General features: G+C 72.3%; 55 protein-coding genes and 3 pseudogenes. 32 read left to right on the top strand and 26 right to left on the bottom strand.

The annotated features are described in order from the left end of the window. The first annotated feature begins 243 nt into the window (after positions 1 to 243). From LE548_RS29960 to LE548_RS29930, 7 genes are all read left to right on the top strand, one after another. Entirely contained in the window at positions 244 to 1905 is a 1662-nt protein-coding gene (locus tag LE548_RS29960; RefSeq protein WP_225100086.1) for an alkaline phosphatase family protein, read from the top strand. 396 nt (positions 1906 to 2301) lie between these two features. Then, positions 2302 to 3078 (top strand): polyprenyl diphosphate synthase, encoded by a 777-nt coding sequence (uppS, locus tag LE548_RS29955; RefSeq protein WP_225100085.1) that lies wholly within the window; start codon positions 2302 to 2304, stop codon positions 3076 to 3078. Between the two features lie 238 nt (positions 3079 to 3316). Next, positions 3317 to 7477 carry a bifunctional nitrate reductase/sulfite reductase flavoprotein subunit alpha gene (locus LE548_RS29950; RefSeq protein WP_225100084.1) on the top strand — a complete coding sequence of 1387 codons (4161 nt, stop codon included), beginning with the start codon at positions 3317 to 3319 and terminating at the stop codon, positions 7475 to 7477. 391 nt (positions 7478 to 7868) lie between these two features. After that, on the top strand, positions 7869 to 9215 hold the full coding sequence (locus LE548_RS29945) for a magnesium transporter MgtE N-terminal domain-containing protein (protein ID WP_225100083.1): 1347 nt from the start codon (positions 7869 to 7871) through the stop codon (positions 9213 to 9215). Continuing rightward, entirely contained in the window at positions 9212 to 10498 is a 1287-nt protein-coding gene (locus LE548_RS29940) for an NRAMP family divalent metal transporter (protein WP_225100082.1), read from the top strand. Before LE548_RS29945 ends, LE548_RS29940 begins: the two co-directional genes overlap by 4 nt. 135 nt (positions 10499 to 10633) lie before the next feature. Then, positions 10634 to 11659, top strand: coding sequence for a cytochrome c oxidase assembly protein (locus tag LE548_RS29935; RefSeq protein ID WP_225100081.1), 1026 nt, complete (start codon positions 10634 to 10636; stop codon positions 11657 to 11659). A gap of 64 nt (positions 11660 to 11723) precedes the next feature. Further along, positions 11724 to 12368, top strand: a complete 645-nt coding sequence (locus LE548_RS29930) for a class I SAM-dependent methyltransferase (protein ID WP_225100080.1) — start codon at positions 11724 to 11726, stop codon at positions 12366 to 12368. 390 nt (positions 12369 to 12758) lie between these two features. Here the strand turns inward: LE548_RS29930 and LE548_RS29920 are convergent, their stop codons facing one another. Continuing rightward, positions 12759 to 13709 (bottom strand): SGNH/GDSL hydrolase family protein, encoded by a 951-nt coding sequence (locus tag LE548_RS29920; protein ID WP_225100079.1) that lies wholly within the window; start codon positions 13707 to 13709, stop codon positions 12759 to 12761. Between the two features lie 181 nt (positions 13710 to 13890). Here LE548_RS29920 and LE548_RS29915 point away from each other — a divergent pair, with 181 nt between their 5' ends. Further along, on the top strand, positions 13891 to 15087 hold the full coding sequence (locus LE548_RS29915) for a CdaR family transcriptional regulator (RefSeq protein ID WP_225100078.1): 1197 nt from the start codon (positions 13891 to 13893) through the stop codon (positions 15085 to 15087). Here the strand turns inward: LE548_RS29915 and LE548_RS29910 are convergent. After that, positions 15058 to 16047 carry a LysR family transcriptional regulator gene (locus LE548_RS29910; protein ID WP_225100077.1) on the bottom strand — a complete coding sequence of 330 codons (990 nt, stop codon included), beginning with the start codon at positions 16045 to 16047 and terminating at the stop codon, positions 15058 to 15060. The two genes, LE548_RS29915 and LE548_RS29910, sit on opposite strands and share 30 nt — an antisense overlap. Positions 16048 to 16186: 139 nt before the next feature. Between LE548_RS29910 and LE548_RS29905 the strand changes: the two genes are divergently transcribed. After that, a complete protein-coding gene (locus tag LE548_RS29905; RefSeq protein ID WP_225100076.1) occupies positions 16187 to 17107 on the top strand; it encodes a zinc-binding dehydrogenase in 921 nt (306 codons plus the stop codon). Between the two features lie 48 nt (positions 17108 to 17155). Next, a complete protein-coding gene (locus LE548_RS29900) occupies positions 17156 to 17572 on the top strand; it encodes a nuclear transport factor 2 family protein (protein ID WP_225100075.1) in 417 nt (138 codons plus the stop codon). A 31-nt stretch (positions 17573 to 17603) separates the two neighbouring features. Here the strand turns inward: LE548_RS29900 and LE548_RS29895 are convergent. Beyond that, positions 17604 to 17945 (bottom strand): annotated as a pseudogene (locus tag LE548_RS29895) (GNAT family N-acetyltransferase); the annotation flags it as partial. A gap of 74 nt (positions 17946 to 18019) precedes the next feature. Here LE548_RS29895 and LE548_RS29890 point away from each other — a divergent pair. Both LE548_RS29890 and LE548_RS29885 read left to right on the top strand, forming a co-directional pair. Then, entirely contained in the window at positions 18020 to 18538 is a 519-nt protein-coding gene (locus tag LE548_RS29890; protein WP_225100074.1) for a GNAT family N-acetyltransferase, read from the top strand. 191 nt (positions 18539 to 18729) lie between these two features. After that, positions 18730 to 19590, top strand: a complete 861-nt coding sequence (locus tag LE548_RS29885; protein ID WP_225100073.1) for an SDR family oxidoreductase — start codon at positions 18730 to 18732, stop codon at positions 19588 to 19590. On the opposite strand, the gene LE548_RS29880 is transcribed toward LE548_RS29885, so the two are convergent. After that, positions 19587 to 19802, bottom strand: a complete 216-nt coding sequence (locus LE548_RS29880; protein WP_225100072.1) for a hypothetical protein — start codon at positions 19800 to 19802, stop codon at positions 19587 to 19589. The two genes, LE548_RS29885 and LE548_RS29880, sit on opposite strands and share 4 nt — an antisense overlap. A 188-nt stretch (positions 19803 to 19990) precedes the next feature. After that, positions 19991 to 21199: an MFS transporter gene (locus tag LE548_RS29875; RefSeq protein WP_225100190.1), complete on the bottom strand. Its 1209-nt coding sequence runs from the start codon at positions 21197 to 21199 to the stop codon at positions 19991 to 19993. Between the two features lie 252 nt (positions 21200 to 21451). Here LE548_RS29875 and LE548_RS29870 point away from each other — a divergent pair, with 252 nt between their 5' ends. Then, a complete protein-coding gene (locus LE548_RS29870; protein WP_225100071.1) occupies positions 21452 to 23323 on the top strand; it encodes an alkyl/aryl-sulfatase in 1872 nt (623 codons plus the stop codon). On the opposite strand, the gene LE548_RS29865 is transcribed toward LE548_RS29870, so the two are convergent. The 4 genes and pseudogenes from LE548_RS29865 to LE548_RS29850 form a co-directional block, all read right to left on the bottom strand. Beyond that, positions 23313 to 24554, bottom strand: coding sequence for a CdaR family transcriptional regulator (locus LE548_RS29865; RefSeq protein ID WP_225100070.1), 1242 nt, complete (start codon positions 24552 to 24554; stop codon positions 23313 to 23315). The genes LE548_RS29870 and LE548_RS29865 overlap by 11 nt on opposite strands. A 119-nt stretch (positions 24555 to 24673) precedes the next feature. After that, a pseudogene (locus LE548_RS29860) lies at positions 24674 to 24924 on the bottom strand (isocitrate/isopropylmalate family dehydrogenase); the annotation flags it as partial. Between the two features lie 117 nt (positions 24925 to 25041). Next, the gene (locus LE548_RS29855; protein WP_225100069.1) at positions 25042 to 26205 is read right to left on the bottom strand and encodes an MFS transporter; all 1164 of its coding nucleotides are present in this window, start codon (positions 26203 to 26205) and stop codon (positions 25042 to 25044) included. Then, the gene (locus LE548_RS29850; RefSeq protein ID WP_225100068.1) at positions 26202 to 26792 is read right to left on the bottom strand and encodes an XRE family transcriptional regulator; all 591 of its coding nucleotides are present in this window, start codon (positions 26790 to 26792) and stop codon (positions 26202 to 26204) included. Before LE548_RS29850 ends, LE548_RS29855 begins: the two co-directional genes overlap by 4 nt. On the opposite strand from LE548_RS29850, the gene LE548_RS29845 reads away from it, so the two are divergent. Then, positions 26791 to 27312, top strand: a complete 522-nt coding sequence (locus tag LE548_RS29845) for a GNAT family N-acetyltransferase (RefSeq protein ID WP_225100067.1) — start codon at positions 26791 to 26793, stop codon at positions 27310 to 27312. The genes LE548_RS29850 and LE548_RS29845 overlap by 2 nt on opposite strands. A 24-nt stretch (positions 27313 to 27336) precedes the next feature. Here LE548_RS29845 and LE548_RS29840 read toward each other — a convergent pair whose 3' ends face one another. Together LE548_RS29840 and LE548_RS29835 are read right to left on the bottom strand one after the other, a co-directional pair. Next, a complete protein-coding gene (locus tag LE548_RS29840; protein WP_225100189.1) occupies positions 27337 to 28425 on the bottom strand; it encodes a histidine kinase in 1089 nt (362 codons plus the stop codon). A gap of 260 nt (positions 28426 to 28685) precedes the next feature. Beyond that, positions 28686 to 29363, bottom strand: a complete 678-nt coding sequence (locus LE548_RS29835) for a response regulator transcription factor (protein ID WP_225100066.1) — start codon at positions 29361 to 29363, stop codon at positions 28686 to 28688. 211 nt (positions 29364 to 29574) lie between these two features. On the opposite strand from LE548_RS29835, the gene LE548_RS29830 reads away from it, so the two are divergent. Further along, positions 29575 to 29718, top strand: coding sequence for a hypothetical protein (locus LE548_RS29830; protein WP_225100065.1), 144 nt, complete (start codon positions 29575 to 29577; stop codon positions 29716 to 29718). Between the two features lie 19 nt (positions 29719 to 29737). Further along, positions 29738 to 31840 (top strand): glycosyltransferase, encoded by a 2103-nt coding sequence (locus LE548_RS29825; RefSeq protein ID WP_225100064.1) that lies wholly within the window; start codon positions 29738 to 29740, stop codon positions 31838 to 31840. On the opposite strand, the gene LE548_RS29820 is transcribed toward LE548_RS29825, so the two are convergent. Then, complete coding sequence (locus tag LE548_RS29820; protein ID WP_225100063.1) at positions 31824 to 33524, bottom strand: DUF4157 domain-containing protein; 1701 nt, start codon at positions 33522 to 33524, stop codon at positions 31824 to 31826. The genes LE548_RS29825 and LE548_RS29820 overlap by 17 nt on opposite strands. A gap of 207 nt (positions 33525 to 33731) precedes the next feature. Next, entirely contained in the window at positions 33732 to 34076 is a 345-nt protein-coding gene (locus LE548_RS29815; RefSeq protein ID WP_225100062.1) for a hypothetical protein, read from the bottom strand. Between the two features lie 91 nt (positions 34077 to 34167). Here LE548_RS29815 and LE548_RS29810 point away from each other — a divergent pair, with 91 nt between their 5' ends. Further along, a complete protein-coding gene (locus LE548_RS29810) occupies positions 34168 to 35472 on the top strand; it encodes an MFS transporter (protein ID WP_308030756.1) in 1305 nt (434 codons plus the stop codon). Positions 35473 to 35547: 75 nt separating this feature from the next. On the opposite strand, the gene LE548_RS29805 is transcribed toward LE548_RS29810, so the two are convergent. Beyond that, the gene (locus tag LE548_RS29805; protein ID WP_225100060.1) at positions 35548 to 36387 is read right to left on the bottom strand and encodes a class I SAM-dependent methyltransferase; all 840 of its coding nucleotides are present in this window, start codon (positions 36385 to 36387) and stop codon (positions 35548 to 35550) included. Between the two features lie 122 nt (positions 36388 to 36509). Between LE548_RS29805 and LE548_RS29800 the strand changes: the two genes are divergently transcribed. Beyond that, positions 36510 to 37103 (top strand): hypothetical protein, encoded by a 594-nt coding sequence (locus LE548_RS29800; protein WP_225100059.1) that lies wholly within the window; start codon positions 36510 to 36512, stop codon positions 37101 to 37103. 72 nt (positions 37104 to 37175) lie between these two features. Here LE548_RS29800 and LE548_RS29795 read toward each other — a convergent pair whose 3' ends face one another. Further along, the gene (locus LE548_RS29795; protein ID WP_225100058.1) at positions 37176 to 37634 is read right to left on the bottom strand and encodes a TIGR03618 family F420-dependent PPOX class oxidoreductase; all 459 of its coding nucleotides are present in this window, start codon (positions 37632 to 37634) and stop codon (positions 37176 to 37178) included. Between the two features lie 95 nt (positions 37635 to 37729). Further along, positions 37730 to 38578 carry a MerR family transcriptional regulator gene (locus tag LE548_RS29790; protein ID WP_225100057.1) on the bottom strand — a complete coding sequence of 283 codons (849 nt, stop codon included), beginning with the start codon at positions 38576 to 38578 and terminating at the stop codon, positions 37730 to 37732. A gap of 140 nt (positions 38579 to 38718) precedes the next feature. Here LE548_RS29790 and LE548_RS29785 point away from each other — a divergent pair, with 140 nt between their 5' ends. From LE548_RS29785 to LE548_RS29775, 3 genes are all read left to right on the top strand, one after another. Then, positions 38719 to 39135: a hypothetical protein gene (locus tag LE548_RS29785; RefSeq protein ID WP_225100056.1), complete on the top strand. Its 417-nt coding sequence runs from the start codon at positions 38719 to 38721 to the stop codon at positions 39133 to 39135. Between the two features lie 165 nt (positions 39136 to 39300). Next, positions 39301 to 40026, top strand: coding sequence for an ABC transporter ATP-binding protein (locus LE548_RS29780; RefSeq protein WP_225100055.1), 726 nt, complete (start codon positions 39301 to 39303; stop codon positions 40024 to 40026). After that, a complete protein-coding gene (locus LE548_RS29775) occupies positions 40023 to 42365 on the top strand; it encodes an ABC transporter permease (protein ID WP_225100054.1) in 2343 nt (780 codons plus the stop codon). The genes LE548_RS29780 and LE548_RS29775 overlap by 4 nt, the downstream gene beginning before the upstream one ends. A gap of 99 nt (positions 42366 to 42464) precedes the next feature. Here the strand turns inward: LE548_RS29775 and LE548_RS29770 are convergent, their stop codons facing one another. Further along, positions 42465 to 43415 carry a hypothetical protein gene (locus LE548_RS29770; protein WP_225100053.1) on the bottom strand — a complete coding sequence of 317 codons (951 nt, stop codon included), beginning with the start codon at positions 43413 to 43415 and terminating at the stop codon, positions 42465 to 42467. A gap of 295 nt (positions 43416 to 43710) precedes the next feature. On the opposite strand from LE548_RS29770, the gene LE548_RS29765 reads away from it, so the two are divergent. Then, positions 43711 to 44412 carry a VOC family protein gene (locus LE548_RS29765; protein WP_225100052.1) on the top strand — a complete coding sequence of 234 codons (702 nt, stop codon included), beginning with the start codon at positions 43711 to 43713 and terminating at the stop codon, positions 44410 to 44412. A gap of 56 nt (positions 44413 to 44468) precedes the next feature. Next, positions 44469 to 44660 carry a hypothetical protein gene (locus LE548_RS29760; RefSeq protein ID WP_225100051.1) on the top strand — a complete coding sequence of 64 codons (192 nt, stop codon included), beginning with the start codon at positions 44469 to 44471 and terminating at the stop codon, positions 44658 to 44660. On the opposite strand, the gene LE548_RS46150 is transcribed toward LE548_RS29760, so the two are convergent. Continuing rightward, positions 44657 to 45016, bottom strand: a complete 360-nt coding sequence (locus LE548_RS46150; RefSeq protein WP_308030752.1) for a hypothetical protein — start codon at positions 45014 to 45016, stop codon at positions 44657 to 44659. The genes LE548_RS29760 and LE548_RS46150 overlap by 4 nt on opposite strands. 14 nt (positions 45017 to 45030) lie before the next feature. Here LE548_RS46150 and LE548_RS29750 point away from each other — a divergent pair, with 14 nt between their 5' ends. Then, the gene (locus tag LE548_RS29750) at positions 45031 to 46101 is read left to right on the top strand and encodes a MerR family transcriptional regulator (RefSeq protein WP_225100050.1); all 1071 of its coding nucleotides are present in this window, start codon (positions 45031 to 45033) and stop codon (positions 46099 to 46101) included. 55 nt (positions 46102 to 46156) lie between these two features. Here LE548_RS29750 and LE548_RS29745 read toward each other — a convergent pair whose 3' ends face one another. The 4 genes from LE548_RS29745 to LE548_RS29730 all read right to left on the bottom strand — a co-directional run bounded on the left by LE548_RS29745 (position 46157) and on the right by LE548_RS29730 (position 48532). Beyond that, positions 46157 to 46399: a hypothetical protein gene (locus tag LE548_RS29745; protein WP_225100049.1), complete on the bottom strand. Its 243-nt coding sequence runs from the start codon at positions 46397 to 46399 to the stop codon at positions 46157 to 46159. A gap of 95 nt (positions 46400 to 46494) precedes the next feature. Beyond that, positions 46495 to 46986 (bottom strand): nucleotidyltransferase domain-containing protein, encoded by a 492-nt coding sequence (locus LE548_RS29740; protein WP_225100188.1) that lies wholly within the window; start codon positions 46984 to 46986, stop codon positions 46495 to 46497. Positions 46987 to 47111: 125 nt separating this feature from the next. Continuing rightward, positions 47112 to 47333, bottom strand: a complete 222-nt coding sequence (locus LE548_RS29735; protein WP_225100048.1) for a ferredoxin — start codon at positions 47331 to 47333, stop codon at positions 47112 to 47114. Positions 47334 to 47341: 8 nt separating this feature from the next. Beyond that, entirely contained in the window at positions 47342 to 48532 is a 1191-nt protein-coding gene (locus LE548_RS29730) for a cytochrome P450 (RefSeq protein WP_225100047.1), read from the bottom strand. Positions 48533 to 48670: 138 nt separating this feature from the next. Here LE548_RS29730 and LE548_RS29725 point away from each other — a divergent pair, with 138 nt between their 5' ends. Beyond that, positions 48671 to 49381 carry a TetR family transcriptional regulator gene (locus LE548_RS29725; RefSeq protein WP_308030749.1) on the top strand — a complete coding sequence of 237 codons (711 nt, stop codon included), beginning with the start codon at positions 48671 to 48673 and terminating at the stop codon, positions 49379 to 49381. Positions 49382 to 49439: 58 nt separating this feature from the next. Beyond that, positions 49440 to 49988 carry a hypothetical protein gene (locus tag LE548_RS29720; RefSeq protein ID WP_225100046.1) on the top strand — a complete coding sequence of 183 codons (549 nt, stop codon included), beginning with the start codon at positions 49440 to 49442 and terminating at the stop codon, positions 49986 to 49988. Positions 49989 to 50020: 32 nt separating this feature from the next. Here LE548_RS29720 and LE548_RS29715 read toward each other — a convergent pair whose 3' ends face one another. Continuing rightward, entirely contained in the window at positions 50021 to 50578 is a 558-nt protein-coding gene (locus tag LE548_RS29715) for a pyridoxamine 5'-phosphate oxidase family protein (protein ID WP_225100045.1), read from the bottom strand. Between the two features lie 174 nt (positions 50579 to 50752). Here LE548_RS29715 and LE548_RS29710 point away from each other — a divergent pair, with 174 nt between their 5' ends. Continuing rightward, a complete protein-coding gene (locus LE548_RS29710) occupies positions 50753 to 51229 on the top strand; it encodes a hypothetical protein (protein WP_225100044.1) in 477 nt (158 codons plus the stop codon). 51 nt (positions 51230 to 51280) lie between these two features. On the opposite strand, the gene LE548_RS46145 is transcribed toward LE548_RS29710, so the two are convergent. After that, complete coding sequence (locus tag LE548_RS46145) at positions 51281 to 51502, bottom strand: hypothetical protein (protein ID WP_308030788.1); 222 nt, start codon at positions 51500 to 51502, stop codon at positions 51281 to 51283. Here LE548_RS46145 and LE548_RS29705 point away from each other — a divergent pair. Together LE548_RS29705 and LE548_RS29700 are read left to right on the top strand one after the other, a co-directional pair. After that, positions 51423 to 51584, top strand: a pseudogene (locus tag LE548_RS29705) (peptidoglycan bridge formation glycyltransferase FemA/FemB family protein); the annotation flags it as partial. The gene LE548_RS46145 and the pseudogene LE548_RS29705 overlap by 80 nt on opposite strands. 118 nt (positions 51585 to 51702) lie before the next feature. Continuing rightward, positions 51703 to 52194 (top strand): GNAT family N-acetyltransferase, encoded by a 492-nt coding sequence (locus LE548_RS29700; protein WP_225100043.1) that lies wholly within the window; start codon positions 51703 to 51705, stop codon positions 52192 to 52194. 37 nt (positions 52195 to 52231) lie between these two features. Here the strand turns inward: LE548_RS29700 and LE548_RS29695 are convergent, their stop codons facing one another. Beyond that, on the bottom strand, positions 52232 to 52642 hold the full coding sequence (locus LE548_RS29695; protein ID WP_225100042.1) for a VOC family protein: 411 nt from the start codon (positions 52640 to 52642) through the stop codon (positions 52232 to 52234). Between the two features lie 246 nt (positions 52643 to 52888). Between LE548_RS29695 and LE548_RS29690 the strand changes: the two genes are divergently transcribed. The 3 genes from LE548_RS29690 to LE548_RS29680 all read left to right on the top strand — a co-directional run bounded on the left by LE548_RS29690 (position 52889) and on the right by LE548_RS29680 (position 55300). After that, positions 52889 to 53608 carry an FAD binding domain-containing protein gene (locus tag LE548_RS29690; RefSeq protein ID WP_225100041.1) on the top strand — a complete coding sequence of 240 codons (720 nt, stop codon included), beginning with the start codon at positions 52889 to 52891 and terminating at the stop codon, positions 53606 to 53608. A 173-nt stretch (positions 53609 to 53781) separates the two neighbouring features. Further along, positions 53782 to 54840 (top strand): esterase family protein, encoded by a 1059-nt coding sequence (locus LE548_RS29685; RefSeq protein ID WP_225100040.1) that lies wholly within the window; start codon positions 53782 to 53784, stop codon positions 54838 to 54840. 187 nt (positions 54841 to 55027) lie between these two features. Beyond that, on the top strand, positions 55028 to 55300 hold the full coding sequence (locus LE548_RS29680; RefSeq protein ID WP_225100039.1) for a hypothetical protein: 273 nt from the start codon (positions 55028 to 55030) through the stop codon (positions 55298 to 55300). Positions 55301 to 55343: 43 nt separating this feature from the next. On the opposite strand, the gene LE548_RS29675 is transcribed toward LE548_RS29680, so the two are convergent. After that, positions 55344 to 55922, bottom strand: a complete 579-nt coding sequence (locus LE548_RS29675) for a class I SAM-dependent methyltransferase (RefSeq protein WP_225100186.1) — start codon at positions 55920 to 55922, stop codon at positions 55344 to 55346. Between the last annotated feature and the right edge of the window lie 68 nt (positions 55923 to 55990).

Raw genomic sequence — 55990 nt, 5'->3', positions numbered from 1 at the left:
CACCGAGCTGCTGGAGGCGGGCACCTACGACGCGACGGCCGGCGCGGCGGACTTCGGCACCGTCAACAGCGCGGTGAGCGCCGCGCGCACGAGTCGATGACCGCGCTTGGGGGTGCCTTTGCGTGCGGCGATGGGTTTCTTGGGCTGAACGCCGTGTTCCGGCCTGCTTCCGTACACGTTCCTCCTCTCGGATGTCGGTGCACGGTTCGCGTGCGCTCGCCCAGTACAGTCCGAGGAGAACCCTTGTCCCGACGCCCGGTTCACTCCGTACGCTCCGTCGCGGCCGCCGCCGCGCTGGCCGCCGTCGGCGCGCTCACCGCGGCGGCCACGCCCGCCTCGGCGCACGCCCCTGTCCACCCGCGCGCCGCCCGGCATGTCCTGCTGCTGTCCGTCGACGGACTGCACCAGTCCGACCTCGCCTGGTACATCGCCCGCCACCCGCACTCGGCGCTCGCCCGACTCGCCGGCGGCGGCGTGGAGTACACGCACGCCAGAACCACCAACCCCTCCGACTCTTTCCCGGGCATGGTCGGCCAGCTCACGGGCGGCGACCCGGGCACCACGGGCGTCTACTACGACGACACCTACAGCTCGGGCCTCCTGCCGGCCGGCACGACCAAGTGCGCCGGCGTCAAGCCCGGCGCCGAGGTCGACCTCACCGAGGACCTCGACAAGAACCAGGACTCCCTCGACGCGGGCCAGGGCCTGAGCGGACTGCCCGGCAGCATCCTGCAGATGACCGGCAATCCCACCACCCTCCTCGACCCGGCGAAGCTGCCGGTCGACCCGAAGACGTGCAGGCCGGTCTACCCGCACTCCTACTTGCGCGTGAACACCGTCTTCGAGGTGGCCCGCACGGCCGGCCTGCGCACCGCCTGGTCCGACAAGCACGCGGCCTACGACATCCTCAACGGGCAGTCCGGCAAGGGCATCCAGGACCTGTTCACGCCCGAGATCAACAGCAAGGCCATCGGCTACGCGGCGGGCGTGGACTGGACGAAGGACAACGCAGCGACCGAGCAGTACGACGGCTACAAGGTGCGCGCCGTCCTCAACGAGATCGACGGCTACGACCACAGCCGCACCCACAAGGTCGGCACCCCGGCCGTCTTCGGCATGAACTTCCAGTCCGTCTCGACCGCCCAGAAGCTTCCCGCCTCCGACGGTCTGACCGGTGGCTACCAGGCCAAGGGCGTGCCCGGTCCGCTGCTGGCGAAGAACCTCGACTTCGTGGACCAGCAGGTCGGCGCCCTCCTCACCGAACTGCGCGCGCGGCACCTCGCCGACAGCACCACGGTGATCCTGTCCGCCAAGCACGGTCAGTCGCCCACCGACCCCACGGCGCTGAACCGCATCGACGACGGGCCGCTGCTCGACGGTCTCAACGCCGCCTGGAAGGCCGCCCACCCGGGAGCCGGAGACCTGGTCGCCCACGCGGTGGACGACGACGCCATGCTGATCTGGCTCACCGACCGGTCCCAGGCCGCCGCCGACTTCGCCAAGGCCTACCTGCTCGCCCGGTCCGGCACGGGCAACGGCATCGACGGCAAGGCCCGGCCGTTCACCGCGAGCGGTCTGCAGAAGCTGTACGCGGGGACGGCCGCCGCCCGCTACTTCCACGCCCGCCCGGGTGACGACCGGGTGCCCGACCTCGTCGGCGTCACCCAGTACGGCGTCGTCTACACCGGCGGCAAGGGCAAGATCGCCGAGCACGGCGGCGCCCACGCCGACGACCTCGACGTCCCGCTCGTCGTCTCCGGCGCCGCCGCCCCGCACGGCGTGCGCGTCGACAGCCCGGTGCGCACCACCCAGATCGCCCCGACGATCCTGCGGCTGCTGGGCCTCGACCCGCGGAGCCTGGACGCCGTACGCATCGAACACACCCGGACCCTTCCCGCGCGCTGACGCCCGGCGGACTGCTCTGATCGGCCCACACGCGTTGCTCACTTTCGGTGGGCGCGTGGAAGGTGACACGGCGTGTGGGCCCGACGGAACAGGAAAACCCGCAATTCACGGTCGCAGCGCCGTCCGGCAAGACGGCCACGCCCGCGGCCACCGCAGCTGACCCCGGTCACGCTCGACGGCCACATCCTCCTTACACCAGCCCCGGACGGCGCCTTCGCCGACCGGGGCTGTCTCTTCGGATGGCGGCTCGCGCGGCTATGACACGCCTAATAGTACGCGGTGTGTAGTACTCGACATGTAGTATCCAGGCCGGCGGCCCTCGGCTTCGCCCACGCCCTCCTCGGCGGAGCTGTCACCTTGGACAGGTCGCTGCTTCGCCGACGAAAGGACCGAACCGTGCCGCTCACCGGACCGCTGTACGCCCTTTACACCCACCGCCTGCGCCGCCAGGTCAAGGGCGGGCCGCTGCCCGAGCACGTGGGGCTGATCATGGACGGCAATCGCCGCTGGGCCCGCCAGATGGGCATGACGAATCCCAGCCTCGGCCACAAGTTCGGCGCCGACCGCGTGGACGACGTGCTCTCCTGGTGCGAGACGCTGGGCATCCGGCACGTCACGGTGTTCGTCTGCTCCACCGAGAACCTGGCCCGCCGCGACGACGGCGAGGTCGCCTTCCTCATGGAGCTGATCGAACGGGTCGTGACCACCAAGCTCGCGCAGCCGGCAGCCCGCTGGCAGGTGCACATCGCCGGAACCGTCGACGGCCTCCCCGACACCACCGCCCACGCCCTGAAGCACGCCGAGGAGGCGACCCGGGGCTGTACCACCGGAGCACATGTCACCCTCGCCATCGGCTACGGCGGCCGGCAGGAGGTCATCGACGCCATGCGGGAGCTCCTGCTCGAATGTGCCGAAGCGGGGCAGTCGCCGGCCGACCTGGCGGCGAGCCTGACAGTGGACGACATCGCCCGGCACCTGTACACGGCGGGCCGGCCGGACCCCGACCTGGTGATCCGCACCAGCGGAGAACAGCGGCTGTCCAACTTCCTGCTGTGGCAGAGTGCCTACGCCGAGCTCTACTTCTGCGAGGCCTACTGGCCCGCCTTCCGCGAGGTCGACTTCCTCCGCGCCCTGCGCAGCTACGGTGCCCGGGAGCGCCGGTACGGGAAGTGAGAGCCTTCCTCCGCCACGGCTCCAGCGGCTCCTAGCACAGTGGCCTGCGCCCCAGCAAGCGGGGAGGAGTGAGGGACCCGGTCCGCGAGCGATCCACGACCCGGGCTCACACGCGCCTCCCGGCCCCTGTGCGGCGGGCGTAACCCCTGATGATCAGGCGTGGAGACACCGGCGTAATGAGGGGTTCGTACCGTCACGAAGGGTGAGATCAGGTCGAGCAGTGGACAAGGAGGCGCCCGTGGCCGCGCCGGGCTCGCTGAGCGAGGGCACGACGAAGGTGCGGACGGTCTGCTCGTACTGCGGGGTGGGCTGCGGCCTGGTCCTCGACGTCGGCATGGGGCCGGACGGGCGCCGTACGGTCCTGAAGGCGAGCGGGGACAAGGAGCACCCGGCGAACTTCGGCCGGCTGTGCACCAAGGGCGCGACCACCGCGGACATGCTCGCCGCCCCGGGCCGGCTGACCAGCGCCCTCGTCCGGCCCGAGCGCGGCGAGGAACCGCGGCCCGTGCCGCTGGCGGACGCCGTCGCCGAGACGGCTCGCCGGCTGCGCGCGATCATCGACGAGCACGGCCCCGACGCGGTCGCCCTCTACGTCTCCGGACAGATGAGCCTGGAGGCGCAGTACCTGGCGAACAAGCTGGCCAAGGGCTTCATCCGCACCAACCAGATCGAGTCCAACTCCCGGCTGTGCATGGCCAGCGCGGGAACCGGCTACAAGCTGTCCCTGGGCGCGGACGGGCCGCCCGGGTCGTACCAGGACCTCGACAAGGCCGACGTCTTCCTCGTCATCGGCTCCAACATGGCCGACTGCCATCCCATCCTCTTCCTGCGGATGATGGAGCGGGTGAAGTCGGCGGGCGCCAAGCTGATCGTCGTGGACCCGCGGCGCACCGCCACGGCCGCCAAGGCCGACCTGTTCCTGCAGATCGAGCCCGGCACGGACCTCGCGCTGCTCAACGGGCTGCTGCATCTGCTGCACGCGGAGGGGCACACCGATCCCGACTTCATCGCCGCGCACACCGAGGGCTGGGAGGCGATGCCCGGCTTCCTCGCCGACTACCCGCCCGCCACCGTCGCCGAGATCACCGGCATACCGGAGGAGCACATACGGGAGGCCGCCCGGCTGATCGGCGAGGCCGGGGAGTGGACGAGCTGCTGGACGATGGGCCTGAACCAGTCCACGCACGGCACCTGGAACACCAACGCCCTGGTCAATCTGCACCTCGCCACCGGCGCGATCTGCCGGCCGGGCTCCGGCCCCTTCTCGCTGACCGGCCAGCCCAACGCCATGGGCGGCCGGGAGATGGGCTACATGGGGCCGGGACTGCCCGGCCAGCGGTCCGTGCTCGCCGACGCCGACCGGGCCTTCGTCGAGGAGCTGTGGGAGCTGGAGCCCGGCACCCTGCGGGCCGACGGGGTCGGCAAGGGCACGGTCGAGATGTTCCAGAAGATGGCCGACGGGGACATCAAGGCGTGCTGGATCATCTGCACCAACCCGGTCGCCTCCGTCGCCAACCGCAAGACGGTCATCGAGGGCCTGGAGGCCGCCGAACTCGTCGTCACCCAGGACGTGTTCGCCGAGACCGAGACCAACGCCTACGCCGACGTCGTCCTGCCCGGCGCGCTGTGGACCGAGGCCGAGGGCGTCCTGATCAACAGCGAGCGCAACCTCACCCTCGCCCGGCCCGCCGCCGACCCGCCCGGCGAGGCGACCGCGGACTGGCGGATCATCGCCGCCGTGGCCCGGGAGATGGGCTACGAGGAGGGCTTCGCGTACGACAGCGCCGAGGAGGTCTTCGAGGAGATCAAGCGCGCCTGGAACCCGGTGACCGGCTGGGACCTGCGCGGGGTGAGCTACGAGCGGCTGCGCACCACGCCCGTGCAGTGGCCGGCGGCGAGCGCCGACGGTCCCGACCGCAATCCGATCCGGTATGTCGGAGAGGACTCAACAGCCGGGGCACCGACCTTCCCGACCGCGAGCGGCCGTGCGGTCTTCTACGCCCGCCCGCACATACCCGCGGCGGAGATGCCCGACGACGACTACCCGTTCGTGCTCAACACCGGCCGGCTCCAGCACCAGTGGCACACGCTCACCAAGACGGCCAAGGTGGCCAAGCTGAACAAGCTGAACCCCGGGCCCTTCGTGGAGGTGCATCCCGAGGACGCGGCCCGACTGGACCTGGCCGAGGGCGATTCCGTGGAGGTCGCCTCGCGGCGCGGGCGGGCGGTGCTTCCCGCGGTCGTCACCGACCGGGTGCGGCCGGGCTGCTGTTTCGCGCCGTTCCACTGGAACGACCTGTTCGGCGAGTACCTCAGCGTCAACGCCGTGACCAGCGACGCCGTCGACCCGCTGTCGTTCCAGCCCGAGTTCAAGGTGTGCGCGGTGTCGCTGACCAAGGTGGCCACCCCGGTGACCGTGCAGACTCCGGTGCCGGCGGCCCCCGAGGCCATGACCCCGGGGCCCGCCGGGGCCGCTCCGGCTGCCGTCGCGCCGCCTGAGGCGTCCGCCGCCCTGCCGACGGCGTCCGTCCCCACCCCGTTCGGGCTGGAAGCCGCACCGCCACCGGTCCTGGCCGACCACGAACGCCGCTATCTCACCGGCTTCCTGGCCGGTATCCCGTTCGGCTCGGCGGGCGTACCGGTCCTGCCGGAGAACGCCCCGTTCAGCCCGGAGCACGCCCTGTGGGTCAACGGCGTACTCGCCGGGATGTACTCCAGGTCCGAGCCGGCGCCCGCACACGGGACCGGCGACTCTGCGCAGCCGTCCACCCCGGCCGCGGCCGGTCCCCGCCGCCAGGTCGTGATCCTCTGGGCCTCGCAGACCGGGAACGCCGAGGAGTTCGCGTTCGCCGCGGTGGAGCGGCTCACCGCCGACGGCCACGCCGCCTCCCTCCTGCCCATGGCCGAGGCGGACCCCGCCGCGCTGCCGTCCGACGCCGACCTGCTGCTGATCACGAGCACCTTCGGCGACGGCGACGCCCCCGACAACGGCGCCGGCTTCTGGGACGCCCTCGCCGCGCCCGACGCCCCGCGCCTGAACGGCAGGCGGTACGCCGTCCTGGCCTTCGGCGACTCCTCCTACGACGACTTCTGCGGCCACGGCCGCCGCCTGGACCGGCGCATGGCGGAACTGGACGCGACACCCCTGGCCCCGCGCACCGACTGCGAACCGGACTACGAGAGCGCGGCCGGAGCCTGGCTCGACCAGGTGCGCTCCGCGCTGCAGACCTCCGAACAGCCGGCCCCCCTCACCCTCCCGGCGGCCCCGCGGCCGAGCCGTCCCGCGCCCGTCATCGCCCACCTCACCGGCAACCGCCTGCTCAGCCTGCCCGGCGCGGGCAAGGAGGTCCGGCGCTTCACCTTCGACACCCGCGACAGCGAGGCCCCGCTGGTCTACGAGGCCGGGGACGCCCTGTCCGTACACCCCGTCAACTGGCCGGAGCTGGTGACCGAATGGCTGGCCGTCACCGGTCTCGACGCGGACACGGCCGTCACCCTCAAGACCGTCGGAGAGGTGCCGTTCGGCGAAGCCCTGCTCCGGCACCTGGACATCACCCGGGTCACTCCCGACCTGCTGCGCTTCGCCGCCGACCGCACCCGCGACCCGCGCGAGCTGCGCAAGCTGCTCCGGCCGGACAACAAGGGCGAGCTGGCGCAGTGGTCCTGGGGACGGCAGGCCGTCGACGTGGTCGGAGAGTTCGGCGTCCGGGCCGGGGCGCAGGAATGGGCGGACGTGCTGGGGCGGCTGCAACCCCGGATGTACTCCATATCGTCCAGTCCCCTGACCGACCCGCATCTGGTCTCACTGACCGTCTCCGTCGTCCGCTACGAGAACCTGGGCGGCCGCCCCCGCCAGGGCGTGTGCTCCCCCTTCCTCGCCGACGCCGAGCCCGGCACCCCGGTGCCGGTCCGCGTCCAGCGGGCGCCGCACTTCCGGCCGCCCGCCGCCCCCGCCACCCCCGCGGTGATGGTGGGCCCCGGCACCGGCGTCGCCCCCTTCATCGGCTTCCTGGAGGAACGCCGGGCCCGCGGCCACCGCGCGCCGAACTGGCTCTTCTTCGGCGAACAGCACCGGGCGACGGACTTCTACTACGAGGAGGAGCTCACCGCGTTCCTCGCCGACGGCACGCTCAGCCGCCTGGACACCGCCTTCTCCCGTGACCAGCGTGCCAAGGTCTACGTCCAGGACCGTATGCGCGAACACGGCCCGCTGCTGTGGTCCTGGCTCCAGGACGGCGCCCACTTCTACGTCTGCGGCGACGCCTCCCGCATGGCCAAGGACGTCGACCAGGCCCTGCGGGAGATCGCCGTCGTGCACGGTGGCCTGGACGAGACGGAGGCCGCGGTCTACGTCAAGCAGCTCGCCGCCGACAAGCGCTATGTGCGGGACGTGTACTGAAGAAACGGTCTCCGTTGCGTAGCGCGCAGGTCAAGGACGGGTCATGGGTGCGGAAGGCGGGTTGCGGCGGGCGGTATGGTTTCAAGGCTGGTCCCCCCGTCCCGAGGGGTGACGCGGCCGCGACCGGGAGGAGGCGACATGGACAGTAGTCCGGGCCATAGTCGGCCCCTCATCGTGTTGTCCGCGCCATTCTTCCGCGGCCCGGAGCAGCCTCTTCTTCCCTGACCCCCGACCGGCCACCGGCACACCGGCCCAGGTCGGCCGGTGTGCTGTCGTGCGCCCGGCGCGCCCGGCGCGCGGTCCGGGGGAGGACGTGCGCTGCCGTGGGCCGCCCGTAGCCCCGTCACGCCGGGGCAAGGGGGTGTTCACTTTGGCTGCCCACACTCTGCTCATGTCCACTTCGGCCCGTCTGCGAGACCGCCGTGTCAGTCTGGAGCGCCGTGCCACCGCGTCCAAGGCGGTCCGCACCTCGCTGGTCTCCCTCGCCGGGCTGATCGGCGGTCCGGTCACCAACCAGTCGGGCGACGAGGTGGGCCGCGTCGTCGACGTCGTCGCCCGGCTCTACGGCACCGACTCCTACCCTCCGGTCACCGGGCTCATCCTGCGCATCGGCCGACGCCACACCTTCGTGCCGGCCGACGCCGTCGGCAAGGTGCACGCCGGACACGTACGGCTGCGCACCGCCCGCGTCGACCTGCGGGACTTCGTGCGCCGGCCCGGCGAGGTGCTGCTGGCCAAGGACGTCCTCGACCACCAGCTGGTCGACGTCGACGGCGTACAGGTCACCCGGGCCGCCGACCTGTATCTGGCACCCCTGGTGGACCAGATCGTCCTGGTCGGGGTGGACGTCTCGCTGCCCACCCTGCTGCGCCGGCTCGGCCCGCGCCGCTGGCAGGCCCGCCCCACGCCGGAGCGGGTGCTGGACTGGCAGTCCGTCGCGCCCTTCGCCGAGCAGGCCACCGAGGGCCCGCCCGAGGTGCGGCTGCGCGCCTCCCGGGCGGCGCTGCACCGGCTGCGCCCGGCCGACCTCGCCGACATCCTCGAAGACCTCGGCCGCGCCGAACGCCAGCAGCTGCTGGGCTGGCTGGAGCCGGAGCGGGCCGCCGACGCGCTGGAGGAGATGGAACCGGCCGAGCTGCAGAACCTGCTGCGCGAGGCCCAGCCGGAGCACGCGGCCCGCCTGGTCGACGAGATGGAGCCCGACGAGGCCACCGACGCCCTGCGCGACCTCACCCGCGAGGAGCGCGAAGCCCTGCTGACCCGGATGCCGAAGGACGAGGCGGCCGAACTGCGCCGGCTGCTGACCCACCGGGAGGGCACGGCGGGCGGTGCCATGACCACGCTGCTGATCACCGCCCGGCAGGACGAGTCCGTCGCCGAGGTGCGCGGCCGGCTGGCCGAACAGGCCGAACACCGCACCGAGATCGACGCGGTCGCCGTCGTGGACGGCACGGACCGGCTGCTGTCCGACATCCCCCTGTTCGACCTGGCGGTGGCCGAGGACACCACCCCGATCGCCGACCTGGTCGCCTGGCGGGTCCAGTTCGGCCCGCCGGACACCGTGCACGCCGACACCTCCCTGGCCGAGGCAGCCGACCAGCTCGTCGCGGCCCGTGCCTCCTCACTCCTGGTGGTCGACGACAGCGACCGCCCGCTCGGCCGGATCCTGGCCGACGATCTGCTCGACGCCCTGCTGCCCGAACGCGGCCGGCTGCACTTCCGGAGGTTCCTCCAGTGACCCGCGACCTCGACACCGCCACCGCGGCACCGCAGGCCCCCGCGCGCCGGACCGGCTGGCGGCGCCTCACCATGATCGCAGCCGTCGCCGGACCCGGACTGGTCGCCGCGAACGCCGGCAACGACGCGGCCGGCATCGCCACCTACGCCTCGGCCGGCTCCCAGTACACCTACGGCACCCTCTTCTTCATGGTGCTCGTCACCATCGCCCTGGTGATGGTGCAGGAGATGGCCGTACGCCTCGGCGCCCACACGGGCAAGGGCCTGGGAGCCCTGATCCGCGAACAGTTCAGCCTGCGCCTGACCGCGCTCGCCGTGTCCTGCCTGCTGCTCGCCAACACCGGCCTGGTCGTGTCCGAGTTCGCCGGCATCGGCGCCGCGTTCGAGCTCCTCGGCGTGCCGAAGTGGGCGGTCATCCCGCCGGCGGCGGTCCTGCTGTGGGCGCTGGTGCTGTTCGGCTCCTACCACTGGGCCGAACGCATCTTCCTCATCATGTCGCTGGCCTTCTTCGCGTACCCGCTCGCGATGATCCTCGGCCACCCCCACTGGGGCGCGGTCGGCCACAACCTGGTCATCCCGCACGTCGAGGCGAACAAGGACTTCATCCTGCTCGCGGTCGCCCTGATCGGCACGACCGTCAGCCCGTACATGCAGTTCTACGCCGCCGCGGGCGTCGTGGACCGGGGCGCCAAGCCCGCCGACTACCCGCTGATCCGCGCCGACGCCATCCTGGGCGCCGTCTTCGCCTGTCTCATCAGCCTGACGATCATCATCGCCACGGCCTCCGCCATCGGCGGCACCGGCCCGCTGGACTCCGCAGCCCAGGCCGCCGAGGCCCTCAAACCGGTCGCGGGCCAGGGCGCGGAGCTCCTGTTCGCGCTCGGCCTGCTCGGCGCCTCCGCCCTGGCCGGCGCCGTCGTCCCGCTCTCGGCCAGCTATGCCATAGGAGAAGCCGCCGGCGTGGAGCGCTCCGTCTCCCGCAGCTTCCGCGACGCCCCGCTCTTCCTCGGCCTGTTCACCGCCCAGATCGTGCTGGGTGCCACGGTGGCCATGACCCCGGTCGACGTCATCCAGCTGCTGATCGGCACCCAGGTCCTCCAGGGCCTGATCAGCCCCGTCGTCCTGGTCTACCTCCTGGTCCTGACCAACCGCCGCTCCGTCCTCGGCCCGGCGGCCAACGGCCCGCGCTACCGCATCGCCGCCACCGCTGTGGTCGTCGGTGTCGCGGCCATGTCGACGATCCTCCTCGTGCAGACGGTCCTGGGCTGGTTCGGTCTTGCCTGATCCCCGCCCTTCACCCCGGCGCGCGGCACCCCGATGCCAGGTCCCGGCCCGCCGGGGACTACCGTCCCGTGGTGGACCCGAGCCGGACTCTTCCGCGCCGAGCCCGCCATACCGAACCAAAGGAGGACGATCCGCATGGATGGCCACGCGCTGACCGCCCTGTCGGCCGGCGAGCTGCCCGAGCTGACCACAGGACGTCTGCTGTCCACCTGGCAGCTCGACATCCCCGCGCTGCTGCTGGTCATCGCCCTGGGCGCGCTCTACGGCCGGGGCGTCGCGCGGCTGCGCCGGCGGGGCGAGTCCTGGCCGCCGGGCCGCGTCGCCGCCTTCGTGCTGCTCGGCCTGGGCGCGCTGGTGGTGGCCACGATGTCCGCGCTGGCCGTCTACGACCATGTGCTGTTCTGGCCGGCCGCCGTGCAGAACATCCTCCTGGACCTGGTCGCCCCGCTGGGCCTCGCCCTCGGCGACCCGCTCCGGCTGGCCGTCCTGGCCCTGCCGGAGAGCGCCGGCGGGCGGGTGCGCCGGGTGATGTCCGGCCGCCTGGTACGCGTACTGACCTTCCCCCTGGTCAGCACCGCCCTGGTGCTGGCCACGGAGCTGACGGTCTACTTCACGCCGTACTTCGCCACCGCACTGCGCGTGGGCTGGCTGCACGAGCTGATGTATCTGCACCTGCTCGTGGCCGGCTCCCTGTTCGTCGTACCGGTGCTGACCCACGAGGAGGCACTGCCCAGCTGGTGCACCCACCCGGTACGGGCGGGACTGGTCTTCCTGGACGGCATCGTCGACGCGGTCCCCGGCGTGGTCGTGATGACCCACGGCACCCTGATCGCGGGCGCCTGGTACCTGCACCACGCGCCGGCCTGGTCCCCGGACGTCCGGCACGACCAGCAGCTCGGCGGCGGCGCGATGCTCAGCATCGCCGAGCTGGTCGCGCTGCCCTTCCTGCTGGCCCTGCTGTACCAGTGGGCGCGTGCGGAGCGGGTCCAGAACGCCGCGCTGGACCGCCGCCTGGACGCGGAACTCACCCCTGCCGTCGTACCCGCGGCCACCTCCGCCCCCGTCCCCGAGGCGCCGTCGGCCGAGCGGGTACGGCCGTGGTGGGAGACCGAACAGAACGATGTCGCCGCCAGGATCCGCAGCCAGCACCGGGAGAAGTGACCGGCCCGGCCGGAGCCGGACCCAGCGGCAACCGGTTGCCGCGTCCCGGCTACCGTGACCGGGCATGAGCGCGGACCACTGGCTGGCAGACACTCGAACCTCCTACGACACGGTCGCCGGGAGCTACGCCGACTTCGTACGCGAGGCTCTGGCCGGGGCGCCGTACCTGCGCGCGTCGCTGGCGCTCTTCGCCGACCTGGTGAATGCTGCCGGCGGTGGGCCGGTGGCGGACGTGGGCTGCGGACCGGGGCATGTCACCGCGCATCTGCGCGCGCTGGGTGTCGACGCCTTCGGCATCGACCTTTCCCCCGCGATGGTCGACGTGGCCCGCCGCGACCACCCCGGACTGCGGTTTGAGGTGGGCTCGATGACGGACCTCGACCTCGCCGACGCCTCACTCGCCGGCCTGCTCGCCTTCTGGTCGCTGATCCATGTTCCCGACGAGGCCGTCCCCACGGTCTTCGACCACTTCCGGCGCGTCCTGCGCCCCGGCGGACCCCTGCTCCTCGGCTTCCGCACCGGCGACGAGTCGACGCTGAAGGCGCGGGGCTACGGCGGCCATCCGATGCACGTCCACGTCCACCGCCGCCGGCCCGACCGGGTCGCTGACCGGCTGCGCGCGGCCGGATTCACCGTCGAGGCGCACATGGCGCTCGACCTCGACAAGAGCGCCTCCGGCGCGATCCTCTTCGCACGCCGCCGGTCCTAGAGCGTGTTGGGGAAGGGGCTTGTTGCCGGTATTCAAGGGAGCGGGGCCTTGGCAGACAGCAGGTCGCCTACCGCCGCCACCAGCCAAGCCATCGTCTGCCGAGCCCACCAGCATGCGGCCGGGGCCCGCAAGAAGGGGGCTCCCGGTCCGGCCCCGTCGTCCGCCAACGGCGTGGCGCCCGAGCCGGACGACCACACGCCGGGCCGCTCGCGCGGTGGCCTCGGCCGGGCCACGGGCCGGCCGACCGGGCCTGCTCCTCCCGGGCCATCCGCGCATACCTGCGCCGCCGGCAGATCCCGCACACCATCCCGGAGAAGCGCGACCAGGCCGGACACGCCCTGGTCCCGGGTCCGGCCCGCGCACCGCGCCCCGCGGGCCGGACGGACGGGATCAGCGGCCGAGCGCGCCCAGTACGGCGTCCGCCATGGCGTGTTCACCGGTGGCGTTCGGATGGAGCGACAGGGCGGGAGAGGTGGGGATCAGTCCCTCGATCCAGGGCGACGAGGAACAGCTGTCGTGGCCCAGGGTCGCGGTGAGCGTGTCCACGTAGGTGGCGTCCTCGGCTCGGGCGGTGGTGGCGACCGTGTCGTCGAGCTCGCCGAGAACCGAGCGCAGGAACGCGATGTCCCCGGTCGTGACGGGCATCTTGCCCAGGCACTGCCCGGGGTCGTCGGGAAGCACCGCCGGATAGCCGACGACGAGCACCCGGGCCTGCGGGGCGTGCGCGTGGATCAGCTGGAGGGCACTGCCGAGCTGCGCCGCGGCGGAGTTCAGCCGATCGCTGAGGGTGTTCCGGTAGTAGTCACGACAGGGGGTGCCGAGCGGATCGGTCACGGAGAGGGCGGAGCAGGTGGCGGCCACGTCGCCGAATCCGAAGTCGGACGTGCCGAGGTTGTCGCCCGCAACGGTGAGCGTGACGAGGCTGGTGTCCGGTGTCACGGCGTCGAGTTGCGGGCCGTTGACGACGGCCCCGGCGTCCGTCTGGGCCGTGGTGAGCGCGCTGACCTTCGCACCGGCGCAGGTCACGTCCCGGTACGCCGGCGGGGCCAGCGACTGCGCGACGAGGTGGCCGTAGTCGTGGTCGGAGCGCAAGCACAGGCCCGCGGACTGCGCGGGGACGCCGGCGCCGGCGGCGTACGAGTCCCCGAGCGCCACATAGGTGCCGCTCCCGCCGGAGTCCGAGGCCGTCGCGTGGGCGGCGGTGGCGGAGGCGGTCGCCAGGAGCAGGCCGCCGGCGAGGGCGGATGCCCATCTCCTGAGCGCCTTGGCGCGGGGGGCGGCCTCGCGTGGGTGCGGGGCTCGGTGGGTGTGGTGCGTGCTCGTGGATGCGGCTCTGGGCACGGTTGCTCCTGGGGAGGTGCGACGACGGAAGACCAACTCCGGTACCGGCCGGTAACGTTGCCGTCATCGTCGTAGCCGCCCGCCCCACGGGCCATGTGCCCGCGGACAGCGGAGCACCGGCCCCGTTGTCCCCGTGCACAAGCGCCCTGTGCGCCGGGCGCCTCTTTGTAACCTGCCGGTCATGAGCCGCACACCGCCGCCGCCTGCCGCGATCGCCCCCGTCGCGGCCGCACTGCTCGGCCGCGCGCCCGACCTGGGCGCCCGCATGGCCCGCCGCATCCGCGCCGAAGTCGGCTACTACGGCGGCGAAGGACCCGTCACCTTGGAGGAGTTGACCGCCAGCTGCCGACGCAACACGGAGCTGGTCTTCGGGCAGTTGGCCGACGGCTGTACGGGCGGCATGGAGCCGGCCGAGGAGACGGGCCGCAGAGCGGCACGCGAGGGAGCGCCTCTGGGGGAACTGCTGCACGCCTACCGCGTCGGCTCGGAGTTCCTGTGGTCCGAGCTCGCGGCCGCGGCCCGTGCCGCGGACGCCGTCACCGCCGACACCGTCGTGGCCCTCGCGGCGTGGTGGGTGAACGAGGGCCTCGCGGCGGCGGCCAGCGACGCCTACCGCGAAACCGCCTCGGAACTGCTGCTCCAACGCGACCGTGAGCGGTCCGTGCTGGTCGAGGCCCTGTTCACGGGTGTGCTCACCGACCGCACCACCCTCTGGGAGGCCGCTGACGCGCTCGGCCTGCCGGCCGAGGGGCCCTTCCTGGTGGTGGCGGCCGGTGTCCCCACGCCTGGGCGGGAGGCGCTGCCCGGCATCGAGCCCCGGCTGCTGGCCGAGGGGGTCCGCTCGGCCTGGCGGCTGCTGCCCGACCTTCAGGTCGGCGTCGTGGCGGCCCGCGGCCCGGACGCCGGGGACGCCGCCCTGCGCGTCCTCGGCGGTCTCCCCGCGGCCCGGGTGGGGGTCAGCCCCGCGTACCACGCCCTGCGCGACACCCCCAGGGCGCTGCGGCTGGCCCGCCTCGCGCTGGCCCGGGTGCCGCGGAACGCCACGGGCGTCGTACGGTTCGACGACGGACCGGTGGCCCTGCTGGTGGCCGCGTCGGTGGACGAGGCCACCAGGATCGCGCGCACCGTCCTCGCGCGCGTACTCGACCTGCCCCGCGAGGAACGGGACCGGCTGCTGGAGACCCTGGAGCAGTGGTACGCGGCCGGCGGCTCGGCGGCCGACGCGGCGCGGGGGCTGTACTGCCATCGCAACACCGTCCGCTACCGGCTGCGCCGGCTGGAGGCCCTGACCGGCCGCTGTCTCCAGGACCCGCGCGCGGTCGCCGACCTCTCGGTGGCCCTCCACGCGCTACGGCTGCTGCCGCCCGAGGAATGGTGAGCCGCCGATCGCCTGACTCGGCGCCAGTTTTGCGTGGTCGGTGTCGGGGAGCCAGTCGCGCTGCGGGGAGTACTCCAGCCAGCGGCGGGCGCGGGCGGTCTCGGCGAAGCCGCGCAGCAGGGTGTCCAGCAGCGGGTGACGGCAGGAGTCGGACCAGGCCAGCGACCAGGCGTACAGCGGGGTCGGGTCCGCCAACGGGATGCTGCGCAGGCCCGCGTGGTCCGGCAGCGGCGCGTCGGCGGGGAAGAGGGTGAAGCCTTCGCGGTCGGCGCGGATGTGCTGGAGGAGGTGGTCCAGGCCCAGGTTGGGGCCGTCGTGCCGCCGGGTGATGCGGAACTCGTCGGCGAAGCGGCGCAGGAAGTCCAGGCGGCTCAGTTCGGCCGGGCTCCACAGGACGCCGTCGCGCAGATCGGCGGGCCGGAGCGCATCCGCACCGGCCAGCGGGTGGGACGGACCGAGCACCACGTCGACGGGTTCCAGCCGCACCAGCCGCTGGGTCAGCCCCGCCTCCCGCCCGTCCGGCAGCGGATGCACCCGGCCGAATCCCAGGTCCGTGTCACCGCGCAGCAGCGCCTGGGCCACTGACGGCCAGTCACGTCCGGGGCCCGGCTCCCACCGCACCGGATCGGAGGCCTGGACGGCGGCGACGGTGCGCATCGGCGCGTACAGATGCCCCCACGTGTCGATCCGTACGGCCGCTCCGGCGCCCGTGACCGCCGCGACCGCGCGTTCGCCGGCCGCGAGCGCCTCACGCGCGGCCGGCACGAACCGCTCGCCCGCCGCGCTCAGCCGGACGCCGCCCTGGCGCTCGAAGAGCCGGGCGCCGAGCAGCTCCTCCAGCCTGGCGATGCGCTTGGACAGCGCCTGCTGGCTGGTGCCGAGCTCCTCGGCGGCACGCCCGAAGTGCAGCGTGCCGGCCGTGGTGACGAAGGCGCGGACCAGGGCGAGGTCGAGATCCATGCCGCTGACCTTATGCGACAACGCGGGGTTGTCGGCCGGCCGGTCCGGTTGTTGGCCGGGTCGGCGCCCGGGCCGGTCAGATGGTCTCCGACGCGACAACCGACCGACGGCCGACAGGCCGGCGAGGAGGACGACACCGATGAAAGCCTTCATACCGACCGGGGATCCCGCCGAGCCCGTCGTGCTCGCCGACGTCGCCGAGCCGACGCTCCGCCCCGACGAAGCCCTGGTGAAGGTCGAGGCGTTCTCCGTCAACCGGGGCGAGACCTTCAAGCTGGAAAAGCCCGTCGCCGGTGACCGCCCCGGCAAGGACATCGCGGGCCTGGTGGTGCAGCCGGCCGCCGACGGCAGCGGACCGTCGGGCATCACCCGGGTGGTGGGACACCCCATGTCCGGGGGCTGGGCGGAGTACGTGGCAGTGCCCACCAGCGCGCTCGCCGAACTGCCCGACAGCGTCAGCACGCTCCAGGGCGCGGCCCTGCCCCTGGCCGGGCTCACCGCACTGCGGCTGCTGCGCACGGCCGGACCCGTCCTGGGCCGGCGGATCCTGCTCACCGGCGCCTCCGGGGGAGTGGGCCACTACGTCACCGAGCTGGCGGCGGCCGCCGGGGCCCAGGTCACCGCGGTGACCCGGGACGCCGAGCGCGGCGCGCGGCTCGTCGAACTCGGCGCCGCCGACATCGTCCACGACGTCGCCGACGCCCGAGGACCGTACGACATCGTGCTGGAGTCGACCGGCGGCCAGGCCCTCGCCACCGCCCTGGCCCGCCTCGCCCGGCGCGGCACCCTCATCTGGTTCGGGCAGGCCGGCCGCACACCGGTGACGCTCGACTTCTTCGACTTCTTCACCGGCCCCGAATCGGCCGTCGTCCGGCACTTCCACTACCTCGACGCCGACACCCGTCTCGCCGACGACCTGGCCGTGCTGGTCCGGCTGACCGCCGAGGGCCGGCTGCGTCCCGAGATCGGCCGGGTCGCGGACTGGGCCGACACCGCGACCGCACTCACCGACCTGCGCGACCGCCGTATCCGGGGCAAGGCCGTCCTCACGCTGTCCTGAACCACGCTCAGACCGACGGATCTCACCACTCACCCAAGGAGTACGACCATGACCACCACCGACCCCAGGGCCGTCGTCATCCGCTACGTCGAGGCCGTACGCGACGGTGACGCCGACGTCATCCACGACAGCTTCGCCGCGGACGCGACCTGGCACTACCCGGGCAGCCTGCCCGTCTCCAAGGTGTGGCACGGCCGCGACGAGATCATCAACGAGTTCCTCGGCAGCATGGGAACGGTCTTCGTCCCCGGCACCGTGGAGATCGAACTGGTCAGCACGATAGCCGAGGGCGACCGCGTGGTGGCGGAATGGACCTCCAAGGCCAGGACCGTGTACGGCGGCGTCTACGACAACCGCTGCCTCGGCATCTACACCGTCCGCGACGGCAGGATCACCTCGGTCGTCGAATACGCGGACACCCACCATGTGGCCGCGACCCTGTTCCCGGGCCACGACGCCGAGTGAACGCGCCCCTCGGTCGCCGCCGGTCGACGTCTCAGAGATCCTTCCGCATCAGCACGCACATCGTCTCGTACCGGCGGACGGACCCGTCAGACCCTTCCACGTCCCAGGCATCCGGCGCGCGACCGTACGGGACGTACCCCAGGCGCTCGTACAGGGCCCGGACCCGCGGATTGTCCTCTTCCACGGCGAGTTCGGCCCTGCCCAGCCCACGGCCCGCGATGCGCTGTTCGGCGGCGCGGATCAGCAGCGTACCCAGGCCGCAGCACTGCAGCGCCGGGAGCACGGCGAGCTGCCAGATGGTCCCGGCGCCCTCGTGGGCCCGGTAGTCGACACCGCCGATCGCCACCGGCAGATCCACCGGGGTGCACACGGCAGGGCTCGCACCGGCACCGCCGCGGAACCGAAATTCCCAGGTGGTCGTGGTGACGGATCCCTTACGGTGCCCAGATGGTGACGGTGCGAGAGATGACGGAAGCCGACATCCGGGCTGTGTCGGCGATACGGGTGACCGGCTGGAAGGCCGCGTACGCCGGGATCCTGCCTCGGTCCTACCTCGATGGCATGACGGTCGAGGCGGATGCGCGGCGGCGCCGACAGCACGTCACGCGGCCGCGGCACGGCGTGGCCGACCTGGTGGCGGTCGACGCCGGCGGAGCGGTCGTGGGCTGGGCCTGCCTAGGCCCCTGTCGCAGTGCCGACACCACCTCCGGGACCGCCGCCGAGCTGTACGCCCTCTACGTCCAGCCCGCGCTCATCGGCTCCGGTATCGGTCGCACACTGCTCGAAGCCGTGCATGCCCGCGCGCTCGGCCATGGTTTCGACCAGGTGCTGTTGTGGGTCCTCACCGGCAACATGCCGGCGCGTAGCTTCTACGAACGCGCCGGCTACGTCCCCGACGGGGCGGTCCAGGCCGACGACTACGACGGTGTGTCCGTACCTGAACTCCGTTACCGTCGCGCCCTGTAGCAGGCGCCCTTCGGCAGGGCCCAGTTGACGTCGGACACGTGCCCCCACCCCTTCGTCTTCAGCTCCTCGCTGCCCCGTACCTCCTTCCGGGAGGTTTCAGCGTGGCCTGTTGCGCGGATCGTAGGCGGCGGCGGTTAGTGTGCTGACAGGAACGCGGCAGCAGTACCGGCACCCCGACGAGGAGAAGCGCGATGGTTTCCGCCGAGCCCACCTACGCCGTCACCGGTGCCACCGGGCGCCTGGGCGGACGGATCGCCCGCCGCCTGGCCGCAGCGGGCATCCCGCAGACCCTCCTGTGCCGCACCCCGGCCCGCGCCCCCGAGCTGCCCGGAGCGACGGCCGTACCCGGTGCGTACGGGAACCACGACGCCGTCGTACGTGCGCTGCGCGGCACCGACCGCGTCTTGATGGTCTCCGCCTCGGAGTCTCCCGACCGCCTCGACCAGCACCGCACCTTCGTCGACGCCGCGGCCGAGGCCGGCGTCGCCCACCTGGTGTACATCTCCTTCTACAGCGCCGCGCCCGACGCGACCTTCACGCTGGCCCGCGACCACTGGCACACCGAGCAGCACATCCGCTCCAGCGGCGTTCCGTTCACGTTCCTGCGTGACAACCTGTACGCCGACTTCATGCCCGGCCTGGTGGGCGAAGACGGTGCGATCCGCGGCCCCGCCGGGGACGGCCGGGCCGCCGTGGTCGCGCAGGACGACATCGCGGACGCCGCGGTCGCGGTGCTGCGTGAACCGGGCCCGCACGCCGGTCGCACCTACGACCTGACCGGCCCCGAGGCACTGACGCTCACCGAGATCGCGGCCACGCTCGCCGAGGTCACCGGGCGCCCGGTCTCGTACGTGCCTGAGACGGTCGAGGACGCCTACGCCTCCCGCGCGGGCTACCAGGCTCCCGACTGGCTCCTCGACGCCTGGGTCTCCACCTACACCGCGATCGCCGACGGTTCCCTCGCCGGGGTGAGCACCGCCATCGAGGACCTGACCGGCCACCCCGCCACCGCACTGGCGCAGGTGCTGCGCAGCGCGGGCGCCGCTCGCTAGCCGGCTTCCCGCGCCATCACGCGGCGGGCCGCCTCGGACTCCGCCGCCGGCGGGGACAGCTCGTCCAGAGTGTCGAGCTCGTCGTCGGATTCCAGTTCCCGTTCCCAGGCCGCCGCCAGCTGTTCCTGCTCCTGGCGCGGCCTGGCGCTGACAGCATCGCGGTGTTCCGGGTCCAGGGCCGCCAGGAATCGTTCCACCGGGTCCGAGGTCATACCGTGCTCCTTGTCGCAGGGAAGGATGGGTGTCACTCGTGGCCCAGCATGGCCAGAACGGGCCCGCCCCGGCCGCCCGACACCACCTGGAAACACCCTGATGGCCGCGCCGCTCCCCCCGGAGCCAGGAGGACGCCGGGCCGCTGCTCGCACCGACCGAGATCAACAGCCTTATGTACAGGACCACTTCAGTGGCCCACGCGCAGTGCGTCCCCGGAGGCCGATCCGGCCCGGCGTGCCGCGACGGCCATGATGACGACGGACGTCAAGGTGATGCCCGCGCCGACGTAGAGCGGGGCGGTGTAGCCGAGGCCCGCGGTGATGGCCAGGCCGCCGAGCCAGGCGCCGAGGGCGTTGCCGACGTTGGAGGCGGAGACGTTGGCGCTGGCGGCCAGTGCCGTGCCGTGGGCGACGTCGGTGACGCGGGTGATCAGTCCGGGGACACTGGCGAACCCGGACACTCCCATCAGGAACACCAGGATCACGGACGCCGTGGCGCTGCCGGCCAGCAGACCGAACACGGCCAGGGTGACGGTGAGTGCGAGGAGGGAGAGGAGCAGGGCGCGGTCGCGGTCGTGGTCGGCGGCCCGTCCGCCGATCAGGTTGCCGACGACCAGACCGACGCCGTACACCATCAGCAGCCAGGCGACGTCGGCCGGGGAGAAGCCGCTGACCTCGGTGAAGGTGTAGGCGATGTAGCTGAACGCGCCGAACATCCCGCCGTAGCCGAGCGCGGTGGCCGCCAGTGTCAGCCAGACCTGCCAGGACCGGAAGGCGCGGAACTGGGCTCGCAGGGCGGTGGGCGGCAGCGGGCCCGAGCCGTCCGGGGCCGTCGGCGGCTGGGCCCGGTCCGCCCGGCCGGGGACGAGGACGGCGATGCCCACCAGCGCCAGCACGCCGACCGCCGTGACCGCCCAGAACGCCGCCCGCCAGCCCCACCGCTCGCCGACCAGCGCGCCGAACGGCACGCCCAGGACGTTCGCGACGGTCAGCCCGGCGAACATGACCGCCACGGCGCGGGACTTCCGCTCGGGCGCGACCAGGTCGCGCGCGACCAGTGAGCCGATCCCGAAGAACGAGCCGTGGCACAGCGCCGCGACGATCCGCCCGAGCAGCATCACCGGATAGCCGGGCGCGACGGCGGACAACAGGTTGCCGATGACGAACAACGCGACGAGGCCGACCAGCACGCTCTTGCGGGGCAGCCGCGTCGTCGCCGCGGTCAGCGCGATGGCGCCGATCGCCACACTGAGCGCGTACCCGGAGATCAGCCGGCCCGCCGCCGCCTCGGACACCGCGAAACTCGACGCCACCTGCGGCAGCAGCCCGGCGATCAGAAACTCGGTCAGCCCTATCCCGAAACCTCCGAGCGCGAGCGCGAGGAGGCCGCTCGGCATCCGTCGCGGTCCGGGCGTGAGGCCGGTTTCGCTCATGGGACGACCCTCACCCCGCGGCGGCGGATCCGTCCATGGACAGAGGCCGGCGTCCCTTGGACGAAAGTGAAAGTGAAGGTGTCCGGTCCGGTCGTAACCGATGGGCAGCCGGGGAACCTGTACTGACTTCCGCTTCCGGTGGTTGTGACGGGTCAACGGGCGCTCTGTGACAGGTCATCAAGCGTCTCCGCCTCGGGCGTGTGAGGATCGACGACCATGACCGGCAGTGAGCAGGAGCCCATGGACAGCGGCCTGGCCTGGGACGACGAGCAGGACTTCGCCGACGCGGACCGGGGGTTCGTCGCCCGGCTGGACCCCGGTGTGGTGCGGGACGCGGACGGCCGGGTGGTGTGGGACGCGGACGCCTACGCCTTCCTGGACGACGAGTGCCCGCCCACCGCGCATCCCTCGCTGTGGCGGCAGAGCCGGCTCGTGGCGCGCCAGGGGCTGTACGAGGTCGTGCCCGGCATTCACCAGGTGCGCGGCCTGGACCTGTCGAACATCACCTTCGTGGAGGGCGAGCGCGGTGTCGTCGTGATCGACCCGCTGATCAGCGCGGAGGTCGCCGCTGCCGCGCTCGCCCTGTACCGCGAGCACCGCGGCGAACGGCCCGTGACCGGCGTGATCTACACCCACTCCCACATCGACCACTTCGGCGGGGTGCGCGGCGTCGTCGATCCGGCCGAGGTGGCCGCCGGCCGGGTGCCGGTCATCGCGCCGACCGGGTTCCTGGAGCACGCGGCCGGCGAGAATGTCGTCACGGGCACGGCGATGGCCCGCCGGGCGGCCTACATGTACGGGGCCGCGCTGCCCAAGGGACCGGCCGGGCAGATCGGCTGCGGGCTCGGACAGACGACGTCGACCGGCAGCGTCGGCCTGATCGCGCCCACCGTCCACATCACCGCCACCGGTCAGGAGGAGACCGTCGACGGGGTGCGGATCGTCTTCCAGCTCACCCCCGGCACCGAGGCCCCCGCCGAGATGAACTTCCACTTCCCGGACCTGCGGGTGCTGTGCGCCGCCGAGAACGCCTGCCACACCCTGCACAACGTGCTCACCCTGCGCGGGGCCCTCGTCCGCGATCCCAGCGCCTGGGCCCGGTATCTGACGGAGACGATCCGGCTGTTCGCCACGGACACGGACGTCGTCTTCGGCTCCCACCACTGGCCCACCTGGGGGCAGGACCGGGTCGTACGCTTCCTGGAGGAGCAGCGGGACGCGTACGCCTATCTGCACGACCAGTCCGTCCGGCTGATCAACACCGGGCACACGGGAGCGGAGATCGCCGAGCAACTCCGCTTTCCGCCCGCCCTCGAACGGGCCTGGCACACCCGCGGCTACTACGGCTCCCTCAGCCACAACGCCAAAGCGGTCTACCAGCGCTACATGGGCTGGTTCGACGGCAACCCGGCCCACCTGTGGCAGCATCCGCCCGCCGAAGCCGCCGGCCGGTACGTGGAGTTCATGGGCGGCGCGGATGCCGTGGTCGCCAAGGCGAGGAGGTCCTACGGAGCCGGTGACCTGCGGTGGGTCGCGGAGGTGCTGAGCCACGTCCTGTTCGCCGAACCAGGCCACGGGGAGGCCCGCGCCCTGCAAGCCGACACCTTCGAACGGCTCGGCCAGGGCGCGGAGTGCGGACCCTGGCGCAACTTCTACCTGATGGGCGCGGCCGAACTGCGCGGCGGCATCCTCGGCACGCCGACCCGCCGGGCCCCGGACATCCTGGCCGCCCTGACGATCGAGCAGATCTTCCGGTCCCTGGCTGTACGCGTCAACGGCCCACGCGCGGCCGCGGCCGGACGGCTGCTGCTGCGCTGGGAGTTCATCGACAGCGGCGAGGTGTGGACCCTGCTGCTGTCCAACGGCGCGCTGACGGCGACACCCGGTGACGCCCCACGCGGTGAACGGCCCGCCGCTGAGCTGCGGCTGGCCCGCACCACGCTCGACACCGTGGTGGCCGGCGCTTCCACCTTCGCCGACGAGATCGCGGGCGGCACGGTGGTCCTCGACGGTGACGTGCGGGCCCTGATCACGTTCGGATCGCTGCTGGACGCCCCTGATCCGGACTTCGCGATCGTCACCCCGTGACGCCTGCGTCCGTCTCCGTCTCTGTCTCCCGCAGCAACAGGGCCGCGAGGACCAGGGCGGTGTCCCGCGGGTCGGCGAGGCTGACACCGGTCAGCTCCTGGACACGGGCGAGCCGGTGGTCGACGGAGTTGGGGTGCAGGCTGAGCCGACGGGCCGTGGCCCGGCGGTCCTGCCGCTCCTCCAGATGCGTGCGCAGCGTCTCGACCAGTTCGGGCCGGCCGGCCAGGGGGTCGAGCAGGGCGGCGATCCGGTCGCTGCCCTCGCTCGGCCGGGACAGGTGGTACTCCAGCAGCACGTCGTCCAGCCGGTGCAGTCCGGGCGGCCGGCCACACGCGGCCGCGACCCGGACCACCTCCCCGGCCAGCCGTGCCGCGCGCGGTATGTCACCGGTCCCCGCAGCGCGGGCCGCCGCCAGCCGTACCTCAGGCCCGGTCGCCTCGCGCACCAACTCCACCATCCGCGTAGGTGGTTCGACTGCTCCCGGTACGACGGCCAGTCCGCCGCCGGCGTCCAGCAGAGCGGGCACGTCCGTCCCGAAGGCCCGGTCCAGCGCCGTCTGAACACGCCGCACCAGCCGCCGTACCCCGACCGCGGAACCCGGACCACCGCACGTGACCGCCGAGTCGCCGAAGCGCAGGCACAACACCAGTGCGGGCCCGCCGGGCACGGGTCCGCCGGTGACCGGCCGGCCGTCCAGCAGAGCGCGGGCGTGCGAGCGGCGCTGTTCATGCCGTTCGGCGGCGAGGGCCGCCTCTTCGTCGAGATAGCTCTCGGTGACGGCGCCCACGACCCGGTCCGCCGCGGTGAACAGTGCCTCGGCGAGCTCCGCCAGGGCATCCTGCTCACCGGGGCCGGCGGTCTCCCGCAACGCCCGGAACAGCTCCTTCGTACCCAGGGTGTAGGTGCGCAGCAGGAGGTGCAGCGGCATCCCCTCCTCGGCGCGCTGGGCGGCGCGCTCCTGGAAGTGCTCCAGTGCATCGGGGCGCGGCCGGGCGGCGCCCCGGCGCAGGAACAGCCGCATGCCGTGCCGGGCCGTCGCGGCGATCTCGACGTCCTTCACATCGGCGGGCAGCTCCGCGTACCCGCGCACCTGCTCGAAGACGTCGCCTGCCATGCGCCGGGCCAGCTCGTTCACCCGAGGCTCGCACCGAGCGGCGAGCGCCGCCGCACCGGCGGACAGCTCCCGCGGACGCTCGCCGCTGCGCCGGTCCCCGTCTTTCTCCCGAGCCATGGATCACCTCGCCGCCGCTTGTGATCCGTCACGATAACGGGCGCCCCACGCCGGTGGCCTCGAAGGGTGCCGGTCAGGAACCGGCGGGCCCAGGCCTGTTTCGGCACAGATCAGAGGTCTCAGGGGAGCTCGATCAGCGTGTCGGTGAACTCGGCCGTGGTCGCGGTGCCCCCAGGTCGCGGGTGCGCACGTCGGTCGTGGCCAGGACCGAGGCGATCGCGTCCACGATGTCCTTGGCCGCGGCGCGGTGGCCGAGCAGCATGGCCGCCGACCAGATCGCCCCCAGCGGATCGGCGATGCTGATGGGTCCGGCGACGGCGACGGCGAGGCCGCTGCGCATGTCGCCGAAGCGGCTGGAGGCGACCACGACCAGCACGAAACGCCGGCTGCCCAGCGCATGCCAGGCGACCCTCTTGCCGGAGACCGGGCCGGGGGACGCGAGCAGGCCCAGCTGCGACCGCGCTCTGCTCCGCCCGTGCCGACGTCGTCAGCGGCCGGCCGGCGACCGGCTGCCGAGGGCGGCCGCGAGGAGCAGTGCGGTGGTCGCGGTGAGGCCGATGCCCTGCCAGCCGAGGGTGTTGAGCAGTGGTGCGGTCACGGCGGTGCCGACGGCGCCGCTGGTGAAGTACAGCACGAGGTAGACGCCGCTGAGGCTGCCGGAACGTGCGGGGGCGAGGGCGATGATCCGGCTCTGGTTGACGGCCTGGGCGGCGAAGCAACCGGCGTCGAAGACGGCGAGCCCGAATGCGGTCACGGGCGGGCTGTCGAGGCCGGTCGCGAGCAGCGCGGTGCCGGCTGCGGCGGCCAGTACGCAGGCGGTGCGCACCGTCGCCGGGGCGTACCGGTCGGCGAGGCGTCCGGTGAGCGGGAGCGCCGCGAAGCCGAGGAGCCCGGCGAGGCTGTACAGGCCGATGGCACCCGGGCTGAGGGAGTGGGGCGGCTGAGCGAGGGCGAAGGCGAGGGCGACCCAGATCAGATTGAAGGCGAAGTACCACAGCCCGCCCATGGCCACCGCGCGGCGCAGCTCCGGGAACTGGCGCAGCAGCGGCGGGAGTGAGGCCGGAGCCGGCCGGTACCCGCGGTCGGAGTGCGGGCGCTGCCGGGGCAGGAGCGTGGCGGCGGCGATCGCGCCGAGCAGGGCCAGGGCGGCGAACACGAGGAGCATGCCCCGCCAGCCGAGGACACTGGTGAGCGCTCCGCCCGCGAGCCGACCGAGCAGGATGCCGGCCGACATGCCGGCGGCCACCGTGGCGACTCCCGTTCCCCGACGCCCTGTCGGGGCATGGCGACCGGCGATAGTGCTCGCCTGGGCCGCGACACTGGCGGTCGCGCCGATGAGGAGATACGCGGCCAGGAGCACGCCCGCGCCGGGTGCAGCCGCGGCGAGGGCGAGGGTGGCGGCCAGCGCGGTGAGCTGCGCGCCGACCAGGCGGTTGGGGGCGAGGTGGTCGGTGAGGGGCAGCAGGAGGGCGAAGCCGGCCATGCAGCCGGTGAGCGCCGCGGTCGGCACGAGTCCGATCACGGCGAGCGGCATGCCCAAGTCGGCGGCGACCGCGGTGAGTTCGGGCTGGATGGTGTAGTTGTTGGCGATCGCCGTCCCGGCTATGGAGGCGAGCAGAAGCGTGCCGCCGCGGGGGAGCGGGCGGGTCACGGGGTGGTGCCGCGGGTGAGGATGACGGCGTAACGGCACTCGCTGCCCGTGGTGTTGGCGAACACGCGCTCGGCGGGCTCGCCCAGCTCGATGGTGTCGCCCGCGCCCAGTTCATGGACCGTGTCGCCGTCATGGAAGGTCAGGCGGCCGTCGAGGACCCAGACGACCTGTCGTACGAAGGCGAACGCGGCGGCCGGATACGGCACTCGGGCGCCGGCCGGCAGATGGATCTCGGCGATCTCGGCGGGGAAGCGCGGCCCGGTGATCTGGCGGCGCCGGTAACCGGTCGCGGGGTCGCGCCACTCGGCCGTGTCCGCCGGCCGGCGCACGCCCGACGCCCCCTGGGTGTCGTCCGGCGCTCCTTCGGCGAGGGCGAGCAAGGAGGCGACACTGAGCTGGAAGGCCGCGGACAGCTTGCCCAGGACGACGGCGGTGGGGCTGCTCTCCGCCCGCTCGATCCGGCTGATCATCGCCTGGGACACACCGGAGGCGTCGGCCAACTGGGCCAGGGTCCAGCGGCGGCGTTCCCGCTCGGTGCGGACACGTGCCGCGATCCGCTCCACCAGGGGATCTACTATGTTGGACATGACTGCAATATACGCAAGGAACCCGGCGGCTGTGAGCGTGCGCCCCGCCCGGGCCGAGGACGTGGAGGCGATCCGCGCGATCCGCAACCACGCCGTCGAGCACTCGACGGCCCTGTGGACCCGGACCCCGCAGACCGCAGCCCAGGGCGTCGCCTGGCTGGCCGCCCATCTGGAGCGCGGTTCGGCGTTCGTCGCCGAGGCCGGCGGCGAGGTGGCCGGGCTCGCGGTCTACGGCCCCTGGCGGGAGCTGGACGGATACCGGCACACGGTGGAGAACTCGGTCTACGTCCGCGAGGACCGGCACGGACTCGGCATCGGCTCCGCACTGCTGACCGCCCTCATCGCCGCCGCCCGCGAGGCCGGCCACCACGTCATGATCGCCGGCATCGAAGCCGGGAACACGCCCTCGATCCGCTTGCACGAACGCTTCGGTTTCCAGCACGCCGGCACGCTGCCGGAGGTCGGCACCAAGTTCGGCCGCTGGCTCGACCTGACACTGATGCGACTGCCCCTGAGCTGAGCCGCGGTGCCCCGGTCTGCCAGGTCACTCCGGCTGAGCAGGGATCCGCAGGCTGACCTCGTAGCCCCCGTCGGAGGTCACGCCGGAGGCGAACGTGCCGTGCAGGATCTCGGCGCGCTCCCTGAGGCCGACCAGGCCCTGTTGCGAGCCGGGCAGGGGCAGGGAAGGACGGGTGGGGCGGCTGTTGGTGACCGTGACGCCGACATGGTCGCCGTCCCGCCACAGCTCCACCGTCGCACCGGCTCCCGGAGCGTGCTTGCGCACGTTCGTCAGCGCCTCCTGCACCGTGCGGTAGATCGCCCGCTGGGCGGGAGTGCTGACCGTGTCGGGCAGCCGGCCGGTCAGCTCCGCGTCGATACCGCTCGTGGCGACCAGCCGTCGTACGTCGGCCAGCGTGGGCTGCGGGGTCAGCTCGGTGGCGCGGCCGCCGGAGGCGCGCAGCAGGGCGACCATGTTCCGCAGTTCGTCCAGCGTGGAGACGCTCAGCGAACGGATGGTCCGCGCGGCCTCCCGGGAGTCCGTGTCCTTGGCGGCGACCTGAAGGGCGCCGGCCTGGACGGCGATCAGGCTGACCTGGTGCGAGACGACGTCGTGCATCTCACGGGCCAGCTGGGCGCGTTCACGGGCGAGCACGGCCTGGGCGTGCAGCGCCCGCTCGTGCTCCCTCGCCTCCTCGATCTCGGCCAGCCGCTGCGACAAGTCCCGCCGCGCCTGCACCAGTTGGCCGAGCAGCACGGGGGCGGCGGTGCCGGCCAGGGTGTAGACGAACTGGATCAGCGTCCATGTACGGTCGCGTGAGTCGGGGTCGTGCCATGGCCAGGGCGCGGCGGAGGCGGCCGCCATCAGCACGGCGCACCCTGCCGGCAGACGGCGGTCACGGGACCGTTCGGCCAGGGCGAACAGGGCCGCGAGAGGGGCGAAGACGAGGTCCGCGACCACGGTGGCCGGCAGCGTGAGCAGGACGACGGTGAGCGGCAGAAAGCGGCGCAGCGCGAGCGCCGCACAGGCCACCGCGGCGAGCGCCACCCCCAGCAAGGAGGTGTCCGACACCGCGAGCCATGCGTCTCCGGCCGCCACGGCGACAAGCCCGCCGTCGACCAAGGGCGCCGGCACCCGTGGCCAGCCCACCCGCCGGTCTCTCGCCGACGGGCCTTCGGCCGGCCCGGCACCGACCACACGCGCCCAGCCCACTCGCCACCCGTTGGTCAGGGAGCGCTCGGCCGGCCCGGCATGCCCGCCATCGAGCGCGGGTGCCGGCACATGCGCCGGCACCCGCGCCCAGCCCGCTCGCCGCCTGCTCGCCGGCGGGCCCTCGGCCGGCCCGGCTCGCCCCGTGTCGGCCGAGGGATCCGGGGTGTCCGCCCGCCGGCCGCTCACCGGCCGGTCCTCGGCCGGTTCCGCTCGTCCAGGAGCCGGGCCCGCTGTGCGAGGAGCGCGGCCTGTATGCGGCTGGTCACCCGAAGCTTGGCGAAGATCGCGCTGACGTGGTCCTTCACGGTGCCGGCGCTGAGATGGAGGCGCGTTCCGATGTCGGTGTTCGACAGCCCTTCCGTGACGAGCATGAGCACATCGCGTTCCCGTGCCGTCAGCCGCTCCACGCGGGCCGTCTCCTCGGCGTCCGCCGCCTCCGCGCCGGGGTGGCTGAGCAGCAGGGTCCGGGACGCCTTGGGGGACATGACGATGCCGCCGGCGGCGAGCGTGCGCACCATCTGGGCCAGCTGTTCCGGCTCGGTGTCCTTGAGCAGGAAGCCGGCCGCCCCGTGGCGCAACGCCGCCAGCACATACTCGTCGGTGTCGAACGTCGTCAGCATCGCCACGACGGGCGCGTCCGGCAGCGTACGCACCTCACGCAGCACGGTGAGCCCGTCCACGTCCGGCATGCGGATGTCCAGCAGGACGACGTCCGGACGCTCCTCGCGGACGCGGGCCACGGCCTCGGCGCCGCCCACCGTGGCGACCACCTCGATGCCGTCGGCGGCGTTCAGGATGAGCTGGAAACCGGAGCGGACGAGCGCCTCGTCGTCCACCACCACTACCCGGATCACGTGCATCGCGTCCCGCTCTTGTCCGTTCTGCGTCTGTCGCCTACGACCTTAAGAGGGGCCGGCCACCGGCACGGTTGCCCGGACGAGTGATCCAGTCAGGTGGGGGGTCGCCTCCCGCCGGCCGGCGGGGGTGCTCCGGCCGGCCGGCGGATGTCCCGCGCGCAAGGCCCGGTCCGAGGCTGGACAGCATGACGCACAACACGGAAACGGACGCCCGGTGAAAGGACAGCTCGGCGGCGGCAGGGAGGCCGCCCTGCTGATCGTCATGGCGTCGGCCGCGGTCCTGGCCGTCCTCCGTCCGGACGTGTACGCCGCCCTCGCCCACCGCGCCGCCTCGGCGCTCGCCGGACTGTTCGGCTGAGCGGACCCGAAGAGACCCGATGAAGATCACTTTCCTGCTCTACGACGCCTACGGCACCGACGGCACGGTCCGCGCCACGGCCAACCTCGCCGGCGCCCTCGCCGACCGGCACGACGTGGAGATCGTCTCCTGCCATCGCACCGCCGACCGGATGCGCCTGACACCGGCGCCGGGCGTGAAGGTGCGCACACTGGTGGACCTGCGGCCGGCCTCCCGGCACCACCCGGGTCGCATCGCCGGCCAGCGGGCCCGCGACACCGTGTGCCCCCACGACACGGTGCACCACGGCCCGACGCCGCCCAGCGCACTCGGCGAGGAACGGCTCGCGCGCTTCCTCCAGGACACCGACGCCGACGTGGTGATCGCGACACGGCCGTACCTGACCTGCTTCCTGGCCGAGCACGGCCGCCCGGACCAGCTGCGCATCGGCCAGGAGCACGCCGGCCGCGATCTGCACCCGGAGGCGCTCCGGGACGACCTGGACAGGGCCGTGTCCCTCCTCGACGCCTATGTGAGCGTGTCCGCGGCGGACGCGCGCGCCCACCGCCGGGCCCTGCATTCCGCACCCACCCGCCTCACGAGCATCCCCGCGTGCAGCCCCGCGCCCCGCACGGAACCCTCGTCCGGGCAGTCGCGAACCGTGGTGACGGCGGGGCGGCTGACGGCGCCCGAGCGGTACGACCGGCTCGTCGACGCCTTCGCCAAGGTCGTGGCGGTGCACCCGGACTGGACACTGCGCATCTACGGCCGCGGCCCCGAGCGCGGCCGCCTGCGCCGCCGTATCCACGAACTCGGTCTGCACGACCACGTCCTGCTGATGGGGCCGCGCACGCCCATGGACCCGGAGTGGGCCAAGGGCGCCATCGCCGTCGTGCCGAGCGGCGCCGAGCCCTCCGGCCTGCCCCTCGTGGAGGCCATGGGCTGCGGGGTGCCCGTGGTGAGCACCGACTGCGGCCACGCCCCCCGCGAGATCGTCACGCACGGCGAGGACGGCCTGCTCGTTCCGGCGGAGGGAGCCGTCGAGGACGCGCTCGCCGACGCGCTGTGCCGGCTGATCGAGAACGACGCCGAGCGCCGCCGTATGGCCGCCGCGGCCCGCCGGACGGCCGTATGCTTCCGCCCCCGGCACATCGCCGCGCAGTACCAGGCCCTCTTCACCGACCTCAGGCCGGAACTCGGCAGCCGGAGCCGGGGCTCGCTGCCGCGCGGAGGCCGCCCGGCCGCCCGCGCCGGCCTTCCGCCGTGGCGCCGGGCGCTGGAACGCGTCGGCCTGGCCGGACTCGGATCCCCGGTCGAGGTCGGCTGCCGGGTATTGGCCGACGGCTCGATCGCCTTCCACGCCGACCGGCCCGCCCTCACACCCGACACCTGGAACCTCGTGCTGCGCCCCCGGGACGCAGCGGCGGGCGACGCCGTCCGACTGCGGCTCGAACAGCGGACGGAGGGCGACGGGCGGGGCCTGCGGGCGGTACTGGACAAGGCTTCCTGGTCGCTCGCCGAAGGACACTGGGACGTGTACGTCCAGCACGTGAACGGAAGCAGGTCCCGACCGGTCCTCGCGGGCCCGGTCGAGACGGCCCGGCTGCTGGACCCCGCCGCGCGCCGCCCGTCCGACGCGGGCTGCACCCCTTGGATCCCCTACCCGGCGCGGGACGGCGCCCTGGCCCTGCGCACCTGGCGCCGGCCGGCCCACGCTGAGGTGACGTCGGTCGCCGTCGGCGACACGGCGATCGAGCTGACCGGCTCGCTCCACGGGCGCATCGCCCGCGCCCACCACTACCGCTTCCGGGCCCGGCTCCAGGGACACCAGGACCGGGCCTTCGACGCCCCCTGCCACGTCGACCCGTACGGCGACTTCCACATCGTCATCCCGCTCACGACCGCCGCCGAACACCACCCCGGCACAGCGGCACGGTGGGACCTGCGCCTGAGCGCGTACGGCGGTCCCGAACTCCGCCTGGGCATGCTGACCGGCGACCTCGCGGACCGCAGGGACATCACCGCGTTCCCGGCGGCCCACCGCTCGACGCCTGAAGGCCGGCTCACCGTCCAGCTCTGCCTGACGCCCGATCACGACCTCGCACTCACCACCCGGGAAGCCGTGCTCAGCCCTCGATCGTGATGGACAGGACCGCCCCGATGAACCCTCCGGTGCCCACCTGGACACCGTGCCAGGTGTCGCCCGAATCCGGCCTGGTGCCGTACATCTTGAAGAAGAACAGGGGGTCGCCGCCGGACGCGGTGGCGTTGCCGACGCCCGGGTCGCGCCGGGCGTAGTTCTCCATGGTGACGTAGTCGTTGCCGCTCGTCGCCACAGTGGCACCGAAGTGGTACTCGAAGGTGTTGTCCCGGTCGCGGCCCGCCTCCTGCTGCGCGTCACCGTAGCCGACCGTCACCAGGGCGGAACCCGGAGGCGGGGGCGGCAGGAACTCGTTCAGCCCCAACTGCCTGAGCGCATCCTCCAGTTGGGGCGAGCCGGCCGCCTTCAGGTTCTGGAAGGTACGGCTCATCCGCTGGGAGTAGGCCAGGTAGGCCTGCTGGTCGCCGTCGACGCCCTTCTGGAAGGCCTCCTTGACGCCGTCGAGACGCTCGCTGCCGCTGTCCTCCACGATGTCGAGGACCCGGGCCAGGAAGTTCTCCCAGGCGCCGATGCCCTGCGCGGACAGACCCTTCCTGCCGGTGACGAACTCCGCCATCTCGTTGCAGCGTTGCGGAGTCAGGATCGACAGCCCGGTCGCCTTCCTCGTCATGCCCAGCTTCCCGGCCACACCGGCCTTCTTGGTCTCCACGACCGGCTTGACCTGGTACAGCCGCAGCTCCCCCGACTCGCCCTGCACGCGCAGATAGCGGGTGCCCCGGTGGAGCCGTACGCGGCCGGCGAGCGCCTCGTTCGCCCGGTCGATGTGCGCTTGGGTGGCGAAGAAGACCTTGGACTCTCCCGGTCCCTGCTCGATCGCCAGATCGAAGCCGTCCGACAGACGCAGCCGGACACTGCCGTTGAAGACGATGTTGGCCGTCCTCGACTGCGTGTCGGAGAAGTAACTGCCGTCCGCTTCCTGCTGACTGGGAAAGAAGTGGTCGTCGCTCTCGGCGCTCTTGGTCGAGCCGATGGACGCGCGCCGGTGCTTGGTGGGGTAGTTGTCGGCGCCGGGTTCGATCTCGACGTAACGCTGGACGGCGGCCCGTCCGCCGCCGCCGGTGTCCCCGGCGCGCTGGAGGGCGGGGGAGGGGGTGCAGCCTGACATGACGCGGTGCGCCGTGGCCTCGGCCTCCCGCTCGAAGCGGTCGGAGGGATCGCTCAGCCGCAGGCCCTGACCGGTGTCGGTGCCGGAGACAGGGCCGGAGCGCTGCTGGACGACATGGGTGAGCTCATGCGCGAGGGTGTGCTTGTCCCCGCCGTTCGCACCGATGACGATGTGATGGCCGGAGGTGTACGCGCGGGCGCCGATCTCGCTCGCCGAACGCTGGGCGGCGGCGTCCGCGTGCACGCGGACGTCACCGAAGTCCGCGCCGCCGAAGCGGCTCTCCATCTCGGTGCGGACACCGGAATCCAGGGGCCGGCCCGGGGAGCGCAGTACGTCGTGCACCCCGGCCCCGGGTGCGTCGTCGGTGCGCTGCTCCTGCTCCGGCTCGGACAGCAGCCGGGCCACCACCGCGTTCCCCACGGAGCGCTGCAGCGCCCGTGCCGCGGCCGGGGGCAGCCGTCCGGTCCGGACCGGTGCGGGCACCGTCGAGCGAGAGCCGACGGCGGCCGGCCGGACCGGCGCCCTGTCCGTGGTGGTGCCCGATTGCTCGTGCTTGCGCATGGTGCCCCTTCGCTGGAGGCCGGTGGCAGGATCCTCACCGGGAGTCTCGGCCGTGCCCCGGCGGAGGGGAAGAACCGGAAGGGCAGTCCTTCGGGCAGACTTGGTCAGGTCTCCTGACAGAGGTTGACGTTAATGATCAGTGCGGTGCCGGTGAAGTGCGGCTGCATCCGGGCATCGTGGGCCGACGGTGTGGTGCAGGCGCACCTGTCATCGCTCGCCGCGGCCCCCGACCGACGCCGTGAACCCGAGGATCTGCGCTGCCACTTCCTCCGGCCGTTCCCGGAGCATGGCGTGCGTCGCGGCGATGTCCTCGACCGTGACGTGGGGCTGCGTCCGCGCGGGCTCGCGCAGGTCCCGGGACAGTCGCTTGGCGTAGGCGGTCATGAGTTCGTCGAACCGCGGCAGACCGGGTGCCGCCGGGTTGGGGCGGGTGAAGGCGCTCCGGGTGCTGATCAGAACGCGGGACAGGTCCCGAAGGCCCTCGTACGACGGGAACGCCCCGGCGGACCTTGACGGCTTCCCTCTGTGGAAGCCGTCCTCGACCAGCTCCACACCGTCTCGGCGAGAACCGGGCGCACCATGTCGGCGTGTTGGTGATCAGCGAGATGGTCCAGGCCGAGGATCTGAGAGCGGAGTTGGTGCTGTGACGGAAACAGCGAAGGATGTGCGGGCTGCCGGGTCGGAGACCGATGGTCCGAGCCTATGGCGCCAGCGGGATTTCATGCTGCTGTGGAGTGGCCAGACGGTCAGTGAGATGGGATCGGCGGTCACCGAGGTCGCTTTACCGCTGCTCGCGGTCGTCGCGCTCAGGGCGAGCACCTTCCAGGTCGGATTGCTGACCGCGGCCACGACGCTGGCCTTCGCGTTGATCGCGTTGCCGGCGGGTGCGCTGGTGGACGGCGCCGCCAAGCGTTCCATCATGATGGTCTGCAACGTTCTCCGTCTGGTGATCGTCGGCTCGGTTCCGGTGGCGGCGGCGTTCGGCGTCCTGACGATGGCGCAGCTGTACGTGGTCGCGCTGGCGGCGGGTGTGTGCTCGGTGTTCTTCGACGTCTCGTACCAGAGTTATGTGCCGTCACTCGTCCGCGCCGAGCACCTGATGAGCGCCAACGGCAAGCTCGGGACCACCCAGGCGTTCGCGCAGCTCGGGGGACCGAGTCTGGGCGGCGGGCTGGTCGGGTTGTTCGGCGCCGCGGGCGCGATGACGGCCGACGCGGTCTCCTACGCGGTCTCGGCCCTGTCGATCCTCGGGATCAGGACCCGGGAGGAGCCGCCGCCGGCGCGGCCGGCGGACGAGACGCTGCGGCGCCGGATCGCCGAAGGGCTGAAGTTCGTCTTCGGGCACAGCATTCTGCGCAGGGTCGTGGCCTGCACGGGCACCGCGAACCTGTTCAGCGGCATGAGTTCGGCGCTGGCGATGGTCTTCCTCATCCGGGTGCTGCACGTGAGCCCCGCGCTGACCGGGCTGATCACGGCGGGCGCGGCCATCGGCGGGATCGCCGGGGGAGCCTTCGCCGGCCGGCTCGCCGACAAGGTCGGCTCGGCGCGGATCATCTGGGTGTCGATGCTGGTCTTCAGTGCGCCGCAGGTGATCGCGGCGGCCGCCTGGCAGGGCTGGGGAGTGCTGCTGTTCCCGCTGGGCTGGGGCATCGCGTACTTCGCCGGCATGGTCTACAACATCGCCCAGGTCAGCTACCGGCAAGCGGTGACACCGCCGGAGCTGATGGGCCGGATGAACGCGGCCGTCCGCTGGGTCGTGTGGGGCACATTGCCGCTCGGCGGTGTCCTCGGCGGGGTACTTGGCACCCTGATCGGAGTCCGGCCCGCACTCTGGCTGGCGTTCATCGGTTCCTGGGCGGCCGGCTGGTTCGTCTTCTTCTCCCCGCTCCGCCATATGCGCGATGTTCCCCCAGCCGCGCCCGAGTCCGCCCCCGTCGGCACGAGTTGACGGTGAGCGCGGGGTCGCGCGGGCCTGGACGGTCAGCGCCTTGCCGGGTCGGCTTCTCCGTCCCCGTGGCGCTGATCATCGCCGGCGCGACACGCCCAGTTCGATGAGGGAGCGCCTGGTCACCCGGCCGCCGTACCGCCCGTCGAGCAGGGCCGCGATGCAGTCCAGCAGTCCGTTCCTGGCAGCCTCCGGCAGGGCTCGGTGGCCGGAAAAGGTGCGCAGCAGATCCAGGTACTCGGCCGTGGTGTACGTGAGGTCCCACTCGTAGCGGCGGAACACCGTGGTGCCGAACCGGCCGCTGCGGGCCACCTCCTCCGCATGGTCCGAGTTGCCGACCTCGGCGGCCGTGGGAAGCCGCAGCCCGGGTGGCGTGTTCGGGTCGAACCGTTCGTAGCAGCGCTGGACCTCGACGAAGAACTCCTCGGTACCGCCCGCCACATGCTGGCCGCGCACCACTGCGAGCGCTCCACCGGGACGCAGCGCGTCCGCCGCCCTGGCCATGCGGACCGCCGGGTCGATCCAGTGGAACGCCGACGCCGAGACCACCACGTCGAACGGCTCCTGAGGCAGCGGCCAGCTCTCGAACTCCGCCGTCACCACCCCCACCTCCGCGGCCCCGGCCAGATTCCGGCGGGCGACCGCGGCCATGCCCGGCCCCGCCTCGACGGCGGTGATCCGGCAGCCTCGCCCGGCCAGCGGCACGGTCGCCTGGCCGGTCCCGCAGCCCACCTCCAGCACCCGGCTGCCGGGAACCGCCCCCGCGAGTTCCGCAAGATCGTCGTACAGTTCCGGCGGATATCCGGGCCTGGCCCGGTCGTACAGCTCCGCGTCCTCGTCGAACGTCCGGCGCAGCCGCTCCCGCCGGGACTCGTCGGGCCTGTCGTCGCGAGGTGCGTGTGTGATGTCGTCGGACATGCGGAGCAGGCTAGCGGCCGGCGAGGCGGGGCCCGTTACTCTCGGACTCTCGGCGAGGGGCCGTATGAGATCCAACGGAACGTCATCGCCGACGAGTTGGTGAAGCGAGGAGGGCTTGACGCGTGAAGGATGTCGCCGGGCTGCTGGAGGCGGCGTGTCTGCTCGTGCCCGAGGAGATCGCCACCGAGGACGATGTCACGGTGCACGACGTCTGGGAGTACCTCGTCCGGGACGAGTGGGACGTGGCTCTCGGACTGCTGGAGGAACTCGGCGGCCTACGCCCACAGCCGCCCGCCCTCTGGGAGACGCTGGCCGGCGTGGCCGAGCAGCTGCGGCTGGAGAGGAGCGCGGCCTGGTGCCGTTGGCGCTGCTCCGAAACCCGTAACGGTGTCATCCGCGCCGACCTCACGCTCCGCCCGGCCACCGAAGGCCGACGGCGCACGCCCCTCTCCGGTGCCGGGGTGCTGCGCCCGATGTGGGACATCGGACACCGTGCCCCGACGGGCGAACCGGCCCTCGTCATCGCCCGCCTCTGGGTGGAGTACCCGCACTCCTTGGAGCCCGGCGGGCAGGCCACCGTACGACTCGCTCCTCTCGACCCCGCCCGCTGGCGTCGCCTGCGGCCCGGCCAGGTGATCGCCCTGCATGAGGACCGGTCGGTGGCCGGCACGGCGGTCGTGCGGGAGGTTCGTCCGTCTGGGGTCGCCTCCGGGTAGCCGAGCCGGCAAGGTGTGAACCGCGCGGAGTGCACGGGTCGTTGCCTCTCGGGAGCCGGCCCAGCCCTTGTCTCAGCCGTCGATGTCGAGTGCCGTGCCGTACAGCCGGTCCACCTTCAACCGGATGACCACGCGCCGTTCGGCCACCAGCTGCTCCAGGAACGCGTCCTCGTCCTCCGGCTTCGCCGCCTCCGGGATCATGCCGAGCAGTTCACGCCCGACCGCGTCGCCGGGCACCGTCGTGATCCCGGAGATCTCGGTCTCGCCCTCGGCGACGGCGAAGGACCACACGTCGCCACCCTGCACATGCAGCGCGGCCCGCGGGTTGTGCCGCAGGTGCTTGACCTTGACGCGGTCGGCCGTCGTGGAGAACCGGACGATGCGGGCGGCGGGGTTCCAGTGGTACAGCATGGTGGTCAGATGGGGGTGCCCGCTGCGCTTGATGCTGGCGAGCGTGCCGAACTGCTGCTTGCCGAGCAGGTCGGAGAGGGCTGCGTCGGACAGTGCGCGGGGTGCTGGGTTTTGGGTCATGGCTTGATCAATGTCCGTGCCCGGTCCGGTGATTCCCGGACACCGACGGTATGACGGCCTCCCACGGAGGCGGAGCACGCGGGCGAGGCGCGGTGCTAGCCGGCCGGGGTGGTGGACGGCGTCGTACCGGTTCGGAACACAGGCCAGCAGACCTCGGTCCGCCACCGCCCGCTGTCCGCGGTCTCGCGGCGGCCGACGAGGTAGTACTCGCGGATCGGCCCGCTGACGGCCAGCGCGTGGCGCGCCACGTAGGCGGCCAGCGTGCCGTATGCGCGGTCGACCTCGGACGGCGGGCCGCAGTGCTCGATCACGGCGAGTTCCATGGCCGGGACCATGTGCGGCCTGACCCGGCCGACGGGCCGGACCGGGCCGGTGCAGGGTACGAAGACGGTCGCCTGCCCGCGATGGCTGGTGAACAACTCGTCCGCGAACACGCCACCGGGGTGGCCGGTCTCCCGAAGCCCCTGCCCGGCCACCGTCGCGCACAGCTCGCCCAGCGCTCCCTGGCACCAGGCCGCGCAGTCCCCGGCGTCGACGGTTTCGGTCACGCCGGCGGCCTGCACGGCCGGGACGCTGCGCAGCCCGATCGCGGCGGCCGCGACGCCCGGTGGCGGCGCCAGCAGGTCGCGCAGTGCGGTGACGGCACGCCGGGTGCGGCCGAGTTGCTCCTCCAGGCGGCTCAGGTGCGCGGTGATCTGCCGGTTGCGGGACTCCACGTCGGGCGCGGTCAGCACGGCCCTGATGTCGTCGAGCGGCATCCCGAGGTCACGGAAGCGGCGCACCACCTGTGCCGTCGGGATCTGGTCGGCCGCGTACCGCCGGTACCCGGTCTGCGGATCGACGTCGGCCGGTTCCAGCAGTCCGATCTCGTGGTAATGGCGCAGCGTCTTGACGGTCATATGGGTGGCGCGCGAGAAGTCGCCGATGGACAGGTGACTCGACACGGACCCGATTGTGCGCCCTCCCGTAGGGGGAGAGTCCGGCGGGGCGACCTCCCTTGACTCTCCCGCCACGGACTCCCGAAAGGTGATGCCCACGGCCGGAACGCGGCCGCAAGCCGACGCAATACGGGAGTTGATACACGATGTCGCAGACCGACACCGCCGCCACCGCCCTGGACGTGGATCTGATCGTGGAGCGCTACCTCGCCGTCTGGAACGAGGCGGACGCCGCGGCACGAGCCCGCGCGGTGGCCGAGTTGTGGCCAGTTCAGGGTGTCGAGTTCGTCGAGGGCGCTCAGTTCCGGGGCCGCGAGGCGCTCGTGGACCGGGTGACGCAGGCGCACACGCTCTTCGTGGCCTCCGGCCAGTACGAGGTGACGCACGAGGGACACGTCGCCGTCCATGACCATGTCGACGTCCTCACGATCCAGTTGGTGCACTCCTGCGGCGAGCAGGCAGGTGACGTGGCCTGGGCGGCGCGGGTCTTTCTCGTCCTGGACGACGACGGCCGGATCCTGGAGGACTACCACCTGACGGTGCAACCCCTGCCCGAGGCCTAGGCGCTGTGACAACGCGCGGCGCCCGCACCCGCCGCGCCGTGTCCTCCGCGCCGAGCGGGGCTCCGTCCACGGGGCCACCCTCGTACATCGCCAGGATGATTCTCGCCGTGGGTTACCTCCGGGGGGTGATGAAGGGACGGTTCGTGGCCGCCTACCGTCCCTGTCATGACCACCGAGGAGATCAGCGGCGCGGACGCCGGGCGTGAGCAGGCAGTCGTCCGGGTGCGCGGCCTGTGCAAGGAGTACGGCGACACCGTCGCCCTGAACGGGGTGTCGCTGGAGATCGGCGCCGGGGAGGCGGTGGCGGTGATGGGGCCGTCCGGCTGCGGCAAGTCCACCCTGCTCAACATGATCGCCGGGCTGGACCGGCCGAGCGGCGGCTCCGTGCACGTACACGGCGAGGATGTGGGGCGGATCGACGAGACCGGGCTGGCGCTGTTCCGGCGCCGCCGGATCGGCATGATCTTCCAGTTCTTCAACCTCATCGACGACCTGCCCGCGCTCGACAACGTCGCCCTGGCCGCCCAGCTCACCGGAACACCCGCCCGTCAGGCCCGGCGCCGGGCGCTGGAGCTGCTGGACGAACTCGGCATCGCCGACCGCGGGAACGTCTACCCCGCCGCACTGAGCGGCGGCGAGCGCCAGCGGGTGGCCGTGGCCCGCGCGTTGATGAACCGGCCCGCGCTCCTGCTCGCGGACGAGCCGACCGGCGCTCTGGACAGCCATGCCGGCGAGCAGGTGATGGACCTGCTCATCGATCTCAACGAACTGGGGCAGACCCTGCTGCTGGTGACCCACGATCAGCGGCTGGCCACGAGGTGCGCCAGCCGGCTGGTGACGATGGCCGACGGCCGGATCACCGGCGAGCGGACCCTGGAGCGGACGGCATGAGCGCGGTGTGGCGGGCCTCTCGCGCGGCCGTGCGCCGCCGACGGCTCCAGACCACTGTGATCGGGGTGGTGGTTCTCGCCTCCAGCATGGCTCTCGTGGTCGCCCTCGGCCTGCTGGACGTCGTGTCCGAGCCCTTCGACCGGCTCTTCGGCCAGGCACACGGCGCGCACGTCGTCGTCACCTTCGACGCGGCGAAGGTCTCCGAGGCGGAGGTGGCACGCTCCGCGCACCGGCCGGGCGTACGGGCCGCGGCCGGGCCGTTCCCGGAAGCCGTGGTCGAGATGCCGGAGGACGCGGCATCCGAGATGCCCGGAATGGGGCCCGGCCCCCTGATGGTGGTGGGGCGGGCGGATCCCGGTGGCCCGGTCGACCGGCTGGACCTGTTCGCCGGGCACTGGGCCACCGGCCCCGGCCAGCTCGTGCTGGCGCTGCCCGACGCGCCCGGGCTGCGTAACGGGCCGCACTCGCCGCTCGGCAAGCGGATCCACCTGCCCGGGCAGCGGCCGCTGACCGTGGTGGGGCTCGCGGCCGGCGTGAGCAGCACCGCGCAGGCATGGGTCTCCCCCCAGCAGATCACGGCCCTGCACCCCACGACGTACCAGATGCTGTACCGGTTCGACCGGGCGGCGACTGCCCGCCAGATCACCGCGGACACCGACACGGTGACCGCCGGTCTGCCGTCCGGATCGCTGGTCGCCCAGCAGTCGTACCTGACACTGAAGGCCCAGGTCGCGGCCGAGCCCAACGCCTTCGTGCCGTTCCTCATGGCCTTCGGCATTCTCGGCCTGCTGGTGGCGGTCCTGATCGTGGGCAATGTGGTGAGCGGCGCGGTCGTCTCCGGCTTCCGGCACATCGGAGTGCTCAAGTCCCTGGGATTCACGCCCAACCAGGTCGTCGCCGTCTACCTGGTGATGGTCTGCGTACCCGCCACGGCGGGCGCCGTGATCGGCACGGCCCTGGGCGCGGTCGTGGCACGGCCGCTGCTGCACCAGGTCTTCCAGGGCGCAAGCCTCGGCGCGGTGAACGTCGTACCGGCGATCAGCTCCTGGGTGTACGCGACCACGGCGCTCGGCATGCCGCTGGTGGTGGTGCTTGCCGCACTCGTCCCGGCGCTGCGCGCCCACGGTCTCTCCGCGGCGCGCGCCATCAGCGCGGGCAGCGCACCCCGTGCCGGACGAGGGCCGGCGGTGCAGCGGTGGCTGGCCGGGGTGCGGCTGCCGCGCCCGGTGACCCTGGGCCTGGGCATGCCCTTCGCCCGGCCCGGACGGGCGCTGCTCACCGTCGCCTCGGTCCTGCTGGGGGTGGCGACGGTGACCTTCGCCACCGGCCTGTCGGCCACCATGGTCTCCTACGGCGATGCGGTCGAGGGCGTCGGCAACGTGCAGTCCATCGTGTGGCGGGGGCAGGCCAGGTTCGACGAGACCGTCCCGCACCACGGTGACGTCGCGGCGCAGACGCTGCTGCGCTCCTTGCCACACGCGGCGGACGTGGCCGGCGTGGGCTTCGCGAACGTGCGGATGCTCGGGCAGAGCGAGGACGTGACCATCATGGGGCTGCGCGGCGGGCGTTCGACCGGCCAGGACGACCTGGCCAGAGGCCGCTGGATGCGGGGGCCCGGCGAGGTCGTGGCCTCCGGCAGGTTTCTGGCCAAGCAGGGTCTGCGGCTCGGCGACTCGTTCACGCTGAGCGCGGCCGGCCGGCAGGAGCGGGTGACGCTGGTCGGGGAGGTCATGTCGGGACCGGCGGACTGGATGCGCGCGGACTGGGCGACGATGACCGCCCTGGCGCCGGACGCGCAGGCCGACCAGTACTGGGTGCGGCTCACCCCCGGTGCCGATGTCGGCGCCTATATGAAAGCCGTGCGGGCCGCCGATCCCGGGCTCCACCCGACCGAGAAGACATCGGTGAACGCCGGGGCCGTGACCGTGATCAGCTCCGCGTCCGTGCTGACCCTGATGCTGACGACGGTCGCCGCGATGGGCGTGTTCAACACCGTCGTCCTGAGCGCCCGGGAGCGCCGGCGCGACCTCGGGATGCTGAAGTCGATCGGCATGACGCCACGGCAGGTCACCGTGATGATGGTGGTGTCCATGGCCGGGCTCGGGCTGGTCGGCGGGATCCTGGGGCTGCCGCTCGGAGTCGCGGCGTACCGTGTGGTGATTCCGATGACCGAGCACGCCGCCCAACTCACCTTGCCTGGCCGCATGCTGGACGTGTGGCACCCCGGGTTGATGACCCTGCTGGTGCTGGCCGGGGTGGCGATCGCCGCGGTGGGCGCGGTGATTCCGGCGCGGGCGGCGGCACGGCAGACCATCGCGCGGGTCCTGCGCACGGAGTGACGGCCGCACGCCTGTCCGATGGGGGCGTCCGCCCGGTCCTCAGCAGCCCGGCGGGTGCCCTCAGGCTCTCCGGGAGCCTGATCACCCGGGGCGCGGGGGTCACCCCGATGTCCCACCGCCACCGCCACCGCTCCACCGACCGGCCGTCACCTCCCGTGCCACGCACCGCCACTGCTCCTCCCCGCCGGGAAGAGGCCAGGCCCAGCTGGGCCGTTGAGCGGTGTGCAGGTCCCGGAGGCGACGGGCCAGGTCCGGTCCCGCGATGGCGGCACCGTCCGGGACAGCGTGACCGTAGGTGGCGCGCAGTTCGGTGAAACGGGCCAGCTCGGTCTCGTAGCGGCGCACCGCCTGCTCGGTGCCCGCGGCCACCTCGTCGCCGGGGGCGGTGCGGTGCAGATGCAGCAGCGGGGGTACGGCCGACTCGGCGATCGCCGCGGCGAGCCGCGCGTGGCCGTCCAGCAGGAGATGGCAGTCCAAACCGCTGACCCACCAGAGCAGAACGGGCGGCAACGTGCCGTCGCGGGCCTGCTTGCGGTAGGCCTTGACCCGGCTGTCATCGGCGTCCGGCATCGGCCGCAGCGGCAGAATCTCCCACGAGCCGTTGTGGACGAACCAGTCGATGTATCCGTCCGGATGGCCCTCGATGAGCATCGACGCCCAGAACTCGGCCTGCGGTCGCCGGCTGTGGTTCCAGCGCAGGAGCGGACTCTCCGGCGAGAGCAGCCAGCGGCCGTTGTGCAGCGGGCTGCCCGGCGCATCGAGCAGGTGCTGTACGAAGCGGTGCGCCCAGCGATCCGGGCGGCCGGCCAGCGTCCGTCCCGTCTCGGCACGCAACGGCGGCAGGGGCGATCGGTAGGCATCGGTGCGCCAGAACTCCACCCCGCAGAAGTCCTCGTCCACGACAGTCAGCAGCACAGGGCACGACTGCTGGGCGAGCAGCAGCCGCCGCCCGGCGCTGAACGGGCACAGGCCTGGTCGGCGACGTGCCTCCACCTCCACTGACAAGCCCGTCCACGTGCCGTCGTCCCGGGTGATGTCCGTGCGCCGCATGCCGAGACGATACGCCGGGGGGAGAGGTCCGGGAGGCCTGGGGGTTCCGGCGGCCGCAGCTGTCGCCGCGTGACCGCGCCCTGGTCATGGTGAGCAAAATGGCCGCGCTCATGATGCTCGTGACCGGAGCCACCGGGAACTTCGGAAGCGCTCTGCTGAAGTGATGGGCGGCGACCTCGACGACGGCCTGCTGACGGTCCGCGATACGGTCCCCGGGTCACCAGCTCCCCGGGGGGAGCTGGCCGCGGGTGATCGGCCGAAGCGGATTGTCAGACCCGCACGCTACGTTGATCCCATGACCACCACTGTTGAAGGCAGCACCGAGCGCATCAGGCCGCAGCAGTTCCATGAGACCCCTGGCCTGGGGGACTGGCGTGTCGTCGGAGAAGGAGCGTGCGCCTTCTTCCGGACCGGGTCGTTCGCCGCCGGTGCACGGCTTGTGCAGGCGATCAGTGAGCTGCCGGGCCTGGGGGACGAGCAGCCGGACGTCGACCTCAGACACCAGGGCGTGAGCGTGCGGCTGATCACGGTCACGGACGACTACTACGGGCTGACCGAGCGGCACACCGAGGTGGCCCGGCAGATCTCCGACGCCGCACGCGCACTGGGGATACCGGCCGACCCGTCCGCCGTACAGACCGTCCAGGTGACGGTCGACGCCCTCGTGGGAGCCGACGTGGTGCCCTTCTGGCGTGCCCTGCTCGGCTACGAGGAGCGTGCGCACAGCGGCGAGGACCTCATCGATCCGCTCCGGCGCGGGGCACCCTTCTATTTTCAGCACATGGACGCGCCGCGCCCGCAGCGCAACCGCGTTCATGTCGATGTCTGGGTGCCGTACGACCAGGCCGAGGCGCGGATAGCCGCGGCGCTCGCGGCCGGCGGACGTCTGGTGAACGACGCCGACGCGCCGTCGAACTGGGTGCTGGCCGATCCCGAGGGGAACGAGGCGTGTGTCGGCGTGGCGGGCTGGATCGGACCGGACTCCGGCCCCCAGTGACACCACGGCCGTTCAGGACGTCAGGAACGGGCATCGAGACCCTTGCGGAAGGTACCGTGCGCCACCCGGCCCCTCGTCCGCAGGTCGTCGGCCTGGACGCGGTTGACCGGATACGGGGCCCGATCGGTGAACAACTGCGCGCCGAAGGCGTGCTCCGGGTGGAAGCGCGTCGTGGTCAGGTACAGCCGACGGCCGTCGGCCGCCTCGGAGGCGTGGGCGAGGACCTGTTCGGCATCGGCGGTGCCTAGGCCTGTGGCGGCGACGAGTAGCGGCCGCGTACCGCCGATGATGTGTTCCAGTTTCCGGAGGGCACCGACCCGGCCTGGCGGACGTACGGGAACGGCGGCGGGCGGCGCGCGGGTCCGGTGGTGTGCACCGTCCTGGAGTGACTGCAGGCCGTGCACCGGGACGGCACGCTCGGCATGGCGCCGAGCCGTGTGGTGGTCGTGGCGAACGGGGGTGACACGAACCCGCTGACCGGATCGTTCATCGAGATCACGAAGGACGCGTACCGCGCGTGCGTGCCGAAGGTGACGGTGCCGCCGTTGACCTTCACCCTGGGGAAGGCCACAGCATCGGTGGGGCCGGGCGATGTGCCCGGCATGAGGAGGGGCGGGCATGGGACTGCTGACCATCGGGGCGTTCGCGAAGGCGTCCCGGCTGTCGCCGAAGGCGTTGCGTCTCTACGACGAGCTCGGCCTGTTGGCTCCCGCGCGCGTCGACCCGGTCACCGGCTACCGCCTGTACGCAGCGGAACAGCTCGACCAGGCCCGACTGGTCGCCTGGCTCCGGCGTCTCGGGATGCCCCTGGCCCGGATCCAGCACGTCTGCACGCTGGACGCGGGCCGGGCGGCCCAGGAGATCCGAGCCTACTGGGGTCAGGTGGAGACCGATACCGCCGCACGGCGGGACCTGGCCGCCTTCCTCATCGACCATCTGTCCCGGAAGGACCCCGCCATGGCCCCGACCGTCAAGCCCCTGGAGATCCGGTACGCCGCCCTGTCCGATGCGGGCCTCGTCCGCGAGAGCAACCAGGACACCGCCTACGCGGGGCCCGCGCTGCTCGCCGTCGCCGACGGCTGCGGCAGCACGGGCGCCACTGCGAGCGCGGCCGCCGTCGAAGCCCTCAAACGCCTGGAGGCCGACGGCATTCCGGCCGGCAACCTCCTCAACGTCCTCGAAGACGCCGTCGACCGGGCCCGGCAGGCCGTGTACGCCGCCGCCGGAACCGGCACCTGTGCCGAAGGGGCCGGTACGACCCTCACCGCTATGCTCTGGACCGGCTCGCAGATGGCCCTCGTCCACATCGGCGACTGCCGGGCCCACCTCCTGCGCGACGGGAGGCTGTTCCAGATCACCCACGACCACACAGTGGTGCAGTCGATGATCGACGAGGGACGCCTCAGCCCGGAGGAAGCCGTCTCCCACCCCCAGCGGGCCCTGCTGGCACGAGCGCTGGGCCTGGGCTCCGACGGTACCCCCGACCTGCGCCTGCACGACGCCCAGCCGAACGACCGGTACCTGCTGTGCTCCGACGGTCTGTCCGGCGTCGTACCGACCGAGGCGATCCGCGACGTGCTCGCCGGGACGCCGGAGCCCGAGCAGGCGGCCCGCGAACTCATCGCCCTGGCCAACGCGTCCGGCGGGCCCGACAACGTCAGCTGCGTGGTGGCCGACGTCGTGGGGTGACGCCAGGGACGTGACCGGGAGGTGGGGCGCGTGCCGTGGAGCGCGGACCTGGCCGCTACTCGACGGTCGGGTCCTCCTGGCTGTGCCACAGGGCCCGCTTCACGGCCTGCTCCACCTTGCACCGGTCGGCAGAGGTGGCCGCGGCATGCGCGGAGATGGCTGCCTGGACCGCCTCGGACGCCTTGTGCCAGCGCCGCAACTGTGCGTCGTAGGCGTCGCCGGAGAGTCCCGCCAGCTTCGCCCGCTCTTCCTCGGCGGACCGTTCCAGCTTGATCAACTCATCAGGTACCTCTGCCACGGGCCGGATCGTAGACGCCGAGCGCACCACGCCGACCGCCGGACGCACCGGGCGATCGGGTGGAGCCGCCGCGGCCCGCGCACAGGATGCTCCGGTCAGAAGTGGGTGGCGATTCCGAAGACACGTCGCAGTTGAGCCATGTCGTGCAGATCGCGTTCCGACGGCTGGTATCCCTGGTGGAAGTAGACCTGCTGCTCGGCGGACAGACACCGGACCGCCGATCCCCGGATGGTGCCCGTCACGAAACACGACGAGGGGTAGGTGAACGGGTGCCCCGGCAGGGGTGACTCCTGCCGCGCGGATCCGTCCTCGGCGAAGACCAGTGGGTGCATGTCGACCTCCCGTCCGTCCGGCGCGACGACGACGAACCGGACGGGCCTCCAGTCGAGGCTCTCCGCGAAGCCCGCGCCGGAAAGCGCGGCCACCACGGCGGTTTCCTGCTCCTGCCGGTGCATCAGATCCAGGTCGCGGTGCTCTCGTGTCTGTTCGCCGATCAGCGCGTCGATCCCCCAACCGCCACCGACCCAGACGTCGGCCCCGGCACGTCGTAGGACGGCCAGGACGGACAACACGTCTTCGGCTGTCATCACTCGACGCAGGCTAGAAGCGATCCCACGCAAGAGCGAACCCATTCCTCCCGGCCCGTGGTCGATGATCCGCCGCTCGTCGGCGCGCAGGAAGTTCCGCAGGCTCACTTACGAGGTCCACAGGCTCACTCACGAGGTGCGATCTCCCGTCCGTTCGCGTCCCGGACGGTGATGGCCAGCATCGGGCAGATGTCGGCGGCTTCCAGGGCACGGTCGTCGCTCTCCGGGATGTGCTCGCTGACAGGGTGTGCGTGGTCGTCGTCGAGGGCGAACAGATCGGGGGCGGCCCCGGCACACATCCCGGAGCCGATGCAACGGTCGGAGGAGACGTGCAGCTGCCAGCTCATGGGCCGCCTCACCAGTCCACCGGCATGACGCGCGGGCCGCGTACCAGCATCTCGGTCTTCCAGGTGATGTCACCGGCGACATGCAGCCGGGGGAAGCGGGCCACCAACGCGCCGATGGCCTCCTGGAGTTCGAGGCGGGCGAGGGGTGCCCCGAGGCAGTGGTGGACGCCGTGCCCGAAGCCCAGATGCGCGTTGCCGCTGCGGGTGATGTCGAGCGTGCCGGCCGCGCTGAAGCGCAGCGCGTCGCGGTTCGCTGCGCCGACGGCGACCAGCACCGGTTCCCCCGCCCGCACGAGGGTGCCGCCGACCTCGATGTCCTCCTTGGCGTAGCGGGGCTGACCGGCGCCGCTGCCCAGGGGCACGAAGCGCAGCAGCTCCTCGATCGCGCTGGTGATGAGCGTGGGCTCGGCGCGCAGCCGGGACAGCGTCTCGGGATGGTCGAGGAGAGTGAGTACGAAGTTGGGGATCTGGGTGGCCGTGGTCTCGTGGCCGGCGACGAGGATGCCGACGCACAGGTCGACGAGCTCCAGCTCCGACAGCCGGTCGCCCTGGTCGCGCGCCTCGATCAGCGCCGTCATCAGGTCGTCCCGCGGCCGCTCGCGATGCGCGGTGATCAGCTGGGCCATGTACGCGCGCAGCTCTTCGCGATTGCGGTCGAACTCCTCTGCGGTCAGCGAGCTGGTGGACAGTGCCGCGTCGCTCCAGGTCCGAAAGCGCGGGCGGTCCTCCTCCGGGACTCCGAGGAGCCGGCAGATCACCGCGACCGGGATGGGCAGGGCGTAGCGGTCGACCAGGTCGACCGGCGGCCCCGCCTCCGCCATCTCGTCCAGCAGAGCGGACGTCAGCTCCCGGATCTGCGGGCGGAGTTTCTCGACCTGGCGGACGGTGAAGGCCTTCGCGACCAGGGAACGCAGCCGGGTGTGGTCGGGCGGATCCATGCTGAGGATCCCGCTGTCCCGCCTGCCCTCGGAGGCACGCGGCTCGTCGTGTTCGAGGCCCAGGGCCCGGCTGAAGCGCTGGTCACCGAGGACCAGCCGGGCGTCCGCGTAACGGGTGGCGAGCCAGGCCGGCTCCCCGTACGGAAGCTGGACGCGTAACAGGCCCGGGGTGTCACGGGCCCGTTCGTACGCGTCGGACAGGGCCAGTTCCTGGCTGGAGTTGAAGGGATAGGCGAGGGGTGCGTCGTGCGTGGCCGTCACTGCTGCCTCCCTTGTGTAAGCATGCGCTTACAACGCTATGAGCTGGTCACCAGGCAGTCAACGACGCTAATCGGCCGTTACCCTGACGGCCACTCGGCAGGCGCGAGCGGGCTCACGGCGGCACAAAAGGAGTAGAGGGTGGACACCGACACCAGCGAGCACACGCGGCAGCAGGACCGACCCGACGGCGGCCCGCCGAGCGAGGACATCCCCGTGGTCGAGGAGGTCCCACTGGCCGAGGGCGTTCCGCACCGCCCGCGTGACGCCCGGGGGACCCGTGCGCGCATCCTGCACGCGGCGGGCGCGGTCTTCGCCGAGCGTGGATACGAGGCGGCCACCGTCCGGGACATCGCCGGCCGCGCCGGAGTGAACCAGGCGCTCATATTCCGCTACTTCGGCTCCAAGAAGACCCTGCTCACGGAGGTCATGGCGCAGGGAGGCAAGGAGCAGCTGGTCAACACGCCGCCGGACCGGCTGTTCGAGACCGCGTTGCGCGGTGTCCTCGCGGACGGCGGCAGACCCGACTGGAACCGGATGCTGGCGGTCTACCTCCGCTCCATCGGCAGTGCCGACGCCGCACCCGACACCGTCCGCGCGCTGGGCGAGGAGTACGCCGCCGCGCTCGCCACCCTCTCCTCGGCCGACGACAGCACACTGCGCGCCCAGCTCGCCATGGCCTGGTTGCTCGGCATCGGTGTGATGCGGACAGTGGTCGGCCAGGAACCGCTGGCCAGCGCGGAACCGGACGAGATCTGCGGCCATGTGCTCACGGCCCTCGAAAGCCTCCTGCGCGACGAGGACGGCCCCGGGGGCCGCACCGGGAAGCGAGGACCCGCAGACCGGCCGTAGACCCGTCAACCGGTCCAGGGCGCTTCCCCGGAGGGGCTGGATTTGTCATGATCCAGCCGTGGCCGAAATGAACTCACTCACGTATGAGGCGCGGTACGGCTGGGACCGCCGGACCAGCGCGGTCGTGGCGCTCAGTGCCGTCTTCACCGTGGTGCTGCTGCTCCCCGGTATGCCGCTGTACGCACGCATTCTGGGCCTGCCGCTGTTCGGCGCGGGTGGGCTGTTCATGGTGTACGTGGCCACGAGCGGCAAGGTCGCGTTCCGGGTGGACGAAACGGGCGTACTACGGGGCGGGAGCCCCGCGAGGTACGAGGCCACCACCGCCCACGTGCCCTGGGCGGACATCACGGGTGTCGTCCTCTGGCACCAGCGCGCGGGCAGGACCACCGTCCCCTACGTCGGGGTGAGCCGGCGCGAGGGCGCCCCGGCGCTGCCCGGAGGCGGTCCGGCGGCTCGTGCCGTCCTGGAACACGTCACTTCTGTGCCGGCCGACATCGTGGTCGCGTCCCGGGCGGTGACGGGCTGGCGTCTGGACAAGGCGCGGTTGATCGGCGCCGTCACCCACTTCGCACCGGGCATCCCCGTGCTTGAGTATCCGCGCTCCTAGGCTGTGCGCCCCGCGGCGGTCCGCACCGCGGCTCAGAACACCCAGCGCGTATGGGTGTACACCCCGTCGTGACGGCCGAAGCCGTACGCCGTGTCCGGGACCACCGCGAACAGCACCGCGTCCCCTGTGCGCAACGCGTCCCCGATCCCGTGGAAGGTGCCCTCGGGCGTGGTGATGTGCGCCCCGTACTTCGCCTCGTACGCCGCGATGACCTGCTCCAGCACGGCCGGATCGGCGACCGGCTCGGCCTCGCCCACGACCACGAGGTCGAGGCCGTCGCCGAGCGAGTTCCCGCCGGTGGTCAGCGCGCAGTGCCGGTGACGGGCGAGGTTGCGCGCCTTCTGCTCCCCCGGACCGGTGGAGAAGTACAGCACCCCGTCGTGCCAGGCGGCGATCACGGGCGTGACGTGCAGCCGGCCGTCGGGCCGCACCGTCGAGACCCAGAAGATCTCGGCGGCCCCCAGCTTCCGCTGGGCCTCCTCCCACTCGGTGGCGGTGACGTCCGCGGCACCGGGGCGTGGGTTGAGCGCGGAACTGTAGCGGGCGTCCAGCTCGGTCGTGGGCTGCTTGGCTGGTCCTCGTTCGGGCATGGCAGATCTCCTTCCTCCCAGCTGTGAAGACCGGCGCGACGGACGGAAATCATCGCCGCGTCGACGGCCTGTTCCCCAGTGGGTGAGTGACAGGCGTGGGTCGTGACGCGCCTGTTGCAGAGTATGTGAGGTGCGCCACAGCTTGCGGCAGGCTCGGCCTGGTGGGCTCGGCGGGTGACGTCGCTGCTGATTCTGCTTGTCCCGGCCGGGCTGATCCTTTCCGTCGCCCTCACCGGTCATGGCCTGGGGAGTCTCGGGCGGGTCGGTCTGCGTCGTGCGAGCGGTCAGGCGCGGCTGAAGAGCGCGGCCGCTGTCCTCGGAGCCATTGCCGTGGCCCTCTACACGTGGGGCCTGCTCCACATCGCCGGCGCGGTCCTGGACGCGGAGGACGGTGGCACCGGGTCCTCTCCGCTCCTGCCCTGCCGGACGCACGGACAGGGGGAACGGGCGCTGACCGTTGTCGACTACAGCGTGGACTACGTACCGCTGCGGTTCGTCTGCGAGACGAAGGGCGGGGGAGGCTATGCCGCCGAGTCCGTTCCCGGCTACATCAACCCCGCCGTGCTGGGCTGCGCCCTGGCCGCCGTCGTATGTGCCGGCGCGGCCGCCGTCGGATCCGAGCGTGGCGTCAGGAAACGGCCGGGCGCGTGACGTCGGCCGGCCGCAGCGGCGTGAGCGCCGGCAACCTTCAGTGCCTGATGCTCAAGTCGCCGGATCCGTGAGGCGGTTGATGCGATACACCTCCGGAACGCAGAGATTGAGCACCGCAGCGGCGGCGATCAACCCGGCGCATGCCAGCAGGACGCTGCGGCTGTCCCATACGCGGGACACGAGCGCGGTGATGCGCGCGTTGGAGGAGATCCAGCGTGACTTCAACCAGCAGTGGCGCCGCAACATCAAGAAGGCCGAGAAGGCCGGCGTCAAGGTCGTCCAGGGCGGCTACGATGACCTGCCCGCCTGCTACGAGCTCTGCGTCGAGACCGCCGAGCGGGACCGTTTCATCCCCTGTGCGACGCCCACGAACTCGGAGCCTCGGCGAGTGGGACCACCCGCTCGACAAGGTGCTGCACAAGGCCCTCGGGCCGCTACATGTCCCGGCGCTGATCGAGCGGAGGAGGAGCCCGGTGGAGCTGCGCAACGTCGTACCGGACGATGTCGACGCCTACGTCCGGATGCGATGCGATCCGGTCATGATGGCCGACCTCGGCGGACCGCTGCCGCGTGCGGGCATGGCGGACAAGGTCCGCAGAGATGCGCGGGAGGCGGCCGCTGACGTCTCCTGGATCAAGGCGATCGTTCCCGATCCGGCCCGCCCCGACGTGGTCGCGGGAACGGTGACCATCTGGTCCCACGCATCCCACGACAGCGATGCCGCCGGCGACGGACCGATGTCCGAGATCGGCTGGATGGTTCTGCCGGAATTCCAGGGCCAGGGGCTGGGCAAGCGCGCCGTCCGCGCCCTCCTGGAGCAGGCCCGTGACCAAGACCGCTGGGGCCTCGTGCACGCCTTCCCGGCGACGGCCAACGCTGCGTCGAACGGCATCTGCCGCTCCGTCGGCTTCCGGATCCTCAGGTCCAACCACTGGGTCATCGACCCCGCGCAGGACTTGGCCTGACCTGCGTGCCGCCGGCCGGAACGCCCCTGTGTCCGGCTCAGGCGGGCAGGTTCAGCTGCCAGGAGACGCCGAAGCGGTCGTTGACCCAGCCGAACTTGGTGCTGAATCCGTAGGTCCCCAGAGGCATGAGCACGGTGCCTTGCTCGGCGAGGGCCGTGTAGAGGCGGTCGAGCTCGGCCTCGTTCTCGCACTGCACGAAGAGCGAGATCGAGGGCGTGAACGTGAACTCGTGCTGCGCGGGGCTGTCGATGCACATGTAGTGCTGGCCGGCGAGTGAGAACGTGGCGTGCTGCACGCTCCCCTCCTTGCCGGGACCGTCGGCGCCGTAGCGGGTGATGCTGACGACCTCGGCGTCGTCGAAGAGCGAGACGTAGAAGGTCATCGCCTCTTCGGCGGTGCCCTCGAACATCAGGAACGTGGTGATCTTCTGTGGCGTCGTGATGTTCATATATGTGCTCCTTCGGCGCGCGCCATCAGGGGGCGAGACGCGGTCATGGTATCCGGCGCCGCAGCGAAACTGACGTTCCGTCACATGCGTGGGCGCTCCTTTCCCGGGTTCGTGATCTGCGCCTCCCTGCGCGTGTGAGCCCTGTATGCGCCCCCGTCCGGGCGAGAAAACTGCCCTGGCGGCGGTGGAGTGGCTCAGAAGTGACCCACCGCTTTCGTCCAAGGTGGGGAAGGCGGGTCGGTCGCCGTGTTGTTGCGTCTGCCCACGTCGGTGTGCGAAACGCAGGAGTGCCTGGCCGAAGGGGCTGTGCCGATCGGCGGGGCCACGCTGGTGTGGGCCACGTGGCAGCGGGACGGATTCCCCGACCTGGCGGTGTCCCTGCGTGAGGTGCCGGAGGCGAACGTGCTGGGCCGGGAGTCCGTGGGGGCCGCAGTGGTCCTGCACCGCATCGACGACCGGGTACCTGACGTGCTGCGCCTCGCGGCCGCCACGGTGGGCACCGGGGCCGTGCGCAGGACGGCGACGGTCGGCGGGAACATCGTCGGCAGCACACTGCGCTGCCTGCTCCCCGCGGCACTCGTCCTCGACGCCCGGGCGACGGTCCTGGAACCCGACGGCGTGCGCGAGACGGACCTGGGCGAACTGGTCACCAAGCACCCCCTCCTGCTCAGTCTGCACTGGCGCACCCCGATCGCCAGCGCCTACCGCAAGCTGCCCGGTGAGGCAGGCGGCCCGCCGCCCCTGGTCGTCGCCTCGGCACGGTATGCGGAGGACGCCGGCGACCGTCTGCGGGTGGCCGTACGCGACGGCTACGACGTGCTCAGCGGCACCATCACCTGTGCTCCCGACCCCGAGGAGACCCTGCACGCGCTGCGTACGACGGCCCTCGGCGACCTGCCGATCCCCGCATGGGACGCCGTCCGTGCCCAGGTCACGGGTCTCCTGAGCCGTCCTGTGACGGACTGAGGAACTGATCACCCACAGTGACGACCGGTCCAGGAGGGGGCCCGCCGCGATGATGCGGCGGGCTTCTGTGTTCTCGCTGGAGTGTCATCTGTGTCACTTCCTCGGGCCGGACCGGAACGCACCGTGCTCGCGACACGTCATCGGGGGTGCCATCGGTGACTGGGGGAATGATCATGAGCCTGACCGGGACGCCGTTCTTCGTCCTGCTGATCGTGGCCACCGCCGTGTGCGTGGCCGGCACCCTGGTGCTCTGGTCACGGCTCAGAGGCCCCCACTCACTGCGCTGGCTGCTACGGCTGTTGATGATCGGCCTGTGCCAGCTCACCGCGATCTCGGTGGTGGCGACCTGGATCAACAACGACTACGGCCTGTACGCCTCCTGGGACGACCTGCTGGGCAACGCCAACGGGGCCGCCGTCGCCATGCCCGGCCCCCCGGCCGACCGCGCGAAGTTCACCCACGGCGACTCGGGGATGCTCGACACCTACTTCCGGGGCAAACACTCGCAACTGTCGGGGCAGGTCATCGTATGGACGCCGCCGCAGTACAGCCAGCCCCGGTACCGCCACACCCGCTTCCCGGTCGTGCTGCTCCTGCACGGCGTACCGGGCAGCCCCGCGTCCTGGCTGGAACACGGCGGCATGCCCCATGACTTCCAGCAGCTGATGAACGCGCGCACCTCACACCCCTTCATCCTGGCCATGCCGGTGGTCGACCCGGGCGGCGTCGACACCGACTGCACCGACCAGCCCAACCGGAAGGTCGCCACCTGGATGGCGCGTGACGTGCCGGAACTGATCAGCCACACGTTCCGCACCCTGCCCGGCCCCAAGGGCTGGGGCGTCATGGGCTTCTCCACCGGAGGCTTCTGCGCCGCGCGGCTCCCGCTGGCCTACCCGAAGGTCTTCGGCGTCGGCGCCGCGCTGGATCCCGACCCGCTGACCGGCGACACGGGCGTCATCGAGGACCCGGTGGCACGCGAGCACACCAGCCCCACGTACATGGTGAAGCGCAGCACCGCGTCGGTCAGCCTGTTCCTGGCCACCTCGGCCGAGGACCGGCTCAGCCCGCCGCGCTACATCGAGCAGTTCGCGAGGGACGCTGCCGCCAGGAAGGTCCAGACCCAGACCATGGTGCTGCCCGACGGCGGCCACAACTACAACACCTGGACGCGCCTGTACCCGGCCGCCTTCAGCTTCCTCAGCCGCCACACCACCGCGCCGAAGGGATGACCGGACAGCGAAGGACGTACCGGCACCCTCAAGACCTGCTGTGACCTGACGCGCAGCCGGCCTCGTGCTCCGCATCGCCGAATCCCAGCGGCCACCACCGGGCAGCCGAGGCCACACATCACGCAGGATCACGGAACGCCCTTCCCGGGATCTCGCTGTGTCAGTGGTGCCTGCGAGGCTGGTCCCCATGGACAGTGACGACGAGCAGCTGCTGCGCGGCCGGGTCTACGGCCAGGACTACGACCGACCGGGCCCGCGGGCGGGGCAGCGGTACGTGGAACTGGTGGGCGGGCCACTGGACGGGCTGCTGCTCGACGTCACCGACCGGACGCCGGACGAGCTCGGCCCCGGTGTCGCACTGGCCACCGAACTGGGGCGGTTCGGCGCCGGCGGCCGGGCGCTGTACGCACCGCGCCCCGGCGATCCGCGCCGCTTCGACTGGGCCGGCGACGCACCGTGAGAGTCACCGACACCGCCATCGGCATCACGAGCGCGGGGCCGGGTCACTGTCTGGGCGACACCGCCCGGTGTACGAAGGCCGGCGGAAGGTTGGGCCACACCACCGGGCCGCGGTCAACCGCGTGGAAGCGGTTCCGGAGGTCGGCGGCGAGGCGGCGGCCGGGCGGCGTCCATGCGGCGTGCAGATAGGCGAAGGTGGTGAACCGGCCGTCCGGTGTCAGTGCGCGCACCACCGCGTCGAGCGTCCGCCGCCGTTCGTCCGGCGGCATCACGGTCCACGGCAGCCCGGACACCACCGCGTCCACCGGCCCGCCCGCGGCCCGCGCCAGCTCGGCCGCGGCCCCGTGCACCACCGTGAGCCGGTCGTCGCGTCGGGTGGCCGCCAGCCGCTCGGCCAGGTGCGGGTTGAGTTCGATGGCCATGAGCTGGGCGTCCGGTGCCAGCAGCCCGAGCACGGCGTCGGTGAACACGCCGGTCCCCGGGCCGAGTTCGACGACGAGCTTCGCCTCCTCCAGTCCGATGTGCTGGGTCATGGCCCGGGCCAGCCGGCGCGAGCTGGCGGCCACCGCGCCGGTCATGACGGGGCGCCTGAGGAATTGAGTGGTGAGTGACACGGCCGACATGCTCGGCGGCGGCCGCGTGGCCACGCGTCGTGTCCCTGGCCCGCCCGGATGGTCTTCCGGGGCCCGCC

The sequence above is a fragment of the Streptomyces sp. CoH27 genome (assembly GCF_020181035.1).
Taxonomy (GTDB): Bacteria; Actinomycetota; Actinomycetes; order Streptomycetales; family Streptomycetaceae; genus Streptomyces; species Streptomyces camelliae.
Note: the sequence above shows the minus strand (reverse complement) of the source record. Positions and strands in the feature narration are given on the sequence as shown.

What these genes read in the sequence shown, in the direction of transcription:
- LE548_RS29945 (WP_225100083.1), top strand. Translation starts at nt 7,869, where the DNA reads ATGTCCACTTCGGCCCGTCTGCGAGACCGCCGTGTCAGTCTGGAGCGC.
- LE548_RS29935 (WP_225100081.1), top strand. Translation starts at nt 10,634, where the DNA reads ATGGATGGCCACGCGCTGACCGCCCTGTCGGCCGGCGAGCTGCCCGAG.
- LE548_RS29930 (WP_225100080.1), top strand. Translation starts at nt 11,724, where the DNA reads ATGAGCGCGGACCACTGGCTGGCAGACACTCGAACCTCCTACGACACG.
- LE548_RS29915 (WP_225100078.1), top strand. Translation starts at nt 13,891, where the DNA reads ATGAGCCGCACACCGCCGCCGCCTGCCGCGATCGCCCCCGTCGCGGCC.
- LE548_RS29910 (WP_225100077.1), bottom strand. Translation starts at nt 16,047, where the DNA reads ATGGATCTCGACCTCGCCCTGGTCCGCGCCTTCGTCACCACGGCCGGC.
- LE548_RS29905 (WP_225100076.1), top strand. Translation starts at nt 16,187, where the DNA reads ATGAAAGCCTTCATACCGACCGGGGATCCCGCCGAGCCCGTCGTGCTC.
- LE548_RS29900 (WP_225100075.1), top strand. Translation starts at nt 17,156, where the DNA reads ATGACCACCACCGACCCCAGGGCCGTCGTCATCCGCTACGTCGAGGCC.
- LE548_RS29890 (WP_225100074.1), top strand. Translation starts at nt 18,020, where the DNA reads ATGGTGACGGTGCGAGAGATGACGGAAGCCGACATCCGGGCTGTGTCG.
- LE548_RS29885 (WP_225100073.1), top strand. Translation starts at nt 18,730, where the DNA reads ATGGTTTCCGCCGAGCCCACCTACGCCGTCACCGGTGCCACCGGGCGC.
- LE548_RS29880 (WP_225100072.1), bottom strand. Translation starts at nt 19,802, where the DNA reads ATGACCTCGGACCCGGTGGAACGATTCCTGGCGGCCCTGGACCCGGAA.
- LE548_RS29875 (WP_225100190.1), bottom strand. Translation starts at nt 21,199, where the DNA reads ATGCCGAGCGGCCTCCTCGCGCTCGCGCTCGGAGGTTTCGGGATAGGG.
- LE548_RS29870 (WP_225100071.1), top strand. Translation starts at nt 21,452, where the DNA reads ATGACCGGCAGTGAGCAGGAGCCCATGGACAGCGGCCTGGCCTGGGAC.
- LE548_RS29865 (WP_225100070.1), bottom strand. Translation starts at nt 24,554, where the DNA reads ATGGCTCGGGAGAAAGACGGGGACCGGCGCAGCGGCGAGCGTCCGCGG.
- LE548_RS29845 (WP_225100067.1), top strand. Translation starts at nt 26,791, where the DNA reads ATGACTGCAATATACGCAAGGAACCCGGCGGCTGTGAGCGTGCGCCCC.
- LE548_RS29850 (WP_225100068.1), bottom strand. Translation starts at nt 26,792, where the DNA reads ATGTCCAACATAGTAGATCCCCTGGTGGAGCGGATCGCGGCACGTGTC.
- LE548_RS29835 (WP_225100066.1), bottom strand. Translation starts at nt 29,363, where the DNA reads ATGCACGTGATCCGGGTAGTGGTGGTGGACGACGAGGCGCTCGTCCGC.
- LE548_RS29825 (WP_225100064.1), top strand. Translation starts at nt 29,738, where the DNA reads ATGAAGATCACTTTCCTGCTCTACGACGCCTACGGCACCGACGGCACG.
- LE548_RS29820 (WP_225100063.1), bottom strand. Translation starts at nt 33,524, where the DNA reads ATGCGCAAGCACGAGCAATCGGGCACCACCACGGACAGGGCGCCGGTC.
- LE548_RS29805 (WP_225100060.1), bottom strand. Translation starts at nt 36,387, where the DNA reads ATGTCCGACGACATCACACACGCACCTCGCGACGACAGGCCCGACGAG.
- LE548_RS29795 (WP_225100058.1), bottom strand. Translation starts at nt 37,634, where the DNA reads ATGACCCAAAACCCAGCACCCCGCGCACTGTCCGACGCAGCCCTCTCC.
- LE548_RS29785 (WP_225100056.1), top strand. Translation starts at nt 38,719, where the DNA reads ATGTCGCAGACCGACACCGCCGCCACCGCCCTGGACGTGGATCTGATC.
- LE548_RS29780 (WP_225100055.1), top strand. Translation starts at nt 39,301, where the DNA reads ATGACCACCGAGGAGATCAGCGGCGCGGACGCCGGGCGTGAGCAGGCA.
- LE548_RS29775 (WP_225100054.1), top strand. Translation starts at nt 40,023, where the DNA reads ATGAGCGCGGTGTGGCGGGCCTCTCGCGCGGCCGTGCGCCGCCGACGG.
- LE548_RS29770 (WP_225100053.1), bottom strand. Translation starts at nt 43,415, where the DNA reads ATGCGGCGCACGGACATCACCCGGGACGACGGCACGTGGACGGGCTTG.
- LE548_RS29765 (WP_225100052.1), top strand. Translation starts at nt 43,711, where the DNA reads ATGACCACCACTGTTGAAGGCAGCACCGAGCGCATCAGGCCGCAGCAG.
- LE548_RS46150 (WP_308030752.1), bottom strand. Translation starts at nt 45,016, where the DNA reads ATGCCGGGCACATCGCCCGGCCCCACCGATGCTGTGGCCTTCCCCAGG.
- LE548_RS29750 (WP_225100050.1), top strand. Translation starts at nt 45,031, where the DNA reads ATGGGACTGCTGACCATCGGGGCGTTCGCGAAGGCGTCCCGGCTGTCG.
- LE548_RS29740 (WP_225100188.1), bottom strand. Translation starts at nt 46,986, where the DNA reads ATGACAGCCGAAGACGTGTTGTCCGTCCTGGCCGTCCTACGACGTGCC.
- LE548_RS29735 (WP_225100048.1), bottom strand. Translation starts at nt 47,333, where the DNA reads ATGAGCTGGCAGCTGCACGTCTCCTCCGACCGTTGCATCGGCTCCGGG.
- LE548_RS29715 (WP_225100045.1), bottom strand. Translation starts at nt 50,578, where the DNA reads ATGCCCGAACGAGGACCAGCCAAGCAGCCCACGACCGAGCTGGACGCC.
- LE548_RS29695 (WP_225100042.1), bottom strand. Translation starts at nt 52,642, where the DNA reads ATGAACATCACGACGCCACAGAAGATCACCACGTTCCTGATGTTCGAG.
- LE548_RS29685 (WP_225100040.1), top strand. Translation starts at nt 53,782, where the DNA reads ATGAGCCTGACCGGGACGCCGTTCTTCGTCCTGCTGATCGTGGCCACC.
- LE548_RS29680 (WP_225100039.1), top strand. Translation starts at nt 55,028, where the DNA reads ATGGACAGTGACGACGAGCAGCTGCTGCGCGGCCGGGTCTACGGCCAG.
- LE548_RS29675 (WP_225100186.1), bottom strand. Translation starts at nt 55,922, where the DNA reads ATGTCGGCCGTGTCACTCACCACTCAATTCCTCAGGCGCCCCGTCATG.